Genomic DNA, 56382 nt, shown 5'->3' with positions numbered 1-56382 from the left:
GAGCGGTAGATGCCGGCCGCGCCGGAACTGAGCGGCTGGCTGCGGTGCAGCACGTCGTCGGCGGCGGCCGCCCGCTCGCTGGTCTGCCAGGCGGTGACGGCGCCGAACGCGAGGACCAGCAGCGCGAGGAGGGCCCCGATGATGCGCAGCCGCCCGGGCTCGGTGGTCGCGGCGGCGCGCACCCGTTCGACGCCTTCGGCGAAGGCGGTACGGCGGGCCGGGACGGCCGGGACAGGGGACGCCGGCGGACCGGGCTGCGGGGGGATGCCAGGGGCGGCGGCGGGCACGGCGGGATTCGCCCCCGGTGGCGCCGCGCTGCTCTTCGGCGGGTGTGTCACTCGACCTCCCCCATGGTCATCCGTTCGCCGCCCAGTATCACCGCCGGGACCGGCATGCGCACCGGCCTTCACTGGATCTTGATCGGATCGCAGCGTGCCCGAGGGCGTACGGCGCCCGGCACACCACCCCCTGCCGATGAACACGCCGGGTACGGCGGATCGGTTCCGGCGCGAAGGTCACACGTTCGCCGACTCCCAGTGCGCCCGCGCCCGTTCTCGCGCCTCGGGCCCGGCCCCCAGCCGGTCCAGCCCCAGCAGCACCGCCCCCAGGACCGGGCTCGCCGTGACCACGCGGACGTCGGCCTTGGGGGCACGGGCCGCCAGCAACGCGCGGACACCGTCGTCGAGCTGGGGGTGGCCGGCCGTGAGGACGCCGCCGCCCAGCAGTACCGGGGTCTCCTCGTCGAGCAGGTCCAGGCGGGTCAGGGCCACCGTGGCCAGCACCGTCACCTCCTCCGCGAGCCGGGTGACGAGGGAGCGGGCCACCGGGTCGCCGTCGGCGGCCGTCGCGAACAGCACCGGGGTCAGCTCGTGGCGGCGGTCGTGCTCGAGGTGCTCCAGGTGCAGGGCCTCGATGAGGGCGTACATGCTCGGCAGGCCGAAGCGCGCGGGGAGGGTGCGGGCCAGGGCCGTCGGCTCGCCCCGGCCGTCCTCCGCGCGGGCGGCGTGCCACAGGGCCTCCTCCGCCAGGCCCCAGCCCCCGCCCCAGTCCCCGGAGATCCGGCCGATCGCCGGGAAGCGGGCGGTGCGGCCGTCGGGGCGCATGCCGACGCAGTTGATGCCCGCGCCGCAGACGACCGCGACGCCGCGCGGCTCGGCCACGCCCGCCCGCAGGATCGCGAACGTGTCGTTGCGGACCTCCACCGACGCCGCCCACGCGCGCGCCCGCAGAGCGGCCGCCAGCCGCTCCTCCTCCACCGGCACATCGGCGTTGGCCAGGCACGCCGAGACATGGCCGACGGACGTCACGCCCGCGTCGGCGAACGCCCGCGCGACCGGTTCGGCCAGCGCGTCGACCGCCGCCGCCACGCCCACCGCGGGCGGGCGGAAGCCGCCGCCGCGGGCCGTGGCCAGTACCCGCCCGGTCGCGCTGACCACGGCCACGTCGGTCTTGCTGTTGCCCGCGTCGACGGCGAGGACAGCCGCGGTCTCAGGTGCGGTCAGGCCCACGCCAGGTGCTCCCGGTTGTGTGCGATCAACTGGTCGGTGAGGGTCTCGGCGTACGCGTACTGGCCGATCAGGGGATGGGCGAGGAGGGCGCGGAAGACCCGGTCGCGGCCGCCGCGCAGCGCCGCCTCCAGGGCCAGGTCCTCGTACGCGGTCACGTTCGCGACGAGGCCGGTGAACAGCGGGTCCAGGGCGGGGACCGGCAGCGGCACCGGGCCCGCCGGGCCGACCGCCGCCTGCACCTCGATCACCGCGTCGCCGGGGAGGAAGGGCAGCGTGCCCTTGTTGAGCGTGTTCACCACCTGGTACGGGCTGCCGCCCCCGCCCAGCAGGGCCGCCGCGAGGTCCACGGCCGCCTCCGAGTAGTAGGCGCCGCCCCGCCTGGCGAGCAGCGCGGGCTTCTCGTCCAGGGCCGGGTCGCCGTACATCGCCAGCAACTCGCGTTCCATGGCCGCCACCTCGGCGGCGCGCGAGGGCTTGGTGCGCAGCTCGCGGACGACCTCGTCGTGGGCGTAGTAGTAGCGCAGGTAGTAGGAGGGGACCACGCCCAGGCGGTCCAGGAGGGTGCGCGGGAGGCGGACGTCGTCGGCGATCGCGTCGCCGTGCTCGGCGAGCAGCTTGGGCAGGACGTTCTCGCCCTCCGGGCCGCCCAGCCGTACGCCGGTCTCCCAGGTGAGGTGGTTGAGGCCGACGTGGCCGAGGTGGACGTCCGCCGGGGCCAGGCCCAGCAGTCCGGCGAACTTGCGCTGGAAGCCGATCGCCACGTTGCACAGGCCGACCGCCCGGTGCCCGGCCTGCAGCAGGGCGCGGGTGACGATGCCGACCGGGTTGGTGAAGTCGATGATCCAGGCGCGCGGGTTGGACCGGCGGACGCGTTCGGCGATGTCCAGGACCACCGGGACCGTGCGCAGGGCCTTGGCCAGGCCGCCCGCGCCCGTGGTCTCCTGGCCGATGCAGCCGCACTCCAGCGGCCAGGTCTCGTCCTGCTGCCGGGCCGCCTGCCCGCCGACGCGCAGCTGGAGCAGCACGGCGTCGGCGCCCTCGACCCCCGCGTCCAGGTCGGAGGTCGTGACGATCCGGCCGTCGTGGCCCTGCTTGGCGAAGATACGGCGGGCCAGGCCGCCCACCAGTTCCAGGCGTTCGGCGGCCGGGTCCACGAGGACCAGTTCCTCGATGGGCAGGGTGTCCCTGAGGCGGGCGAAGCCGTCGACGAGTTCGGGGGTGTAGGTCGAGCCTCCGCCGACCACGGTGAGTTTCATGTGTGGTTTAACCCTTCACTCCGGTGAGCGTGACGCCTTCCACGAACGCCTTCTGGGCGAAGAAGAACACGAGGATCACGGGGGCCATGACCAGCACCGTCGCGGCCATGGTGAGGTTCCAGTCGGTGTGGTGGGCGCCCTTGAAGGACTCCAGGCCGTAACTCAGGGTCCAGGCGCCGGGGTTCTCGGACGCGTAGATCTGGGGGCCGAAGTAGTCGTTCCAGGCGTAGAAGAACTGGAAGAGGCCGACGGCGGCGATGCCGGGCCGGGCCATGGGCAGCACGACCCGCACCAGGGTGCGCAGGTCTCCGCAGCCGTCGACGCGCGCCGCGTCCAGGTACTCGTTCGGGATCGTCATCAGGAACTGGCGCAGCAGGAAGATCGAGAACGCGTCCCCGAACGCCATCGGGATGATCAGCGGCCACAGCGTGCCGGACAGGTCCAGCTGCTTCGCCCAGAACAGGTACATCGGGATGATGATCACCTGCGGCGGCAGCATCATCATCGAGATCACCAGCATGAGGGACAGATTGCGGCCCCGGAAGCGGAACTTGGCGAGCGCGTACGCCACCGGGATCGAGGACACCACCGTCAGGACGGTGCCGAGGCCGGCGTAGACGAGGGTGTTCCTCCACCAGGTCAGGAAGCCGGGCGTGTCGAAGACCTTCCGGTAGTTGCCCCACTCCCAGGTGTGCGGGATCAGGTCCCGGCTGAGCGCCTGGCTGTCGCTCATCAGCGAGGTCAGGAACACGAACACGAAGGGCAGCGTGAAGAACAGCGCGGCGGCGACGCCCAGGGAGTGCACCGCGATCCACTCCAGCAGGGCACGGCGGCGGGCCGTGCGTTCGGCGCCGTACGACACCGGGGGCGCCGGCTTCACCGGCTGGTCCAGTACCTGGGTCATGGTCAGTCACCTGCCTGGATGAGACCGCCCCGGCGCCGCATCAGCAGCGCGGTGAACGCCATCGACAGGGCGAACAGCACGAGTGCGACGACACACGCCGAGCCGTAGTCGAAGCGCTGGAAGCCGAGGTTGTAGACGAGCTGGGGGAGGGTGAGCGTGGACTTGTCCGGGTAGCCGGGCTCGAACTGGGTGCCCGCGCCCTGGATCACGCCCGAGGCGACCTTTCCGGCGATCAGCGGCTGTGTGTAGTACTGCATGGTCTGGATCACGCCGGTGACGACGGCGAACATCACGATCGGGGAGATGTTCGGGAGCGTGACGAACCGGAAGCGCTGCCACGCCGAGGCGCCGTCCAGTTCCGCCGCCTCGTACTGCTCCGTCGGCACGTCGAGCAGTGCGGCCATGAAGATGACCATCAGGTCGCCGATGCCCCACAGCGCCAGCAGGGTCAGGGCCGGCTTGGACCAGTCGGGGTCGTTGAACCAGCCGGGCGCCGCGACGCCCACCTTCTCCAGGACCGAGTCGACCGGGCCGGTGCCGGGGTTGAGCAGGAACGCGAAGGCCATGGTCGCCGCGACCGGCGGGGCCAGGTAGGGCAGGTAGAACAGGGTGCGGAAGATGCCCGTGCCGGTCTTGATCCTGGTGATCAGCAGGCCGATGCCGAGCCCGAAGACCACCCGCAGGCTCACCGTGATCACGACCAGCCACAGGGTGTTGCGCAGGGCGGGCCAGAAGAGCGGGTAGTGCTCGAAGACGTAGGTCCAGTTCTTCCCGCCGCTCCACGTGGGCGGCCGGAAGCCGTCGTAGTGCATGAAGGAGAAATAGACCGTCGAGATCAGCGGGTACGCGAAGAAGACCGCGAAGCCGATCAGCCAGGGCGACATGAAGGCGGCCGTGCGAAGCGCCGCGCGGCGGCGCTTCGACGCCAGAGTGACGGTGGTCATGGGCTACTTCGCCTGCGCGATGTCCGTGTCGATCTGTGTGGCAGCCTTCTTCAGCCCGGCCTTCAGATCGGTGACCTTGCCGCTTTCGAAGTCGTAGCCGAACTGCTGGATCGTCACCAGGTACACACCGCCGTTGACGGAGGCGGGCGTCGTCGTGGAGTGCGGGTTGGCGGCGATGTCCAGGAAGGTCTTGAAACGCGGGTCGTACTTCAGCTTCGGGGACTTCAGCGCCTCCAGCGTGGAGGGCACGTTGTGGATGTCGTTGGCGAAGCCGACCACGGCGTCCGTGTTCGTGGTCATGTACTTCACCAGTTCCCAGGCCGCGTTCTGCTTGTGGCTGGTGGCGGCGACACCCGCGATGGTGCCGGTGATGTAGCCCTTGCCGTACTGGTCGGCCTGGTCGTCCGGTACGGGCAGCGGGGCGACGCCGATCTCGAACCCGGGCTTGGCCTCCTCGGCCATGCCGAGCCGCCATTCGCCGTCGAGCTGCATGGCCACCTGGCCGGTGTGGAAGGGGTGCTTGGGACCCCACTCGTCGCCGAGCGTCGCCCGGAACCTCTCCAGCTTCCGGAACCCGCCGAGTTCGTCCACGAGCCGCTTCTGGAGTTCGAAGCCCTTCTCGAAGGCCGGGTCCTCGGCGAGGTTCGACTTGCCGTCCTGGTCGAAGTAGGTGGGCGAGAACTGCCCGAAGTAGTGCTCGGTGGTGGACTCCCAGCCGTGGTAGTCCGGCATGAAGCCCAGCTGCTTGTAGCCGTCGCCCCGGGCGATGGTCAGCTTCTTGGCGTCCGCCTCGAATTCCGACCAGGTCTTCGGCGGGTGCGCGATGCCCGCCTTCTCGAACGCCGTCTTGTTGTAGTAGAGCCCGTACGCGTCACCGAGCAGCGGGACCGTGCAGCGGTTCCCGTCGAACTGGGTGTACTCGTTCATCGGCTTCGGGAACGTCGTCCCCGGGTCGATGCCCGCCTTCTTGAAGAAGGGGCCCAGGTCCACCAGCGCGCCCGAGGAGCAGAACTTGCCCACGTTGTTGGTGGTGAAGGAGGAGATGACGTCCGGGGCCTTGGCCCCGCCGGTCCGCAGCGCCTGGTTGATCTTGTCGTCGGTCATGTTGCCGACGACGTTCACGTGGATGTTGGGGTGGGCCTTCTCGAAGCCGGCGACCAGCGACCTGACCGCCTGCACCTCGTTCGGCGCGCTCCAGGCGTGCCAGAAGTTGATCGTCGTGTCCTTCGACGCGTCGTCCGTGGCGCCCGCGTCGGACTGGCCGGTACAGGCGGTGGTGAGGAGCACGGCGGAGACAGTCAGGGCAAAAGCCGCTTTTCGGGCGACTTCGGGTAGGGCTGTGGGCATGGCGAGGTCTCCCAGGGACGGGTTCGGGAAAACGGGTGGCGCTCAGCGCGAGGTGTCGAAGACCTCGTCGCGGGTGGTGGCGAGCGCGGATTCCAGTGCGCCGCGCAGTACGGGGTGTTCGCGGACGTCGCCGACGACCAGCCGGGGGCGGGCCGCCGCCAGCTCCTCCAGCTCGGCCTGGACGAGGCCGCGCAGCACCTCGCCGCCGGCCGTCAGGGCGGAGCCGCTGAGGACGACGAGTTCGGGGTCGAGGACGGAGACGAGCGAGGCGAGACCGGTGGCCAGCCGGGTCGCGTAGGTCTGCAGCAGCTCCCGGTGCGGGCCGCTCGCGTGATCGGCGGCGCGGGCCACCAGCTCCGCGGCGGCCTCGGTGTACGGCCCCGGCGGCACGTCCGCGATGCCGAGTGCGCGGGCCAGTGCGGGTACGGCCTGGGAGCCGGCCAGCTCCTGGTAGCCGCCGCTGTTGGCCTTGGTCACCTGGCGCACCAGGGGTGCGCCCGGCACCGGCAGGAAGCCGACCTCGCCGGCGCCGCCGGTCCAGCCGCGGTGCAGCCGGCCGCCGAGGACCAGGGCGGCGCCGAGGCCCTCCTGGTTCCACAGCAGGACGAAGTCCGCGTGGCCACGGGCCGCACCGAGCCGCTGCTCGGCGATGGCGGCGAGGTTGACGTCGTTCTCGTACTCGACCGGCATCGGCAGCGCCGCCGCGAGTTCGTCGAGCAGCGCGGGGGAGTGCCAGCCGGGCAGGTGGGAGGCGTAGCGCAGGCGCCCGGTGTTGGGGTCGAAGGCGCCGGGAGTGCCGATGACGAGCCGGTGCACATCGGGCCGGGTGAGCCCGGCGGCCTTCACGGCGCCGTCCAGGGCGTCGGTGACCTGCTGCACGACCGGCTGGGCCGGGCGCCGGCCGGGGGTGGGCAGCTCGTGCTCGCCGACCGTGCGGCCGGTGATGTCGGCGACGGCGGCGCGGATGCGGTGCGGGGTGACGTCGAGCCCGGCGGCGTACGCGGCACCGGGATTCACCGCGTAGAGCTGGGCGTTGGGGCCCGGCCGGCCCTCGCTGGTGCCGGTGACCCTGACCAGCCCGGCCGCCTCCAGGCGGGCCAGCAGCTGGGAGGCGGTCGGCTTGGACAGGCCGGTGAGCTTGCCGATGCGGGTGCGCGACAGCGGCCCGTGCTCCAGCAGGAGGTCCAGGGCGGCACGGTCGTTCATGGCGCGCAGGACGCGAGGAGTGCCCGGCGTACCGGCGGTTCCTGCCATGGGGGTCGACACCTGCCTTTCCAGCCGCCCAGCTTCTCAGTGACCTGACCACGGCGTCCAGCCTTGATCGTCGGCCGCAGGGAAGATCACTGTTAGGAAACTTTCCTATTCGGGTGGGAGGAACGTAAGCCCAGGACGAAGGGGGCGTCAATAGACAACGCCCCCGAGGCAACAGAGTCGTTACCTCGGGGGCGTGTCCGTACGGGCGCGCGTGCGCCCTCGGCGGCTACTTGACCGTCACGTGGTCACCGGCGGACGTCTTCGCGCCCGTGGTGGCCGTACCGGCGAAGACGAAGCGGTAGGTGCCGCTCTTCGTCGCCTTCACGGTGGTGGACAGGGCGCCACCGGTGCCGGAGGTGATCGTCTTGACGTTCGCGTACGAGCCGCCGTCCGCCTTGAACTGCAGGGCGACCTTCTGCTCCTTGTAGCCGACGTACTTGCCGGTCGACCAGTCGGCCCGGGTCAGCTTGCCCTTGACGGTGAGCGTCCTGCCCTTGACCGCGGGCTCCGGGGCGGCGTTCACGGTCAGCGCGGCCGCGCGCTGCACCTTGACGGAGGCGAGGTTGCCCCACACGGTGACGTCGCTCTCGCCGTGCAGGTAGTCGTCCGAGATGACCTCGTCGCTGTGCGCGTAGATGCCCGCGGCCTTCCATGTGGTGGCGTCGGCGGCCTCGTACAGCGCCTCGTCCGGGACGACGACGATCTTCTCGGTGCAGCTCTGGGTGACCGTCGTGTCGGTCGTGGCGGTCGTCGTGCAGGTGGGCGGCGTGTCGGGACCCAGCTCGTTGTCGATCGACTTCAGGGTGCCGCGGTACAGCATCACCGCCTGGACGTTCTTCTTCTGGTCGATGACCAGTCCCTTGGGCCGGGTCAGGGTGTACGACACCGGTACGCTCACGGCCTTGCCGGTGCCGACCACGACCGGCTTGCCCTTGTTCACGGTCACGCCGGCGAACGTCAGGTCCGGCGCACCGGCCGCCGAGGCGGCGGGAGCGGCCAGGCCGGCCAGGGCCAAAGCACCGGACAGAGCGGTGCCTATGGCGAGCTTTCGCATGTTTCCCCACATTTCGGAACGGGCCCCCGGGCGCGGCGTCGCGCTCCAGAGCAAGGGCCCGATGTGGACGTGACCCTAAAGGATCACCGAATGCGGAGAGGACGCGGGGGTCCTGTGAAGACGATCTGGATCCGACGTCTCGTCACGCGGGGCCGGACGGGTCCGGGCGGGCGGGCCACGTGGGGGCAGGTGGAGTTCCGGTGGTGCCCGTTCCGCGGCCGGCGGTCGGTCGCCGGATCGCTGAGCCGCGACCGGGCGTCGGGTCGTGCCCGGCCGCGGGTCCGGGCCGGCGAGCCGCTGACGGGCACGCCGGGTCGGCGCCGGACGAGTGCGTTCGTCGCGCTGTGCCGGCTCACGCGGCCGGCGAGGGAGGGGCCCTTCCGTCTCTTCCCGCGAGCGGGCGGGCCGACCTTCCCCTACTTCGCCGGAGGCGCCGGCCGCTGGGCGCCTATGGGGGCCGTCGCAGCCGACTGCGGGGAGTCCGCGTTGGAGTAGACCGACGGGGCGGCGACCGTCGCCGTCGGGTCCGGGACCTCCGCGTCCTCCACCGCCGTGGCGCCGCCCACGATGCGGATGCTCGCCGCGTCGAAGGCGCGCTTGATGCGCCAGCGGAGTTCGCGTTCGACCGTCACCGACTTGCCCGGCATCGTCCTGGCCGAGACCCGGATCACCATGGAGTCGATCAGGACGGAGTCCAGGCCGAGCACCTCCACCGGGCCCCACAGCAGCTCGTTCCAGGGCTCTTCCTTGCTCATCTTCTCGGCGACCTCGTCCAGCGTGGCCTTGACCCGGTCCTGGTCCTCGCTCGCCTTGACGGTCACGTCCACCCCGGCCGTCGCCCAGCCCTGGGAGAGGTTGCCGATGCGCTTGACCTCGCCGTTGCGGACGTACCAGATCTCGCCGCTGTCGCCGCGCAGCTTGGTCACCCGCAGCCCGACCTCGATCACCTCGCCGGAGGCCACCCCCGCGTCGATCACGTCACCGACGCCGTACTGGTCCTCCAGGATCATGAACACGCCCGAGAGGAAGTCCGTGACCAGGTTCCGGGCGCCGAAGCCGATCGCCACACCGGCCACACCGGCCGAGGCCAGCAGCGGCGCCAGATTGATCTTGAAGGTGCCCAGCACCATCAGCGCGGCCGTGCCGAGGATCAGGAAGCTGGCCACCGAGCGCAGCACCGACCCGATCGCGGCCGAACGCTGCCGGCGCCGCTCGGCGTTGACCAGCAGCCCGCCCAGCGCGCTGCCGTCCACGGCCTGCACGGTGCGGCCCATCCGGTCTATCAGTTTGCTGATCGCCCGCCGCACCACCGCTCTGAGCGCGATCGCCACGACCACGATCAGCAGGATCTGCAGGCCCATCGCGAGCCAGGTCGACCAGTTCTGCTCGACCCAGCTCGCCGCGTTCGTCGCGCTCTCCTGGGCGTCCTGGAGCGTCGGCACGGCCGGGGCCGTCGACCCCGAGGGGGACGGTGACGGGGACGGCGATGCACCGGCGGCCATCAGGGCGGCGGGCAAGGACGACACGGCAGGTACCTCCAAGGTGCAGCGCAGTCCGTACCGGTGGGCGGTCAAGGTCACGAAAAGGTCACCGGACGGACAGGACCACCACACTAACGGGGCATTGTGTGCGTCCCGCGCGGATCCGCCAAGGAGAGGCGCAGGAGAGACGGGACTCACCCTGGCTTGAACAGGCCATGATCCTGGGGATGTATCGGGTGTGGTCGAAAACACTCCCAGCCCGTTACCGGGACATGGTGGCGCGTTCACCAGGCATGAGGGGAGACTGACTGCAGATCGTCCCGGCGCGAGCCACGCGCCGCCGACGCCCAAGGAGGCACCCGTGCCGCATGTCCTGGTCCTCAACGCGTCGTACGAGCCGCTCGGCGTCGTACCGCTCCGCCGCGCGCTCGTCCTCGTCCTGGAGAACAAGGCCGTCTCCCTCGAGGAATCCGGCGCCTATCTGCACAGCGCGACCGTCACACTCCCCGCACCCAGCGTGGTCCGGCTCAAGCGTTTTGTGCGGGTCCCGTACCGCGGACCCGTTCCCCTCACCCGGCGGGCGCTCTTCGCCCGCGACGGGGGCCGGTGCATGTACTGCGGTGGCGTCGCAACCAGCGTCGACCACGTCATCCCGCGCAGCCGCGGGGGCAAGCACGTGTGGGACAACGTGGTCGCCTCCTGCCGCCGCTGCAACCACGTCAAGGCCGACCGCCACCTCGTCGAGCTGGGCTGGCGGCTGCGACACAAACCCGCACCGCCCACCGGCCTGGCCTGGCGCATCATCGGGACCGGCCATCGGGACCCACGCTGGCTGCCGTACCTGCAGCCGTACGGCGCGGACGACGCATTGGCCCGGATCGACGGCATCTCCGCCTAGTCGCTCCGGGCCGGTTGTATGTGGGCGGGCAGCCCCCCCGCGGCCGGCTGCCCCGCCCACCGTCTCAGGTGCGCGGCCCCTCGGGGCGAGCGCCCCGGACCGCGTACCAGGCGGTGCCCCACGCGAACGCGGCCAGGGCCGTCGCCCAGGCGCCCCGCTCCGCCCCCGGCTGCATCGGCCACGCCCACACGGTGGCCGCCCGCCCCCGGGCACCGTGGGAGCCCAGGTACACGGCGGAGACGTAGGCGAAGGCCGGCAGCCAGCTCAGCCGGGCGCCGAGCAGGACGGCGGCAGCCGCCGTGACCCCCGTGCAGCCCAGCGTGTTGCGGACCACCGCGGCCGGTCCGAAGGTCCCCGGGTGCCCGAGGACGGCCAGGGGCAGCAGCGCCGCCGCGAGCGCGGTCAGCGCCGCGAGCTGGGCCAGGCGCCGCGGCCACCACGGTCGTACGGCCGTACCGTCCAGCTCCGCCGAGGCCGAGTACAGACTCGTCCCGATCACCGCCGAGGCCAGCAGCGGGGCCAGCGCCACGATCGGCACCCGGCGGTAGGGGTCCAGATAGCTGTCCAGCCGCTCGGCGGCCCACACCGCGAACGCGGTCGTCGCGGCGAGGGCGGCCAGCGCGAGGGGCACGGCCCGGGAGCGGGCGTACAGGAGGGGACCGTTCAGCAGGGGAGCGCTCACAGGGCCGGCACCCCCTCGGCGTCGCAGCGGCCCGTCGACGCGAAGAACGCCGACAGCCAGACCCTGCGCTCCTTCGCGCTCATCGCCGCGAGGCGTGCCCGCGCGGCCTCCGTCCTGCGCTGTTCGGCACGTTCGGCCTTGGTGCCGTGCCGGTACAGGTCGTCGAAGTGCGACTCGGCGGGACTCGGCGCCAGATAGTGCTCGACCAGCTGGTCCAGCTCAGCCACCCGCGGGTCGTCGCAGTCCCCGCGCCCCACCAGCGCGGCGGCCGCCTCCCAGGCGTACTGCCGGGGATCGGTCAGCCGCCCCCGTACGACCGACCACCCGATCGGCGTCACCATCGGCAGGTGCGCCCGGTCGTCGTGCCCGCCCGGCAGGTCGTCCCAGCGCGCCGGCAGGTTCTCCACCCCCTCCAGCTTGTCCGTGATTCCCGACAGGGCCTCCTTGACCTGCGGCAACAGCCCCGCGTACCGGGCGTTGACGCAGACGGCCGGAACGGTCGAGGTGTCACAGACCTGGCGGCGCGAGAGCGGGTCGGGGCGCCACAGGCCGTCGCCGGTCTGCACCAGCAGGGCGCCCGCGGCCACGGCGGCGGCCAGCGGCAGCAGGGCCGTCACCCGGCGCCGGGCGGCGTACGCCAGCACGGCGGCGAGGGCCAGGCCGCCCGTCCAGGCGGCCATCGCCGCCGGCTGCCACCACACGGGCATCTGGTCCGCGCGGACGGCGGCGGGGCCGAGGTGGTGGCCCGCTCCCGACGGGCTGGACGCCAGTACCCCGAGGCCCACGTACCCGGCCATGGCCAGCAGCGGAGCCGCCAGCCGCGTCGCGACGACCCGCCCGGCGACCTGGCCGGCCAGCGAGGCCGACGCCACGGCCACCGTGTCACCGGGCAGCAGCCCGAGACGCGGCCCGCCGCCCAGCGCGTACGGCCAGCAGGCGAGCAGCGCCAGAGCCGCACCGGCCAGACAGCCGGCCGCGGCCCAGGCGGCCGTCGGGAGCGCCGAGGCCAGGAACCCCACGAGCGGCGGCCGTACGGCCGTGCTCCACAGCTCCTCGGTACGGCGCCGCCGCTCCCGCCCGCCCTGCCAGCAGCCCGCGGCGGCGGCCAGCGGCACCAGGATCACCAGAGCGGCGTGCAGGAGAGCGGCGGTCTCCCCCCAGTCGCCCTGCCACTGGTCCCTCTTGCCGACCAGCATCGCGGCGACCGTCAGCAGCACCACGGCCCCCGCGAACGGCGCGAAGCCGCGCACGGCCTCCGCCCGGACGGGATGCGGCGCGCGCCGCCGTACCGCCGGTGCCTTCCCCCGGATGATCGCCGTCATCACACCGCCTCCCGCGCGCCCGCGCCCGCCGCGCGGTGGGCCCGCAGCGCGGCGGTGTACCCGCGCTCCATCGGATGGTCGCCCGGACCGTCGGCGCTCTCCCCGAGTGCCGAGAGCGCCTCGGGCGTGCCCCGGTAGGCGACCCGGCCGCCGTCGAGGAGGGTGACCTCGGTGCACGCGGCGGCCACGTCCTCCACCAGGTGGGTGGAGACCACGACCGTCGCCGACACCCCCAGCTCCCGCAGCAGCGCGCGGAACTCCACGCGCTGCTCCGGATCCAGTCCGGCCGTCGGCTCGTCCAGCAGCAGCACGGCCGGCTCGTTGACGACGGCCTGCGCGATGCCGACGCGGCGGACCATGCCGCCGGACAGGGTCCGCACCTTCGCGTCGATGCGGTCCGCCAGGCCCACCCGGGCCACGGCCCGTTCCACGGCGCCCGGCACCCGCTCCGCGGGCATCTCCTTCAGCCAGGCCATGTACGCCACGAACTCCCGCACGGTGAAGCCCGGGTAGTAGCCGAACTCCTGCGGCAGGTAGCCGAGCCGGCGCCGCACCTCGGTCCGGCCGCGGTGCTCGGCGGTGTCCTCGCCGAGGATCTCCACCCGCCCGGCGTCCGGCCGGGCGACCGTGGCCAGTACCCGGATCAGCGAGGTCTTCCCGGCCCCGTTCGGCCCGAGCAGCCCGTGCACACCGAGGCCGAGGCCGAGGTCGAGGGAGTCGAGGGCGAGCGTCTTGCGGTGCCGGACCCGCAGGCCGGACACACGTATCGAAGTCAAGGTCTCTCCAGGCGGATCACTGAGAACACTGAGTGGCGGGGGTCGGCGGGGGCGGGTGTGCCGTCCGCCGTCACCGGCCGAGCGGGCGGTCGTACACCGGGCGGCGGGCCGTCACCAGGACGGCGCTCAGCACGGCCGCCGACGCCCACGCGCTCTGCGCGCCGACACCGTCGAGGCAGCGGGAGAGCTGCTCGGCCAGCCGCGCGCCGGCCCCGCCGCCCGGTGCCGCGGGCACCGGGCCGAGGACGGTCAGCAGCCAGCCGCCGCCCGTCAGCAGGGCAGCCGTCCGGCAGCCCACGAACGAGGCCAGGGCCAGCGAGCCGAGCGCCAGCGCCAGCCCCGGCAGCAGCCAGGCCGCGGCGGCCGGCGCACCGGACGCGGGCAGCAGCAGACCGGTGAGGGTCAGCAGCGGCAGGCTCACCGCGAGGACGGCGACCGTACGGGTGAGCGCGAGGCGCAGCCCGCCGCCCGGGGTGGCCGCGGCGACCTCGTGCAGCGGGTCGGCGTGCGGACCGTAGGACAGGGCGACCCCGGCGACCGGCACGACCGGGGCGATCGCCAGCAGCAGCGCCCGCGCCCCGGGGTAGCCGGTGCCGTACGCCAGGGCCAGCGCGCCGGCGGCCACCACGAGCACCGCCGGCAGCCACGCCCCGCGCACCGCGGGCCCGGCGGCCCACAGCAGCCGCGCGAACCGGTCGGGCACGGGCGGCTTCCGCGGGCGGGTGCGCCGCACGGCACCGGGCTCCGGCGGCCGTACGGCGGACGCCGCCGGCGCCGGCATCGACGCCAGTACCGCGTCCCTCACCTCCGCGAGGACCGCCCCGGCCGCCGTGCCGCGCACCGCCGCCGACACCGTGGCCGCGCAGCCACCGCAGCCCTCCACGTGCTTCTCCAGGGACCACGCGTCCGGCTCCGGCAGCACGCCCTCGGCATAGCGGGCGGCGAGGTCGTCGGACACGTGCCAGATGCGCGCGTCGCCGTTCGTCATGCCGTGCCTCCCAGCGGGGACGGGTTCAGCAGGTCCAGTGCCGCCCGCAGTTCGGTGCGGGCACGACGGGCGCGGGACTTGACCGTGCCCTCGGGTATGCCGAGCAGCCGGGCCGCCTCCCGCGTGGTCAGCCCGTCCACCACGGTCGCGCGCAGGACCTCGCGCAGCTCGGGGGAGATCCGGTCGAGGGCGGCACCGACATCGCCGTACTCCAGCCCCGCCAGCACCCGGTCCTCCGCGGACGGCGCGGCGGCGGGCTCGTACCGCCCGGCGGAACCGGGCTCCAGCGGCGGCCCGGCGAACCGCGCGACCCGCTCCTGCGCGCGCCGGGCGTCGACCAGGCGGCGCGCGGCGATCGTCCACAGCCAGCCGCCGGCGTCCTCCCCGCGATGTCCGGCCGCCGACCGCCACACCGTGACGAACGTGTCCTGCACCACCTCGCGCACGACCTCCGGGTCGGCGCACCGCCGGGTCAGCCGCGCGTGCAGCCAGCCCGCGTGCCGGTCGTACAGGGTGGCCATCGCGGCCGCGTCCCCCGCGGCGACGGCCCGCAACAGCGCCGCGTCCGCGCCGTCGCCCTTCTCCCGCTGGCCCCCCATGGGGCGGAACAGTCTCACACCCCCTCTATCGATCACCGGCCCGGCAACGGATCACCGCCATCCCTTCAGGTGCTCCGGCAACGGCCACGCGTGCCGACGCCGTCACTGGGTAGGCCTGCCGTAAACCGTCAAAAGCCGCACCATCGAAAAGGAGGCCCCAGTGGCCGCACCCACGATCCCGGCCCAGTTCAAACCCGTGGCGGAGCAGTCCGCCGACACCGACGTGGCCCGCCTGTGCGTCTTCAGTGCGGAGAGCGCCTGCACACAGGCCCCGCTCACCAGCGAACCGCCGCTGCCCGACGCCGAGCCCCTGACCAGTGAGCCCCCGCTCGCCGAGGCCGCCCCGCTGACCAGCGAGTCCGACCCGGTCCCGGACTGCTACGCCCCGGGGCTGTAGATGGCCGCGGGGCAGGACGACGCGGAGCTGCCCGGGCCGGCCGGAACCGTCGCGGCCGGACCCGGTGACACGGGCGCGGTGTCCGCGCCCGCCGGTGAGGACCTCACCCGGCTCGCCGGGCTGCACGGGGTCGCCACCTCCTACAGCCCCGCGCCGGACCGTACCGTCGAGGTCCCCGCCTCCGCCGTGGTCGCCGCCCTGGCCGCCCTCGGCGTCGACGCGGGCACCCCGGACGCCGTACGCGCCGCGCTCAGCGCGCGGGAACGCGAGCTGCGCGAGCGCCTGCTGCCGCCGACGGTGGTCCAGTGGGCCGGCGCCGAGCCCCCCGCCGCGCTCGCCGCCCTGCCCGCCGGCACCCGGCTGCGCGTGGAGACCGAGGAGGGGGAGGAGCGGGACGGGACCGCGGGCCTCCCGCTCGGCGTCCACCGGCTGACCGCGCAGGCGCCCGACGGCCGGACCGGCCACGCCCACCTCGTCGTCGCCCCCGACCGGCTGCCCGCCCCGCCCGGACGCTCCCACGGCCTCCTCGTCCAGCTGTACTCCCTGCTCTCCCGCCGCTCCTGGGGCATGGGCGACCTCGGCGACCTCGCCGAGCTGGCCGGCTGGGCCGGGCGCACCGCCGGCGCCGGATTCGTCCAGGTCAACCCGTTGCACGCGGCCGTACCCGGCGCCCCCACCGACCCGTCCCCGTACCGGCCCTCCTCCCGCCGCTTCCCCGACCCCGTGCACCTGCGGATCGAGGAGATCCCCGAACACGCCTACGTCGAGGACCGGCAGCGGCTGCACAGCGTGCTGGCGCGGGCCGAGCGGCTGCGGGCCGCTGTCCTCGACAAAGGCGCCCTCATCGACCGGGACGCGGTGTGGGAGCTGAAGCGCGAGGCACTGGAGGCGGTCCTGCGGGTCCCCCTGGGACCGGGCCGGCAGGCCGCCTACGACGACTTCCGCGCCGCCCACGGCCAGGCCCTCGACGACCACGCCACCTGGTGCGCCCTCGCCGAGATCCACGGCCCCGACTGGCACCGCTGGCCGGACGGGCTGCGCGACCCCCGCTCGGCAGCCACCGCCCGCGCCCGCACCGAACTCGCCGACCGCGTCGCCTTCCACACCCGCCTCGCCTGGCTCACCGACGGCCAGCTCCGGGCCGCACAGCGCGCCGCCCGCGAGGCCGGGATGCCCGTCGGGATCGTGCACGACCTCGCCGTCGGCGTGCACCCCGGGGGCGCCGACGCCTGGGCGCAGCAGGACGTGTTCGCAGCCGGCACGTCGGTCGGCGCCCCACCGGACGCCTTCAACGCCCGCGGCCAGGACTGGGGCCTGCCGCCCTGGCGCCCCGACCGGCTCGCGGCGTCGGGCCACGCCCCCTACCGCGACCTTCTGCGCGCCCTCTTCCGCTACGCCGGCGCCCTGCGCATCGACCACGTCATGGGCCTGTTCCGGCTCTGGTGGGTGCCCCAGGGCAGCCCGCCCACCGAGGGCACCTACGTCCGCTACGACGCCGACGCCATGCTCGCCCTCCTCGCCCTGGAGGCCACCCGCGCCGGAGCGGTCGTCATCGGCGAGGACCTCGGCACCGTCGAGCCGGGTGTGCGCGAGGCGCTCCAGCGCCGCGGGGTGCTCGGCACCTCCGTGCTGTGGTTCGAACGCGACTGGGAGGGCGACGGCCGTCCGTTGCCGCCCGAGCGCTGGCGTGCCGACTGCCTGGCCACCGCCACCACCCATGACCTGCCGCCCACCGCCGCCCGGCTCACCGGCGACCACGTCGACCTGCGCGACCGTCTCGGCCTGCTCACCCGTTCGGCGGCCGAGGAGCGCGCCGAGGCGGGCGCCGAGGCGGCGGAGTGGCTCGCCCTGCTGGGCAGCCTCGGCCTGCTGGACAGCCCGGCGGCCGGACCGCCCGGCTCCGACGAGGAGGAGGAGATCCGTGCCGTCCACCGCTTCCTGCTGCGCACCCCGGCCCGGCTGATCGGCGTCTGGCTGCCGGACGGCGTGGGTGACCGCCGTCCGCAGAACCTGCCGGGCACCTGGGACCAGTACCCCAACTGGCGGCTGCCCGTGGCGGACCGGGAGGGCCGCCCGGTACCCCTGGAGGAGCTGACGGCCTCGCCCCGGCTGCGGGCACTGCTGGAAGTGCTCCGGCCCGCCGTCCCGCCCGGCGGGGCCCGGTAAGGCACCCCGGGCGCGCGGCTCCGAGGACCGTTCGCTAATTTGATTCCGTGGACAAGAAGAACGCCCTGCGCGCCGGCGCCCTGGCCGCCGGTACGACGCTGATGATGCTGCTCATGTCGTCCCCCGCGCTCGCGCTGACCCGCGACGACGGCGACGACCCCGGCCCCGGCCTGAGCGTCATCCAGACGCTGGGCCTGTACGTGTTCCTCCCGGTGGCGCTGTTCCTGGTCATCGCGGGCCTGGTCATGCTGCTGGACAAGTCCCACTCCAAGACGGACGACACCTCGTCCAACATCAACGTGAAGGGTGACGCCCAGGCCAAGGCCTGAGCGGTCCCCCTGCTCCTCCGCCGAGGGCGCCGGTCCTCCCGTCGGTACGCGCACAGCGCCGTACCCGGGTGAGGACGGCGCCCTCGGCGTTTCCCCGCGGTGTCAGGGATCCGGCGGCCCGAGGGGCTCGGTGGTGTCAGGGGTTCGGCGCCGGGCTACTTCGCGGTCGCGTCCAGCAGTTCGCGCAACAGGTCGGCCAGGTGGCCGGCCTGTTCGGCGTTCAGGGTGCCGAGGGCGGCGCGCTGCTCGGCGAGTCCGGCGCCGACGGCCTCGTCGATCACCCGCAGCCCCTCCTCGGTGAGCGTCACCTGCAGGGCGCGCCGGTCGTGCGGGTCGGGGGAGCGGCGCAGCAGGCCGGCCCGCTCCAGCTTGTCGAGGCGGCCGGTCATCCCGCCGGTGGTGAGCATGAGGGTGGCCGACAGCTGGCGGGGCGAGAGGGTGTACGGCTCGCCGGTCCGGCGCAGGGTGGCCAGCACGTCGAACTCGCCGCGGGAGATGCCGTAGGGCTCGTACGCCTTCTCCATCCGGTCGCCCATGGCGCGGGAGAGCCGGAAGACGCGGCCGAAGACCTCCATCGCCCGGGTGTCGAGGTCGGGCCGCACCCGTGCCCACTGGTCGATGATCGCGTCGACGGGGTCGTTGCGCTGCTGCATGCGCCGAGTATCCGTGGCTTTCCGGTCGGCCGCAAGAAAGCGACTTGACTCTAAGTAGCTTAGAGCTAAGCTACTTAATAGCTACCTAATACCGGCCCTCGTGCCGGGCCTCGAACCTCGAAGGGTGCTTCCCATGGCCGCCAGCCGCGCCACCCGCCCCGCCGCCCTGATAGCCCTCACCGCCCTCGCCCCCGTCTCCTGGGGCACCACCTACGCCGTCACCACCGAGTTCCTGCCGCCGGACCGCCCCCTGTTCACGGCCCTGGCGCGGGCCCTGCCGGCCGGACTGCTGCTGCTCGCCGCCACCCGGGTGCTGCCGCGCGGCGTCTGGTGGGCCAAGGCGGCCGTGCTGGGCGCGCTGAACATCGGCGCGTTCTTCCCGCTGCTGTTCGTGTCGGCGTACCGGCTGCCCGGCGGGATGGCCGCGGTCGTCGGCTCGGTCGGGCCACTGTTCGTCGTCGGCCTGTCCGCGCTGCTGCTCGGACAGCGGCCGGCCGCGCGCACGCTCGCCACCGGGGTCGTCGCCGCGTTCGGGGTCAGCCTCGTCGTGCTCAAGGGAGCCGGCGCCCTGGACGCGGTCGGGGTGCTGGCGGCCGTCGCCTCCACCGCCTCCATGGCGGCCGGCACGGTGCTGACCAAGCGGTGGGGCCGGCCCGCCGGGGTCGGCCCGCTGGCCCTCACCGGCTGGCAGCTCACCGCGGGCGGCCTGCTCATCGCCCCCCTCGCCCTCCTGGTCGAAGGCGCCCCGCCCGCGCTCGACGGCCGGGCCGTGGGCGGCTACCTCTACCTCGCCCTGGCCAACACGGCCGTCGGCTACTGGCTCTGGTTCCGCGGCATCGGCCGCCTCACCGCCGTCCAGGTCGGCTTCCTCGGCCCGCTCTCCCCGCTGACCGCGGCCGTCGTCGGCTGGGCGGCACTCGGCCAGGCGCTCACCTCCGTGCAGATCGCGGGTATGGCGCTGGCGTTCGGGGCGACGCTGGCGGCACAGCTCGGGGGCGGTGGCCGCCGACCGTTCAGGTTCACTGAAAAGACCGGTCGAAAAGATTCGATGGACCTGACAAGTACGGCGCTGCGACGGTAGGCACACAGCCGCCCGCCACCCAGCGAAAGGACCCCTGTGGCCGCCGTCCTGCACCGGACCACCGCCTCGACCCCCTCCGCCACACCGTCCCGTACGGCCGCCCCCACCACGTCCCGCACGGTCGCCGGCCCCCTCCTCGGTCTCGCCTGCGCCGCCCTCGCCACGGTCGTCTGGTCCGGCAGCTTCGTCACCTCCCGCGGCCTGCACGACAGCGTCCCGCCCGTCCAGCACGCCTTCTGGCGCTGGGTGATCGCGCTGATCGCCGTCGCCCCCTTCGGCGCGCGGCAGGCGTGGCGGCAGCGGGCGCGGCTGCGCAGGCACGGCCGGTACGTCCTCCTGGCCTCCCTGCTCGGCGTGGCGGTCTACAACACGCTCGTCAACCAGGCCGGGCTGACCACCCCGGCCGCCACCATGGGCATGATCATGGCCGCCTCCCCGGTGCTCATGGCGGTGTTCGAGCGGCTGGGCGGCGTACGGCTCGGCGCGCGCCGCACCAGCGGCCTGCTCGCCGCCTGCGCGGGCGTGGCCCTGCTCGTCGGAGGCGGCGGCGCCGCCTTCTCGTCCGGTGCCCTGTGGATGATCACCGCGGCCTGCTGCTTCGCCGGCTACAGCGCGCTGCTGCGCCGCCGGCCCGAGGGACTCGGCGGCACAGCCTTCCTGTTCACCACCTTCCTGGTGGGCACCGTCCTGCTGCTGCCCGTGCAGGCCGCGAGCCTCGCCGTCCAGGGCGGCTTCCGGCCGACCCCCTCGACCGTGCTGCCGCTGCTCTACGTCGGCGTGGCCTCCTCCGCCCTCGCCTTCTTCGCCTGGAACAAGGCCGTCGCCCTGATCGGCGCCACCCGCGCGGGCATCGTGTACTACCTCCAGCCGGTGTGCGTGGCCCTGCTGTCCTGGGCCGTGCTCGGCGAGCGCACCGGATGGCCGCAACTGCTGTGCCTGGCACTGATCCTGGCCGGGGTCATCCTGGGCGCCGGGTCCCGTCGCTGACGGCGGGTTCCGCCAGGCCCAGCCGCACCATCGCGTCGTGGTCCGGGCCGCCCGGCTCGGCCTGGTAGACGATCAGCCGGTGGCCGTCGGTGCGGGCGACCTCGTAGGCCTCGTAGCCCAACGTCATGGTGCCCGTGGACGGATGGACGAAGTGCTTGCGGCCGGCGGTGCGGCTGCGCACCTCGTACCGCTGCCACAGTGCCGCGAACTCCTCGCTCTTCACGATCAGTTCCCCCACCACCCCGGTGACGTCGGGGGCGTCCGGATGGCGGCCGGCGGCGGCACGCAGATGGGCGACCGTGGCCGCGGCGACCTCCTCCCAGTTGCCGTACAGGCTCCGCGCGGGCGGATGGAGGAAGGTGTAGCGGGCGGTGTTGCGGCGCGGCTCCGGCCACTCCTCGATGCCGGGCAGGAGGCACAGCCCGCGCGGGTTGGCGGCCAGCAGATCGTTGGCCCGGCTGAGCACGTACGCCGGGCAGGGATCGACGATGTCCAGCATGCGCAGCACGTCCGGGCGCAGGGCGCGGGAGGGTGCCGCCGCCGGGGCCGCCCGAGGCGCCCGCGCCAGTTCGGACAGGTGCCGTCGCTCGTCCTCGTCCAGCCGGAGCACCCGGGCCACCGCCTCCAGCACCGCCGGGCCCGGGCGGTGCTGTTTGCCCTGCTCCAGCCGCCGGTAGTACTCGATGCTGACGCCCGCGAGCAGCGCCACCTCCTCCCGGCGCAGGCCCGCCGTGCGGCGGCGGCCGGTCGTGGCCGGCAGCCCGGCCTGCTCGGGGGTGACCCTGGCCCGCCGCGTGCGCAGGAACTCGCCCAGCCCGGGTGCCTTGTCGATGTCCACCCCTCGAGTATGACGATCGCCCCGCCGCGGACGGGGGCCCTGCGAGGGCCCCTCCCGGGCGGGCGTCCCCGAAGCCGGGCCCCGCGGCGCAGACTTGAGGAACAGTGATCGAAAGGAGCCGGAGATGGCACACGTCGCCGTGGTGGGACTCGGCATCATGGGCCGGGGCATGGCCGAGAACCTGCTCGCGCACGGGCACACCGTCAGCGTCTGGAACCGCACCCCGGGGCGGGCGGCCGAACTGGCCGGCGCGGGCGCCCTGGTGGCGGGGACCCCGGCCGAGGCCGCGGCGCGCGCCGACGTCGTCTTCGAGGTGACCGCCGACGACGACTCCTCCCGCGCGGTGTGGCAGGGCCCCGACGGCATCCTGGCCGGGGCCCGCGAGGACGCCGTCCTCGTCGCCTCCGCCACGCTGTCGGTCGCCTGGGTCGAGGAACTGGCCACCCGGTGCGCGAAGCGGGGCGTCCGCTTCTACGACATGCCGCTCACCGGTGGAGCCGCCGGAGCCCGCACCGGCACCCTGGTCCTGCTCGCGGGCGGCGACGCGAGCGGCCTGACGGCCCTGCGGCCGGTGACCGACGCGATCGCCAGGGACGTACGGCACTTCGGGCCGGCCGGCGCCGGCACCCGCTTCAAGCTGATCCTCAACGCCCTGCAGGCCGTCCACCTGGCCGGGTTCGGGGAGGCGCTGCGGCTGGCCGAGGCGGCGGGCCTCGACGCGCGGCAGGTCGGCGAGGCCTTGCAGGACCGCCCCGGCGGTGTGGTCACCCGCCTCGCCTGGGACAGCTGGGTCACCCCGCCCGAGCCGGTCAACTTCTCCGCCGAATGGGCCCACAAGGACCTCACCTACGCGGCCCGCATGGCGGACCGGGCCGGGCAGCACCGGCACCCCCTCCTCGACGGCGCCCTCTCCCTCTTCTCCGCGGCGCTCGCCGAGGGGCGCGGCAAGGAGGACTGGAGCACGGTCAACCCGGCGGCACCCCAGGGGTCGTAGGGGGCGGGGTGCGCAGGAGCCGTGGGGGCCTCTTCCGCGACCCGGTCGCACCCCACCGGCCGGGGAGGGGGCGTGTAGCGTGCGCGCATGGCCGAGTGGGATCTGAGGAAGCTGCGGATCCTGCGCACCCTGCGCGAGCGGGGGACCGTCACCGCGACGGCCGAGGCCCTGCACATGACCCCGTCCGCCGTCTCCCAGCAGCTCACCAACCTCGCCCGGCAGCTCGGCGTGCCCCTGCTGGAGGCCCAGGGCCGCCGGGTGCGGCTGACCGACGCCGCCCGGCTGGTGCTCACGCACGCCGAGGCGGTGTTCGAGCAGCTGGAGCGCGCCGACGCGGCGCTCGCGGCGTACGCGCAGGGGGAGGCCGGCGAGGTGCGGGTCGGCGCCTTCTCCACGGCGGTGCCCGCCCTGGTCGTCCCGGCCGTGCGGGCCCTGCGGGAGTCGCACCCCCGGGTGACCGTGCGCGTCCGGGAGGCGGAGGCCGCCGAGGCCTACGAGCTGCTGGCCGCCGGGGAGGTGGACCTCGCCCTGTCCCTCGCGGCCGAGGCGCCGAGCGCGGCCGACCCCCGCTTCACCCGCCTCCCCCTGCTCACCGACCCGCTGGACGTGGCCCTGCCCCCCGGCCACCCCCTCGCCGGCGCCGACGGTCTGCGTCTGACCGATCTCGCCGAGGAACCCTGGATCTTCGGCGGCAGCGGCCCCTGGTCGGACATCACCCGCCGCGCCTGCGAGGCGGCCGGCTTCAGCCCCCACCAGGGCCACTCGGCCTCCGGCTGGACCGCGATCCTCGCCATGGTGGAGGCGGGCATGGGCGTCGCCCTGGTGCCGAGGATGGCGGCCGGCCGCCGCGCGGGCGTCGTCCTGCGCGAACTGGGCGCGGACCGGCCGGTACGGCACGTGGTCGCGGCGGTCCGCAAAGGCGCCGAGACCGGCCGGGCGGTCGACCGGGCCCTGCGGGCGCTGCGGGACGCGGCCGCCGCCCGGGGCCGCTCAGGTGTGCACGGGTAGGCCCGCACACGAAGGGGCGCCCGGTGCGGCACCGGGCGCCCCTGTCGCCGTACGGACGGCTACTCGGCGGCGGCCGCCGAGTCGGCCGCCTGCGCCTTCAGCGCCCGCTCCACGCCCGAGCGGGACTCCGAGACGAGGCGGCGCAGGGCCGCGTTCGGCTCGGCCGAGGCCAGCCAGGTGTCCGTCTTGGCCAGGGTCTCCTCGGAGACCTGGACCGACGGGTAGAGGCCGACGGCGATCTGCTGGGCGATCTCGTGCGAACGGGAGTCCCAGACGCCCTTGAGGATCTCGAAGTACCGGTCCGTGTAGGGCTCCAGCAGCTCGCGCTGGTCGGTCTGCACGAAGCCGCCGATCACGGCCTCCTGCACGGCGTTGGGCAGCTTGTCGGACTCCACGACCGAGGCCCACGCCTCCGCCTTGGCCTCCTCCGTGGGACGGGCCGCGCGGGCGGTGGCCGCGTGCCGCTCACCGGCCGCCGTCCTGTCCCGCTCGTACTCGCCCGCGATCTCGGCCTCGTCGAACCGGCCCACGGCCGCGAGGCGCTGCACGAACGCCCAGCGCAGCTCGGTGTCCACGGCCAGGCCCTCGACGGTCTGGGTGCCGTCCAGCAGGCCCTCCAGCAGGTCCAGCTGCTCGGGGGTGCGCGCGGTCGCCGCGAACGCCCGTGCCCAGGCCAGCTGGTGGTCTCCGCCCGGCTCGGCCGCGCGCAGGTGGGCCAGCGTGGCGTCGGTCCAGCGGGTCAGCAGGGACTCGCGGGCGGCCGGGTCGGCGTACAGGTCGATCGCGAGCTTGACCTGGCGGTGCAGGGACTGCACGACGCCGATGTCGGACTCCTTGCCGATGCCGGACAGGACGAGGGAGAGGTAGTCACGGGCGGCCAGTTCGGCGTCCCGCGTCATGTCCCACGCCGACGCCCAGCACAGGGCGCGCGGCAGGGACGCCTCGAAGTCGCCGAGGTGCTCGGTGACGGCCCGCAGCGACTCCTCGTCCAGGCGGACCTTGGCGTAGGACAGGTCGTCGTCGTTGAGCAGGACGACCGCCGGGCGGCGCTTGCCGGTCAGCTGCGGTACGGCGGTCAGCTCGCCGTCGACGTCCAGCTCGATCCGCTCGGTGCGCACCAGCTTGCCGCTCGCGGCGTCGAAGTCGTACAGGCCGATCGCGATGCGGTGCGGCCGCAGCGTCGGCTCGCCCTTGGCGCCGGCGGGCAGGGCCGGGGCCTCCTGGCGGACGGCGAAGGACGTGACGACCCCGTCGGCGTCGGTGGCGATCTCGGGCCGCAGGATGTTGATGCCGGCGGTCTCCAGCCACTTCCCCGACCAGGTCTTCAGGTCCCGGCCGGAGGTCTCCTCCAGGGCGCCCAGCAGGTCCGACAGGCGCGTGTTGCCGAAGGCGTGCTGCTTGAAGTAGGCCTGCACGCCCTTGAAGAACTCGTCCTCCCCGACGTACGCGACGAGCTGCTTGAGCACGCTCGCGCCCTTGGCGTAGGTGATGCCGTCGAAGTTGACGAGCACGTCGTCCAGGTCGCGGATGTCCGCCATGATCGGGTGCGTGGACGGCAGCTGGTCCTGCCGGTACGCCCAGGTCTTCATCGAGTTGGCGAACGTGGTCCACGAGTGCGGCCACCTCGAGCCGGGCGCGGCGGCCTGGCAGGCGATGGAGGTGTAGGTGGCGAACGACTCGTTCAGCCACAGGTCGTTCCACCACTCCATGGTGACCAGGTCGCCGAACCACATGTGGGCCAGCTCGTGCAGGATCGTCTCCGCGCGCACCTCGTACGCCGCGTCGGTCACCTTGGACCGGAAGACGTACTGGTCACGGATGGTGACCGCGCCCGCGTTCTCCATGGCGCCCGCGTTGAACTCGGGCACGAAGAGCTGGTCGTACTTCCCGAACGGGTAGGCGTAGTCGAACTTCTCCTGGAACCAGTCGAAGCCCTGACGGGTGACCTCGAAGATCGCGTCCGAGTCCAGGAACTCGGCGAGCGAGGGCCGGCAGTAGATGCCGAGCGGCACGGACTGCCCGTCCTTCTCGTACACGCTGTGCACCGAGTGGTACGGGCCGACGATGAGCGCCGTGATGTACGTCGAGATGCGCGGCGTCGGCTCGAAGCTCCAGACGTTGTCCTGGGGCTCGGGCGTCGGCGAGTTGGAAATCACGGTCCAGCCCTCGGGCGCCTTCACGGTGAACCGGAAGGTGGCCTTCAGGTCGGGCTGCTCGAAGGAGGCGAAGACGCGGCGGGCGTCCGGGACCTCGAACTGGGTGTAGAGGTAGGCCTGCTCGTCGACCGGGTCGACGAAGCGGTGCAGGCCCTCGCCGGTGTTGGTGTACGCGCAGTCGGCGACGACCCGCAGGACGTTGCGCCCCTGCAGCAGCCCCGGCAGGGCGATCCGAGAGTCCTCGAAGACCTCGGCGGGGTCCAGCTGATCGCCGTTGAGGACCACCTCGTGGACGGTCGGGGCCACCAGGTCGATGAACGACTCCGCACCGTTGCGGGCCACGTCGAAGCGCACCGTGGTCACGGACCGGTAGGTACCGCCCTCCTGCGCGCCGGAGAGGTCGAGATCGATCTCGTACGAGTCAACGGTGAGCAGCTCGGCCCGCTGCTGCGCCTCTTCGCGAGTCAGGTTTGTGCCAGGCACGCGGTCATCTCCTCGTTATGTGTCGGTTGCGCCATCCTTCCATGGGAACGTCGGGGAACGCGATGTCCGGTTCCCGCCGGTGGGCGCGGCGTCGGGACGGGACGCTGGACGCATGCCGACGTACACCCCACGCCCCATCGCCCCCGCGGTCCTGAAGCAACTGCGCACCGCCGACGACGCGGGCCGCCCGATGGCCCCGTCGACCGATGCGGAGGGCGGCGCGCCGCTGCGCTGCTGTCTGCGCCGCAGCGCGCCCGGCGAGCGGATCGCGCTGGTCACGTACGCGCCGCTGCGCCGCTGGGCGGCCGCGACGGGCGCCGATCCCGGTGCCTACGACGAGCAGGGCCCGGTCTTCGTCCACGCCGAGGAGTGCGCCGGCCCGGAAGGCGGCGCCCTGCCCTTCGCGCAGGCCCACCGCACGGTCCGCCGCTACTCGGCCGACGGCCGCATCCTCGGCGGCCGCCTGGTCGAGGAGCCGTCCGGCTTCGAGCCGGCCTTCGCGGAGGCCTTCGCCGACCCGGAGGTGGCGCTGGTGCACGTACGGGCGGTGGAGTACGGGTGCTTCCTGTACGAGGTACGGCGGCCCTGACCGTACGAGGTGCGGCGGCCCCGGACCTCGTACTCCCGGCGCACCGCCCGCGCCCCCGCCGCGGGCCCGGCCGCCGGGCGGCAGCGGTAGGCACGCCGGAGCACGCCGAAGGGGCGGTCACCCGCAGGTGACCGCCCCCGTGGTGCGCGGACGCGTCACCTGGCGGACAGCTCGGCCGCCACCAGCTCCGCGATCTGCACCGCGTTCAGCGCGGCGCCCTTGCGGAGGTTGTCGTTGGAGACGAACAGGGCGAGGCCGTTGTCCACCGTCTCGTCGCGGCGGATGCGGCCGACGTACGAGGGGTCCTGGCCGGCCGCCTGGAGCGGGGTCGGGATCTCGGAGAGGGCGACACCCGGGGCCTTCGCGAGCAGCTCGGTGGCGCGCTCGGGGGTGATCGGGCGGGCGAAACGGGCGTTGATCTGGAGCGAGTGGCCCGAGAACACGGGGACGCGCACACAGGTGCCGGAGACCTTCAGCTCGGGGATCTCCAGGATCTTGCGGGACTCGTTGCGCAGCTTCTGCTCCTCGTCGGTCTCGTTCAGACCGTCGTCGACGATGTTGCCCGCGAGGGGGAGCACGTTGAAGGCGATGGTGCGCTTGTAGACGCCCGGCTCGGGGAAGTCGACCGCCGCGCCGTCGTGGGTGAGCTTGTCGGCCTCGGCGGCCACCTTCTGCACCTGGCCGTGCAGCTCGGCCACGCCCGCGAGACCGGAGCCGGACACCGCCTGGTAGGTGGCGACGATCAGCGCCTCCAGGCCGGCCTCCTCGTGCAGCACCTTCAGCACCGGCATGGCGGCCATGGTGGTGCAGTTCGGGTTGGCGATGATGCCCTTGGGACGGTCGGCGATCGCGTGCGGGTTCACCTCGGAGACGACCAGCGGGACCTCGGGGTCCTTGCGCCAGGCGGAGGAGTTGTCGATCACGACGGCGCCCTGGGAGGCGACCTTCTCGGCCAGCGCCTTGGAGGTCGCGCCGCCCGCGGAGAAGATCACGATGTCGAGGCCGGTGTAGTCGGCGCTCGCCGCGTCCTCCACCGTCACGCCGTCCAGGACCGTCCCCGCCGAGCGGGCCGAGGCGAACAGGCGCAGCTGCGTGACCGGGAAGTTCCGCTCCGCCAGGATCCTGCGCATGACCGTGCCGACCTGGCCGGTGGCTCCGACGATTCCTACCTTCACGGCGACTCCTCTGGATGACGTGCGTGTGCGTGCCCGGGCGGCCGGGGCCCTTCCATCATGCGGGGGACCCCGGCCCGTGTGTCCAATCGTTTGCCCAAGGGCTGGACGGGGACTCCTGTCAGTCGATCATCTCGATCACCCAGTCGCCGATCGCCCGGACGTGGAGAATCCCTTCCGAGATGCGGTACGGGCCGGAAGTTGCGGTGACTTTGCGCCGGGGGAACAGGTTTTCGTCCAGCTGGTAAAGATGCTGGATGCCGCCCGTGGAGACGTACGACACCTCGACGTCGGGACCGATGTGACGTACGACTCCGTACGCGGTGCCCTGGGTCCGCCGGCCCAGCAGGGGCGCCTCGGTGAAGGGCGCCGGCTCCAGCCGCCACTTCGTGTGCTCCGGGGCGGCGACGATCACGAAGCAGGTGCCACCCGGATCGACCCAGACGGGACCGAGGGCGGGGCGGTGGCGGTCGGTGACGTCGGCGATGATCGCCGATTTGCCGTACGGGTGGTTCCAGGCGTGCGCGACCAGTCTCCCGTCCTTCTTCCGCGAGGTCCGCCGGAGGGCCATCAGCGTCGGGGGACCCTGGTAGCGCAGCACCGTGGTGCCCTTGCCCTCGACGGCTCCGTTGATCAGCGGCGCCTCCTCCTCGGGCAGCAGCCGCAGGCTCCACTCACCGGAGTGCTTGACCCGCACCGCCCGCTCGGCCGCGCCCGCGCCGAAGGTCAGGGCCGTCCCGCGGATCCCGTTGCCGTAGGCGTTCAGCCAGTCGGTCTCGTCGCCGTACTCGTCGACCGACCGCACCTCGACGCCGTAGCTGCGCTCGGCGTCCTTGAACTCGTACCGCACCAGCGCCGGCCGCCCCGGCCGGGGGTTGACGAGCGTGAGCGTCTGCTCGCCCTTGCCCTCGTGGACACCGGCTTTCCGGCCCTTGGCGGGGTCGCGGGCGGGCAGCGGTGAGGCGGTGAGTTCCCACTGGTGCCGGCTCTTGTCGATCACGAGCAGGAGCGGACCCTCGGGGATCCGGACGGTCTCCTTGACCCGTTTGCCGTTCCAGGCGTGGACGAGTTCCTCGGGGCATCGGAGTTCGTCGGGAGTGTCGCCCTTGTGGTAGTTCACCTGGAACCAGCCGTTGTGGCGGTCCGTCGCCCGGACCTTGAGTTCGGCCGCACCACCCGTGTGGACCAGCACTTCGGTCCCGCTGCCCTGGATCGTCCCGGTGCCGATCGGGCGGGCCGCGGACAGGGGCAGGACGGTCAGTGTCCAGTCCCCGGAGTGGCGCACCTTCAGCTTCACCGGGCCGCCCTTGCGCGGCGGTACGAGCAGGGCGCGGCCGTGGAAGTCGGGCAGGTCGCTGCACAGGACGTCGTCGGAGCGGCCGGGGATCTGGATCTGGATGAACTGGTGGTCCTTGACCCGTGCCTCCAGGATCACCGGTGCCGAGTCCGGCGGGAACGGCAGGTCCACGGTGACGGTGGCCCCGCCGCTGCCGTGGTGGACCCACGGCTCGAACTCGAAGGAGCCGGGTTCCCAGGAGCGGCTGGAGCCCGTCCCCACCCCGGTCACGGCGGCCGGGGTGGGGACAGGCGTGGCGGGCACCTGCGTGGCGGGCACCTGCATGGCGGGCGCCGGTACGGCGGGCACCTGCACGGTGGGCACCGGCATCGGTGACGCGGCCACGCCCACAGGCGCCGAGCCGGTCTTGGACACACCCTCCAGAGGCACCGGTCCGGACGCCGGAGCCGGCGCCGGTGCCTCCACCACGATGCCGAAGTCCGTCGCCAGTCCCGCCAGCCCCGAGTCGTAGCCCTGGCCCACCGCGCGGAACTTCCAGACCCCGTCGCGCCGGTAGAACTCGCCGAGGACGAAGGCCGTCTCGGTGGCGGCGTCCGTCACCTCGTAGTGCGCGACGATCGTGCCGTCGAACGTCACCGCCTGGACGTACAGCCCCGGTATCTGCCCGAACGTCCCGCCGTCGCAGGAACCGGCGATCACCACGCGCTGGACGCCGGGCTCGACGTGCGGCAGATCCAGTTCCAGCCACTCGGCGAACTGCCCGCCGCCCTGCCCGACACCCGCGTGCCGGACCGCGCCGGAGGGGTGCGCGGGCTGGTGGTGGAAGACGAGGTCCGCGTCGCCCCGCACCCGGCCCGTCGCGTCCAGCAGCAGCGCGGACGCGTCCACGGCCGGGGTGCCGGGGACCGCGCTGCGGCCGACCGCGACCCGCAAGGGACCTGCGGGGACAGGGGTGTTGGCGCCTTTGGTGATGTGCGTCATGGGGCTCATGGTGACAGTGGAGACGATGTGAAGAAAAGATCGACGAAGTCGTTCCGGAAACCGGGCCGAACGTTTCCGCCCCCGCCCGCGTCATAGGGGAAACGCGGCGAGGAGAGGGGTGGCTGTGCTGCGCAGAAAGGCCCGCCGCGGCCAGGGGGGAGACCACGGGGTCGACGATCCGCTGGACGCGGCCCAGGAGCGCCGGGTGCGGGCGGTGCTCGCGCTCGGCGGGGTGCCGCAGTCGGACCTGCCGGACGGGGTGCAGCAGGTCCGGCTGCGGCTGCTGGAGCGGACCGCGAGCGGCCGGGAGGCACCGCGTGACGTGTCCGCGTGGGCGGCGGTGGTCGCCTCCAACCTCGCCATGGACTGGCACCGGGCCAAGCGGCGCCAGGAACGGCTGGGGGAGCGGCTGGCCGCGCTGCACGAGCCCGTACACCCCTCCGGCGAGGAGACCAGCCTGCTGTCCCTCGCCGTCGCCCGGGGCCTGGACGAACTGCCCGCCGCCCAGCGGCAGGTGCTCGTCCTGCGGTTCTTCGCCGACCTGCCGGTGCGGGGCATCGCCGCGGAGCTGGGCATCCCCGAGGGCACGGTCAAGAGCAGGCTGCACACGGCGGTCCGCGCGCTGCGCGAGAGGCTGCACGAGGACGAGGTGGTGTGACATGACCGCCGAGCACGAGAGCGCGGACGGAGCGGCCCAGGGCGGCATGGACGCCCTGATGGCCGCGATCACCGGGGACCCCCTGCCGGAGGAATCCCGCCGGGACGCGGCCTGTCACGCCGAGCACCGGGCGGCCGAGGCCGACCTGGCGGTGCTGCGGGAACAACTGACCTGGCTGGCGGAGGCACTGACCGGGGAGAGGCACGCCGGGGTGGAGGAGCCGCGGACGGATGCCGCGCGATCGGCGGAGCCGGGCCCCCGGCCCGGTCCGCGCGCACCGGCGCCCGAGGAAGGACCGGCGGCCCCCTCGCCCCCCGCGAAGCGTCCGGCGGCCGGCCGTCCCCGGAGCGTCACGCGCCCCGCCGGCCCGCCCCGGCCCCGGCGCCCGGGCCGCCCGTCGGGGCCGCGCAGGGCCTTGCGGATCGCGCTCGGCTCGCTCGCCGGTGCCACCGCGTTCTGCCTGGCCCTCGGGCTCGGTCTGCTGGTGACCCAGGCCGGTGGCGGGGCGGACGACAAGGGCGCGTCGTCGAAGAGCGCCGCCGACGACGCGGGCAAGGCCGCGCCCCAGGAAAGCGGGCGCCCGGCCGACCCGGAAGGCGACCTGGCCTGCTCCCGGCTGGTGGTCGAGGGCACCGTGGCGAAGGTGGCGCGGCAGCAGGGCTCCTCCTGGAGCCGGGTCACGCTGACCGTGACGCGCTCCTACCGGCCCGCCCACGGACCGGCCGAGGTCGGCGTCCTGCTCGAGGACGGCGCCGAACCGGCACCGCGGAAGGGCCAGCACGTGCTCGTCCGGGTGTTGCAGGGGCAGCAGACCGCGAGCCTGTGGGCCGTCGGTGACACCCGCGTGGCCGCCGAGCGCGCCTGGATCACCGAGGCACTGCCCGGGGCCCGGCACACGACGTGCCCCTACGACGAGGCGTCCTGAGCGGAGCGGGTCGGACAAGGAAGACAAGAAGGAAGAGGGGCGGGTGTCCCCCCGGACACCCGCCCCTCCCCGATGGATCACCCCGTTACGGCGTGACCTTCTCGATCTTGACGCTGCCGGTGCCCGCGACCGTGCCGCGCGCGTTCACCAGCTGGACCTGCCCGAAGAACTCGCGGCCGGCCGGGGCCGCGGCGGCCGCCGTGACCTGGCCCGTCACCGTGGCCGAGTCGCCCGTGCCGAGCTTGACCGCGGCCGAGCCGTCGACCGTGACGGAACCGAGCGAGGAGGAGAAGAACACGTCCCGGTAGTCGTAGTCGGTCGCACCGGACGGGACCGAGTAGCCCACGACCTCGATGGTGTAGGTGCCGGCGGCCGGGGACGGCACGGAGACCGCCTCCTCCGAGTCGCCGTCCGCGGACTGCGCGACCTGCTTGCCGCTCGCGTCGTACACGGTCAGGTCGAGGTCGGCCGCCGCGTCGGAGACGCCGCCGATCGCCACGTCCAGGGACTTGGCACCGGCCGGGACCTCCACCGTGGTGCTCTGCTTCTCGCCCTCCTTGATCGACGGGCGGGCCGTCTTGGAGGAGCCGAGCGGGCCGCCGACCAGCTTGCCGTCCAGGGCCGCGTACGTGTTGGTCACCTTCCAGGAGGCGGTGGCCGGAGTGCCGACCTTGGCCTCGGGGACGGTCACGGTCTCCGGGTCGAAGGCCGCGCCGAGCACGGTGACGTCCAGCTTGTACGGGTTGTCCAGCAGCGGGGACGTGCGCCGGGACTCGACCTCGACCTCCCAGACACCGGCCTGCGGGTCGGCGTAGGAGCGGACGTCCGGCTTGCAGCCGTTGCCGTCGAGGTAGTTGTTGTAGCAGTACGGGGTGCCGGTGTTGTCGACCGGGGTGCCGTACGGGTGGATGGCGATGAACCGGGTCTGGCTCTTGTCCTTCAGCCCGCCGATCGCGACCTCCAGCGACTTGGCGCCCTCGGGCACGGTCAGGAAGTAGGACTGCGTGCTGTTGCGCTGCACCGAAGCCGACGCCGAGTAGGTGAAGCCGACCGGGGCGGAGACCACGACGGTGGTGAGGATCTGCTTGTCGATCCCCTCGGTCCTCGGGTCGTCGACCTCCAGGATCGCGCTCTTGAGGCCCGCGGACTCGGGCGCGGCCTGCACCTTCACCGTCACCGGCTGGTTCAGCGGCAGCCTCACCACGTCGTCGCCGACGATCCGGAAGGTGTGCCCGGCGTTGTTCTCGAAGTGCAGCTCGTGCCGGACGGCCTTGTCCGGGCCGGAGGTGCGGGTGACGGTGACGTCGTACGTCTTCTTCTGCCCGGCCTTCAGACCGCCCTCGCGGTCGTAGAGGCCGGTGCCGAAGCCCGGGGTCTTCAGGGCGTAGTCGATCGCGGTGTCGACCGGGGCCTTGACGGTGTAGTCGTGGGCGGAGGCGCCGTCACGGATGGCGTCCCACGCGTCCACGATGTTGATCAGGCCCGCGCCCTCCTCGTACGCCTGCACACCCTTGATGTGGTCGGCGGTCGAGGTCAGCGCCGTGCGCAGCGTGGCGGGGGTGAGGTCGATGTGCTTCTGCTTCGCGGCGCTCAGCAGCAGCGCGGAGGCACCGGCGGCCTGCGGGGAGGCCATCGAGGTGCCCTGCAGCATCGAGTAGCCGGCCGGCAGCGAGTACCCCGCCTCGGCGACCGGGGAGCCGGGCAGCCAGGTCTGGGTGGTGTTGATCGCGGCGCCGGGCGCGCTCAGGGTCGGGGTGAAGCCGCCGTCCTCGCGCGGGCCGCGCGAGGAGAAGGGCATCATCGCGTACTTCTTCTCCACGGCCGAGCCGTAGTTGGCGGCCCAGGTCTCCTTGGAGACGGCCGCGCCGACCGAGATCACCTTGTCCGCGAGGCCGGGGTCGCCGATGGTGTTGGCGCCGGGGCCGGAGTTGCCCGCGGAGATCACCAGCTGGACGCCGTAGGTGTCGATGAGCCGGGTGTACAGCTCGGCGCGCGCGTTGTTGCCGTCGTTGAGCGCCGGCAGGCCGCCGATCGACATGTTGACGATGTCGACGCCGCGGTTGGTGACGAGGTCGATCATGCCCTCGGTCAGGGCGACGTTGGTGCAGCCGCCGGTCCAGGTGCAGGCACGCGAGGAGACGATCTTCGCGCCCGGGGCCGCGCCGTTCATCTTCCCGCCGAACAGGCCGTTGGCGGCGGTGATGCCGGCGACGTGGGTGCCGTGCTCGGACTCGATGACGCCGATGTTGACGAAGTCGGCCTTCTTGCCGACCCAGTCGCCGCCGTACGGGTCGGTCGGGACGTCCTTGCGGATCTGGACGACGAACGGCTGCCGCTCGGCGACGTCGGTCTTCGGGTCGTCGGTGCCGAACCAGCCGACCTGGTGGTCTTCCTTGTACGGCTTCAGCGGCGTGTCGTCGGTGAAGTCGAAGTTGTTGTTCAGGTCGACGCGGACGGTGCCGGCGGCCGGGTCGTAGAGGATGCCCCAGACGTCGGTGGTGTCGCCGTCGCGGTTGGCGTCGCCCTTGGCGTCGCCGCCGGCCGTCGCGGACTCGCGGAACAGGTTCACCTGGTAGGCGCCCGCGGGCGCCTTCCAGTCGGCGCCGCCGTAGCTGAACGACGGGCCGCTGACCGGGTTGGTCATCCGGCGCCAGGTGCCGTCGCTGTCCAGGATCGGGTCCGTCGCGGTGACCCAGTCGACGATCTTCCGCTCGCCCGTGGTGGTCTTCTGCAGCGCGGGGTGGCCGAGGTCGACGCCGGAGTCGAGGATGCCGATGGTGACGCCGCGACCGTCCGCCTTCGGGTGCTCGTCGACGAAGTCGACGGCACCGGTCTCGAAGGAGGGGTTGTACGGGTTCTCGGCCGGGGTGTTCTTCCCGGGTGCGGGATAACCGCCCGCCGTCGGGCGGGACTTGGCGGTGCTGCTCGCGTCCGGCGTCGGGTCGTCGAGCGGGATCTCGCGCCTGAGGTCGATGGCGTGCACCGAGGAGAGCCCCGCGGCGGCCTCGATGGCCGCGTCGGCCTTGGCGGTCGGGACGGTGGCGCGGACGTAGCCGACCTTGTCGTAGCTGCGGCCCACCGAGCCGCCCTTGACCGCGTCCAGCTTCTCGGCGACCTGCTCGGTCTGCCCCGGGGCCGTCGCGATCATCATCGTGATGTTCTTCGCGCCGTCGGCCTTGGCGTCGGCGAGCGCGTCGGCGTCGTCCGAACCGAGCTTGTCGTGGGCGGACTTGACGCCGGGGTCGGCGGCCGGGGCGGACGGCGCGTCCGCGGCGAGGGCCAGGGGTATCGGCCCCGCCGCGGAGAGGGCGGCCACCACGCCCACGGCCACGGCTATGCGGGCCAGGCGTCTCGGACCGGGTATGGGATCACGCTCGGGCGTGTGGGTCATCGGCATCCCTCAGGTAAAGGAACGAGCGGACGAGAGCGCTCAGCCTTACCGAAGGGACAGTTCTTTGGGGATCGTTGACCGAATCGATATGGATGTATGGGGAAAACCCGCGATGGGATTTGAGTGGATCGGACGTTGATAGTCCGTTATTTGCTCAGTTCTCCTTCGAACGCGCGTAATGGCGGGACGCCTTCGCCCGGTTGCCGCACGCGGCCATCGAGCACCAGCGGCGGGTGCCGTTCCGGGACGTGTCGAAGAAGTGCAGGATGCACGTCTCGTGGGCGCAGCTGCGGATCCGGTCCGGGGCCTGGGCGAGCAGGTCCAGGTAGTTGCGGGCGGCCAGCCAGGCCGGCCCCCAGGCGGGGTCGGCGAACTCGGGCTCCTCGGCGGCGCCCTCCTCGGTCAGCCGGGCCCGGATGCGCCCGTGTGCGAGTACGGCGTCGACGAGCGGGGCTCCCTGCGCCAGTGACCCGTCCACCGCCGCCTTCAGCGCCTCCCGGGCCTGCCGCAGATGGCGCAGCGCGTCCTCGTCGGCCGGGTGTGCTCCGGCGAGCCCGTTGCTCGCGAGCCACACCGCGAGCCCCTCGGTGTCGACGAGCAGGTCCTGGGTGGCGCCCTCCTTGTTCCACCGGGTGTTGAGCAGGTCGAGGGCGAGGGGCTCGCCGGTGAGCGGGCGGGGATCGCGGGCGGCGGACATCGGGCACTCCTTCTCGGCTAACCGCTCAAGAGTACGTGACCGGTTGCGCCTCCGCGTCTAACCCTCTAATGTCGATAACGACAGTTAGAACACCCGAAGGGGGAGTCATGACCCTGCGCACCGGCCACACCGGCCTGAACGTCACCGACCTCGACCGCTCGCTCGCCTTCTACCGCGACGTCCTGGGCTTCCGGCTGCTCACCGAGGGCAAGGAGGACGACCGCAGGTACGCGTTCCTCGGGGACGGCGGCGACGCGCCCGTGCTCACCCTCTGGCAGCAGGCCCGGGGGCCGTACGAGGGCGGCCGGGCCGGACTGCATCACCTGGCCTTCACGGCGGACTCGGTGGACCGGGTCCGGGAGTACGAGACGGCTCTGAGGGCGGCCGGCGTGGAGTTCGCCCACGAAGGCCTGGTGGCCCACCGGGAGGGCTCCGCGTCGGGCGGGATCTTCTTCCACGACCCGGACGGCACCCGCCTGGAGATCTCCGTGCCCGAGGGTGCCGAGGACGCCCCCGCCCCGCACGCCTCCGCTCCGACCTGCGGCTTCTTCTAGTCATGAGCGTCTATCACGCCGGTTCGCGTGCCGTGCAGGACCTGGTCGGCGTGCGGGACCGCGCCGATCACGTCGGACGCTCCCTCGGCCAGGACATCAAGCCGGTCGCGGCCGCGTTCCTGGGGCTGCAGCCGCTGCTCGTCGTCGGCGCGGCGGACCCCGAGACGGGCCGGGTGTGGGCCTCCGCGCTCGCCGGCGCCCCGGGGTTCGTCCGGGCCACGGGGCCCCGGCGGATGTCCGTGGACACCGTCCACGACGACCGTCCGGCCGGCCCCCGCGCAACGGCCCTGGCCACTCCCGGCACCCCCCTCGGCACCCTCGCGCTCGACCCGCGCACCCGCCGCCGGATGCGCCTCAACGGCCGGCTGCGGCCCACGGCCGGGGGCTTCACGGTCGAGGCCGACCAGGTGTTCTCCAACTGCCCGAAGTACATCCGGCGCCGCGCGTCGTTCGAGAGCGTCCCTGACCGTGAGCCGGGCCCACCGCGTTCCCGGCCCCTGCTGACCCCGGAACAGGCCGGCTTCCTCGCGGCGGCCGACACCTTCTTCCTGGCCACCGTGCACGCCCGGGGAGCCGACGTCAGCCACCGGGGCGGCGCCCCCGGCTTCGTCCGGGTCGTCTCACCGCACGAACTGACCTGGCCGGACTACCCCGGCAACGCCATGTTCCTCACCCTGGGCAACCTGCGCGCCGACCCGCGCGCCGGACTGCTCTTCCTGGACTGGACGACCGGCACCACCCTCCAGCTCACCGGCGAGGCGCACACCGAGTTCACCGCCGACGGCCAGCGGGCCGTGCGCTTCGTCGTCACGGAGGTGGTCCAGACCCCGGCCGCCCTGCCGCTGCGCTGGTCCGCACCGGAGTACTCACCGGCCGACCCCGGCCGTTAACGTCATGGGATGAAGCGGAAGTTGAGGGTGGCGGCCTACGCCGTGTGCGTCCGTGACGGACAGATCCTGCTCGCCCGCTCACCGGGGCCCGACGGCACGCCGGAGTGGGTACTGCCCGGCGGCGGCGCGGAGCACGGCGAGGATCCGTACGACACCGTCCGCCGCGAAGTCGCCGAGGAGACCGGTTACCGCGTCGAGGTGGCCGGTCTCCTCGGCATCGACTCCTCCCGCCGTGTCTTCCGCGGCGGTCGCCCGCCCCGCCGCATCGACCACCACGGCGTCCGCATCGTCTACGAGGCCGAGGTCGTCGGCGGCGAACTCCGCTACGAGGTCGGCGGTTCGACCGACTTCGCCGCCTGGCACGGCCTGGACGCCGTGGCCGGGCTCACCCGGGTGCGGCTGGTCGACGTGGGGCTGCGGCTGTGGCGGGAACGGCCGGCGCCGGGGCACCTGCGGCCCGGGGACCGTCCCCTACCCCAGGAGATGAACGAGGAGTGACCGGCCCCCGGCCGCCCGCGATCCACTCCATGACCGCACCGCCTGCCCCGTGATCCACGTACGGTGATCGGCGCTGCGCGTTGCGGCCGCGTTCACGCACAGGTCATCCCCGCTGCCAACGATCCAGAGCGAGCGGGGCGTTCGCGCCTTGGACGGCCCGCGACCACTGCCGACGCGTTCGCACTCGGGGAGATCGCGCCATGTCGCGCATACGCTCTGTCGCCACCTCCGCTCTGGGGGTCCACCGCCGTACCGTCCTCGCCGCCGCCGGAGCGGTCTCGCTCTCCGCCGGCGTCGGCTACGCACTCCGCCCGACCGACAGCGAGGCCGCCACCACCGCCGAGGAGCCCGTCGCCCACTCCGGGCAGGCCTCCGCCGCCGCCCCGCTCGCCCCCTACACCAAGGGCACGACACTCTCCTCCGTCGCCACCCCGCGGGGCGGCTCCGGCTACCGCCGGCTCGGCGACGGCCCCGGCTGGCAGCGGGTGGTGCGCAGCGAGCTGGCCACGCCCAGGTCCGGCCGCGCGAGCCGCCGCAGGGCCCTCGCCGCGTTCGTGCAGTTCACTGACATGCACCTGACGGACGTGCAGCACCCTCTGCGCGTCGAGTTCGTGCGCGCCGCCGACCCGCACGCCTGGCGCCCGCAGGAGGCGCTGACCGTGCAGGGCGCCATCGCGCTCGTCGAGCGGGTCAACGCGCTGCGCGGCGCACCCGTCACCGGTGCCCCGCTCCACTTCGTCATGACCACCGGCGACAACACCGACAACAACGCGGTGTGCGAGCTGGAGTGGTACATGAAGGTGATGAGCGGTGGCCGCATCACCCCCAACACCGGTGATCCCCGGCACTACGAGGGCGTCCAGAGCAGCGGCCTGAAGCTGTACTGGCAGCCCGACGCCACCGTCCGCGACAACGACAAGGCGGTCGGCTTCCCGCACCTGAAGGGCTTCCTGGCCGCCGCGATCCGGGAGGTGAGGAGCCCGGGCCTGAAGCTGCCCTGGTACTCCACCGTCGGCAACCACGACATGCTGCAGCTCGGTGTCTACGGCTCCCACGGCGACGCCTACCTCGCCGAGGCGGCCATCGGCGGCAGGAAGCTGATGAGCGCCTCCGCCGCCGAGGCGAAGAAGTTCCAGAACACCAACAAGAACGCCCTGGATCCCAAGGGCGTCGGCTACCGGGACTTCCTGAAGGCGCACGCGCGCTCCATGCGGTCCGTCACCCCGGACGAGAAGCGGGCACCGTACACGCCGGCCGACTATCTCAAGGCCCACCTGGACCCCGCCCACCAGGGCGTCGGCCCGGTCGGCCACGGCTACTCCGCCGCGAACCTCGACGCCGGGACCCAGTACTACACCTTCCGGGTCTCCGACGACGTCATCGGGATCAGCCTCGACACCAACGACGCCGGCGGCCACTTCGAGGGCTCCCTCGGCACCGCCCAGCTGAAGTGGCTGGAGCGGACCCTGAAGGAGAACAAGGACTCCTACGCCGTGGTCTTCAGCCACCACACCAGCAAGACGATGACCAACACCCGGCCCGACCCGGCGCGCCCCGGCGAGCGCCGGCACACCGGCGACGAGCTGGTGTCCCTCCTCTCCCGGCACCGCAATGTGCTGGCCTGGGTGAACGGGCACGTCCACAAGAACATCATCACCCCGCACAAGGCCTCCGGCGGCGGCTCCTTCTGGGAGATCTCCACCGCCTCGCACATCGACCATCCCCAGCTCGCCCGCATCGTCGAGCTGGTCGACAACAGGGACGGCACGCTCTCCCTCTTCACCACCCTCGTCGAGTCCGCCGCCCCGCACCGCACCGACTTCGCCGACCTCTCGCAGACCGGCCTGGCCGCCCTCTTCCGCGAGCTGTCCTTCAACGCCCCCGGAGCCGGCAGGACGTTCGCGGGCAAGGCCCCCGACCGGAACACGGAGCTGGTACTCAGGAAGGGCTGAAAGTCACCCAACCGGCCCACACCGAGGCAACCTTCGCGCAACACCACCAGGTCCCCTCCCCCGACCGCACCACACACCCACAGGTGGGGGAAGACATGCGCGTACGCACGACTCTGGTGGGCGTCACCGCCCTGCTCCTCACGGCGGCCCTCGCGGCCCCGGCCGTCGCGGCGGCCGGACCCGGCGCCGACCGCGACCACGGCCACGGCGCCACCCGCAAGGCCGTCGAGGCGGCGGTCGAGGCCGGCGTCCCCGGCGTGACCGCCACCGCGAAGGAGGCCCACGGCACCTGGTCCACGACGGCGGGCGCCGGCGACCTCCGCACGGGCGCGCCCCGCTCGGCCGCCGACCGCTACCGCGTCGGCAGCATCACCAAGACCTTCGTCGCGACCGTCCTCCTCCAACTGGAGGCGGAGGGCAGGCTCTCCCTGGACGACAAGGTCGACACATGGCTGCCCGGGGTCGCGCGCGGCCACGGCCACGACGGGCGCCGCATCACCGTCCGCCGGCTCCTCAACCACACCAGCGGCGTCTACAACTACACCGCCGACGAGGACTTCGGCCGCTCGTACTTCCTCAAGGAGGGGTTCTTCCGGCACCGCTACGACACGCTCGCCCCGGGCGACCTGGTGGCGGTCGCCCTGAAGCACGAGCCGGACTTCGCACCGGGCACGTCCTGGAACTACTCCAACACCAACTACGTCCTGGCCGGCATGGTGATCGAGAAGGTGACGGGCCGCTCGTACGCCACCGAGATCCGGCGCCGGATCATCGAGCCCCTGCACCTGCGGGCCACGTCCCTCCCCGGTACGAAGGTCACCGTCCCGCGCCCCAGCGGCCGCGCCTACTCCAAGCTCGGCGAGGCGGCGACGGGCCCCACGTACGACGTCACGACCCTCAACCCCTCCCTCGCCTCCGCGGCCGGCGAGATGATCTCCGACTCCGCGGACCTGGACCGCTTCTACGGCGCCCTGCTCCGCGGAAAGCTCCTGCCGGCCCAGCAGCTGAAGGAGATGAAGACCACCGTGAAGGTCACCGGCGTACCGAACACCGGCTACGGCCTCGGCCTCATGGACCGCACGCTGACCTGCGGCGTCCACGTCTGGGGCCATGACGGAGGCATCCACGGCTCCGCGTCCGCTGCGGCGACGACGACGGACGGCCGCCACTCCCTCGCGCTGAACTTCAACGGGGACTGGGCGGGGGACATGGACGCGGTGATCGAAGGAGAATTCTGTTAGGCAACGTTGCATTCGCGTAGTTCCGTGTTAACACGTCCGTAATGTCCATACCGCCTCATATCGGCTAACCCGGTCTTCACGGGGATGGCTCGATTCATATGCAAGGCGGGTGGTCGTGTGCACGCGAGGCACGGACTGCGTGTGCTGTCGGTCTACGAGGGCTTCTTCTCCGGAGGGGCCCGGATCGTGCACAGCGACGTCGTACGGGGACTGGCCGAGGGCGGCCAGTCCCACCAGGTGCTCAGCATCCATGGCGAGGTTCACCGCGAAGCCACCCGGCAGCGGATGGAGGACGATCACTGCTACCGGACGCTGACGGCCGCCGGGGTCGCCGTCACCTCGCTGGGCCGCAGCGCCGGGCTGGTCGACGGCACGCTCGCGGCGAACGTTTTCAGCGGGCCCGAGCTGGCCGGAACCGCGCGGTCGATGGCGGGGGCGGATGTGATCCTCTCCCTGAAGGAGCAGCCGCTGGCCCTGCTGAACCAGCGCGGGCTGCCCCGCCGCCCGGTCGTGGTCTGCCTGCACCGCTCCGACCCCGAGAACCAGGGGCGCGCCCTGGCCGAGCTGAAGGCCGCGATCGCCGACGGCACGGTGGTGGCCTGCGTGTGCTGCGCCGAGTCCACCCGGGCGGCGTACGAGGCCGCGGGCGTCCCGCGCGAGCTGCTGCACGTCATACCCAATGGCGTGGACCTGCTCCGCTTCCGCCCGGACGCGGCGGTCCGGCTCGCCTTCCGGGCCTCCCTGGGCATCCCCGCCACCGCCCCGGTGATCGTCTTCGCGGCCCGCTACGCCGCGATGAAGAACGTTCCGCTCTTCCTCCGGGCGGCCCGGGCCTGGCTGTCCCGGACGGACGGCGGCCACGTACTGATGTGCGGGGCCGGGATGACACCGGGCAACCCCGGCCTGCGCGCGGACCTGGAGGCCGCCTTCGCCGGGGAGCGCCGGCTCACCGACCGGGTGCGTCCGCTCGGCGTCCGGCACGACATGGAGGCCGTCTACGCCGCCGCCGACGTGGTCGCCCTCACCTCCGTCTCCGGCGAGGCGGCCCCGCTGTGCCTGATCGAGGGCATGATGTGCGGCGCGGTCCCGGTCACGACCGACGTGGGCGACAGCGCGGCGATCGTCACCGGGCACGGCTTCGTCACCCCGCCGGACCCCGGCGCGATCGCCCTGGCCTGGTCGGCGGCGGTCGCGGGACGCACGGAGCTGACACCCGCGCTGGAGCGGAGCCGGGAGCGGTTCAGCCGTACCAGGATGATCGCCGCGTACGCCGCGCTGCTCGACGGGGTGTACGCCGCGCACCCCGGTCACGCCGGCGCGTACGGCGAGCGGGCCGCGTGGTGATCAATTCGGTTGACGGTGGACACGCCATGCGCGAGTGTTCCGGCCGATGACACGAACTGATACGCCTTCCTCCTGGGACGAGCGCACCCAGCTGACCACCTTCCTCGACTACGCCCGGGCCACCGCCCGTGCCAAGTGCGAGGGCGTCTCGCCGCAGGACGCCCGCCGGGCGCCGCTGCCGGGCTCGCCGCTCATGACCCTGTGCGGTCTGGTCAACCACCTGCGCTGGGTGGAGTACTGGTGGTTCCAGGTGGTCCTCCTCGGCGAGGAGGACCAGGGGCCGTGGACCGACGAGGACCCCGACCGGGAGATGCGGATCGCGGTCGACATCCCGCTGGAGCAGTTGCTCGCCGAGTACGAGGAGCAGTCCGCCCGCTACCGCGAACTGGTCGCGGAAACCGACCTGGACACGCAGGTGAAGCGGCCGATCCGCGACGGCCGGCACCCCGACCTCCGCTGGGTGCTGCTGCACCTGATCGAGGAGATCTCCCGGCACAACGGGCACATCGACGTCGTTCGGGAGCTGGTCGACGGGACCACGGGCAGCTAGGCGACCACACGAAGAGGGGCCACCGGGATCGTCCCGGTGGCCCCTCTTCTCCCCTCCTGGTGGCCCTCTTGGTGTTCTCCCGGTCCGTCACTACCGGGGCAGCACCACGACGTACGCGGCCGGATCACGGTCGCCGGACGCCATCAGCGCCGTCCGTACCACCGCCGCCTGCTGCTCCATCGCGTCCCTGAGCTTCTTCGGCGTGACGTACACGACCGTGATCCCCAGGCGCTCCAGGTGCTCGCGCTTGCGGGCGTACTCCGACCACAGGGCGTCCTCGTCCTGGCGGGGTGCGCGGGTGTCGAGTTCGACGGCGACCGCCTGGTCCGGCCAGTACGCGTCCAGGCCGCCCAGGTGCGGGCCGCCGGGCAGGCGCAGGTCGACGTTCCAGACCGGGTCGGGCAGGCCGTACTCGTGGACCATCCGGTACAGGCGGTCCTCGGCGATCGAGCGGCCCTGCTCCAGCAGCGAGTCCACCGCGTCCACCACGTGCGGCCGGTTCAGCAGCTTGGCCTGCGTCAACTCCTTGACCACCGCGGCCGGTTCGCAGTGCCCGCCGCGTACCGCCTCGGTCAGCAGCCGCCGTACCGCCTGGGCGTCCGTCAGTTCCGCCACCGCGTCCGCCAGCGCCCGCGCCACCGGCGCCACCGGCAGGCCCGTCACCACCCGGGGGGTGGGCAGGGCCGCGGCGCGCAGGACGTGGACGTACCCCGAGGAGCGCAGCCGGCGCAGGCGCGGGACCAGGACGTCGACGTGGTCCAGGGAGAGCAGCGGCGGGACGGCGGAGAAGCCGTACAGGGTGAGGGCCGCGAGGCCCGTGACCATCGCGTCCGCGTACAGCGGGCGGTGCGGGCCCTCGGCCGTCGGCTGGGCCGGGACGCCCGGTGCCGACTCGCGGGCCGCGTACAGCAGGGCCCCGTGCAGCCGCTCCTCACTCGTCGGCGGGCCGGGGTGCAGCAGGACCACGTTCGGGAGCAGCTGCTGCCAGGGGCCGTCGGGGCGGCACTGCTCGGTCAGCTCGGCCGGGGTCACGCCGTGGGCGCGGAGCTGGGCCGCCGTCAGGACGCGGCGGTGGACCTCGGAGAGGTGACGGAGGGGGCGGGGGGAGAGCGGGGTGTTGTGCGTCATGGCCTGGGGATTCCCGCACCTGGTCCGCTCCTTAACCGCTGTTACACGGTCGTCGAGAAATGCGGACAAGACGGGACTAAAGGTCAGGTGTTCGGATGCCGAGTAGGAACCGAAAACCCCTGGTCCGATCGGGTGCGGGCCAGGGGTTACGGCTACTCTTGACCGAATTTCGTAACGGTCACCGCGCGGGGAAGCTCAGGCCAAAGCTCACCGGTCGGCGGCCGCCGCGTCGCACTCCTGTGCGCGCAGCGCCCGCGCCAGGTCGTCCCGCGCCTCCAGCACCAGCCGGCGCAGCGCCGGCGCCGCGTCCGCGTGCGCCGCCAGCCACGCGTCCGTCGCGTCGAGGGTCTCCTGACGGTCCTGGAAGGACGGGAACAGCCCCCGGACCACGTCCATGCCGATCTGGATCGACCGCTCCCGCCACACCCGCTCGATCGCCGCGAAGTACAACTGCGCGTACGGCGCGGTCAGCTCCCGCTGCGAGGGCTGGCCGAAGCCCGCGATCGTCGCCTCCACCAGCGCGTTCGACAGCGCGTCGGACTCCACCACCTGCGCCCACGCCTGCGCCTTGACCGCCGCCGACGGGCGGGCCGCCAGGCAGCGCACCTGGTGCCGCTTGCCGGAGGCCGTGTCGTCCCGGGCCAGCTCGGCCGCCAGCACCGGCTCCTCGGCCGCCCCGTGCGCGGCCAGCGGCTCCAGGAACGCCCAGCGCAGCTCCTGGTCCACCTCCAGGCCGTCGATCGAGGTCGTACCGTCCAGCAGGTCCGTCAGCAACTTCAGGTCCGGCTCGGCGAAGGCCACGGCCGCGAAGAACCGCGCCCAGGCCAGCTGGTGCTCACTGCCCGGCTCGGCCGCCCTCAGCTCCCGCAGGGCACCCTCGGCGAGCAGCTCCCCGCCGGTCTCCCGCCAGGCCGGTGCCGCGTAGTGCACCAGCGCCGAGTTCGCCCAGGCGTGCAGCATCTGCAGCACGCCGATGTCCGACTCGCGGCCCGCGAACCGCAGCACGAGATCGATGAAGTCCCGCGCGGGGAGCAGTGCGTCCCGGGTCGAGTTCCACAGCGCCGACCAGCACAGCGCACGGGCCAGCGGGTCGGTCAGCGCGCCCAGGTGCGCGCGCAGGGTCGCCAGCGAGGTCTCGTCGAAGCGGACCTTGCAGTAGGTCAGGTCGTCGTCGTTGACCAGCACCAGCTCCGGCGCCTCGCCGCCCGCCAGCTCCGCCACGACCGTACGCGGGCCGTGCACGTCCGCCTCCACGCGCGCGTACCGCTCCACCGCGCCCTCGGGGGTGCGGCGGTACAGGCCCACCGCGACCCGGTGCGGCCGCAGCTCCGGGTGCGCCTCCGGGGCCTCCTGGACGATCGCCAGCTCGGCGATCCGGCCGCCCTCGGTGTCCAGCAGCACCTGCGGGGTCAGCGAGTTCACCCCGGCCGTCTGCAGCCAGGACCGCGACCACGCGGTCATGTCCCGGCCGCTGGTCTCCGCCAGCACCGACAGCAGGTCGCCGAGCCGCGTGTTGCCGTACGCGTTGCGCTTGAAGTAGCGGCGGGCGCCCTCCAGGAACGCGTCCTGGCCGACGTACGCCACCAGCTGCTTGAGCACGGAGGCGCCCTTGGCGTAGGTGATGCCGTCGAAGTTCAGCTTGGCGTCCTCCAGGTCACGGATGTCCGCCGTGATCGGATGCGTGGACGGCAGCTGGTCGGCGCGGTACGCCCAGGCCTTGCGGCGGTTGGCGAAGGTGATCCAGGCGTCGGTGAACCGGGTCGCGCCGACGTTCGCGAACGTGCCCATGAAGTCCGCGAAGGACTCCTTCAGCCACAGGTCGTCCCACCACTCCATGGTGACCAGGTCGCCGAACCACATGTGCGCCATCTCGTGCAGGATGACGTTGGCCCGCGCCTCGTACGACGCCTGCGTCACCTTCCCGCGGAAGATGTACTCCTCGCGGAACGTCACCAGACCCGGGTTCTCCATCGCCCCCAGGTTGTACTCGGGCACGAACGCCTGGTCGTACTTCCCGAACGGGTACGGGTAGTCGAAGTGGTCGTGGAAGAAGTCCAGGCCCTGCTTGGTGACGAGGAAGACGTCCTCGGCGTCGAAGTGCGGGGCGAGCCCCTTGCGGCACATCGCGCCCAGCGGGATCTCCAGCTTCGTCCCGTCCTCGAAGGTGCGGGAGTAGGAGTCCGTCACGTAGTGGTATGGGCCGGCCACCACACACGTGATGTACGTCGAGATCGGCTTGGTCTCCGCGAACCGCCACACGCCGTCGGTGAGTTCGCCCGCGCCGTTGCTCCACACCGTCCAGCCCTCGGGCGCCCGCACCTCGAAGCGGTACGGGGCCTTCAGGTCCGGCTGCTCGAAGTTCGCGAAGACACGGCGGGCGTCTGCCGGCTCGTACTGCGTGTAGAGGTAGACCTCGCCGTCCTCGGGGTCGACGAAGCGGTGCAGGCCCTCGCCGGTGCGCGAGTAGGCGCACCGGGCGTCGACCACCAGCTCGTTCTCGGCGGCCAGGTCCTCCAGCGCGATCCGCGAGCCGTCGAAGACCTCGCTCGGGTCCAGGTCCTTGCCGTTGAGCGACACGGAGGTCACGCCCGGCGCGATCAGATCGGCGAAGCTCGACGCGCCCGGCTCGTTGCAGCGGAAGCGGACGGTGGTCACCGAGCGGAAGGTGCGCGGCTCGCCGTCCCCGTCGCCGACGGCGGACCTCAGGTCCAGGGACACGTCGTACCCGTCGACGGACAGCAGTGCGGCCCGCTCCCGGGCCTCGTCGCGGGACAGATTCTCACCGGGCACGGGCGGCACTCCCTCGTGGTCGCGTGAATGGTGGCTGAACAGGACCGATCCTGCCATGTGCACCTGACGGGGGCAGCAGGGAATGCGGCTGCCGGCGACGTCGTTGACGGTTGAAAAGACCTTTTCGCTGAGGAGAACCATGTCCGAGACCGCGATCTCGTCCGGCAAGACCCCCGTCGACTTCTGGTTCGACCCGCTGTGCCCCTGGGCATGGATGACCTCCCGGTGGGTGCTGGAGGTGGAGAAGGTCCGCGACATCGAGGTCCGCTGGCACATCATGAGCCTCGCCGTCCTCAACGAGAACAAGCTGGACGAGCTGCCCGAGGACTACCGGGAGCTGCTCACCACCAAGGCGTGGAAGGCGGTGCGCGTGGTCACCGCGGCCTGGCAGAAGCACGGTGACGACGTCCTGGGCCCGCTCTACACCGCCCTCGGCACCCGCATCCACAACAACGCCGAGGGCGTCACCCTGGAGGCCATCGCCGGGGCGCTCACGGACGCCGGCCTGCCCGCCGAGCTGATCGAGTACGCCGACCAGGAGGACTTCGAGTTCGACGCCGAGCTGCGCGCCTCCCACAAGGAGGGCATCGAGAAGGTCGGCCAGGACGTCGGCACCCCGGTCATCGCGGTCCCGGGCGCCGACGGCGAGCAGATCGCCTTCTTCGGCCCGGTCGTCACCCCCGCCCCTCAGGGCGAGGAGGCGGCCCGCCTGTGGGACGGCACGATCGCCGTGGCCTCGGTCCCGGGCTTCTACGAGATCAAGCGGACCCGCACCAAGGGCCCCGACTTCAGCAACCTGTAGATCCTCCGCCGGGTCCGGCGCCGCTCGGCGCCGGGCCCGTGTCGTGGCCCGGCCGGCGACCGTGCCGGTCACGGCCGCCGCAGCAGTCCCCGCTCCATGGCCACCACCACCGCCCGGGTCCGGTCGTTGACGTCCAGCTTGGCGAACAGGCGCAGCAGATGGGTCTTGACGGTGGCCTCGGAGATGACGAGGCGGCGGCCGATCTCGGCGTTGGTGAGGCCGTCCGCCACCGCGTCGAGTACGTCGGTCTCGCGGGCGGTGAGCGGGTCCTGGACCGGGCGTCGCATCCGGGCGATCAGCTTCTCCGCCACGCGCGGAGCGAGCACGGTCTCGCCCCGTGCGGCCGAGCGGATCGCGTCGGCCAGCTGTTGCCGGGTGGTGTCCTTGAGCAGGTAGCCGATGGCGCCGGCCTCGACGCCCCGCTCGATGTCGGCGTCCGTGTCGTACGTGGTGAGGATCAGCACCCGGGTGCGCGGGTGCCGGGCGGCGATCCCGGCGGTCGTGGCGACCCCGTCCAGCACCGGCATGCGCAGATCGACCAGCGCCACGTCCGGTTCGTGCAGGGCGACCAGATCGAGTCCGGCACGGCCGTCGCCCGCCTCGCCGACGACCTCGATGTCGCTCTCCCCGTCGAGCAGGGCGATCACCCCGGCCCGCATCACGGTGTGGTCGTCCACCACGACGACGCGCAGCTTCCCCCCGGTCATACCGCTCCCTCCACCGGGACCACGGCCAGGACCCTCGTCCCGTCGCCGACCGAACTGGTCACCGTCAGCCGCCCGCCCAGCTCGGCGAGCCGCTTGCGCATCCCGTCCAGCCCGAAGCCCGTCGAGGCCTCCACCGCGAACCCGGCACCGTCGTCGGTCACCTCCAGCTCCACGCCGTGCGGCCGCCGGGCCAGCACCACCCCGACCGTGGAGGCCCGGGCGTGCTTGCGCACGTTGGCCAGGGACTCCTGGGTGCAGCGCAGCAGCGCGATCCGGGTCTGCTGGTCGCAGTCGAGGTCGGCCAGCTCGGCGTCCACGGTCAGCCCGGTGTCCTCGGCGAACCGGTCCAGGATGCGACGCAGCGTCTGCGCCACGGAACCGGACTGCGGCCGCTGCCCCTGTCCGCCCGAGGCGACCAGTTCCCGGGCCTCGGCGAGGTTCTCGCGCGCCGTCGACTCGATCGAGCGCAGCCGGCGGGCACTGCGCCCGGGATCCGTCGCCAGGCCCGCCCGGGCCGCCTCCGCCAGGACGACGATGGACGCGAAGCCCTGCGCCAGTGTGTCGTGGATCTCCCGGGCCATCCGCTCCCTCTCGTCGGCCGCGCCCTGCCGTTGGTGCGCCTGCGACAGCTCCGCCTGCGTGCGCTCCAACTCGACGATGAGCCGGGCGCGTTCGGTGCTCTGCTCGACGACGGCCCGCGCCCACAGTCCGATCAGCACGCCCACCGCGACGACGATCAGCGTGCCCACGACCGTCTCGCCGAAGAACTCCCCCGACCAGCCCTGCCGCACCCAACTCCCCACCAGGGTGGTGGCGGTGGCCAGTCCGAGGAAGGCGAGCGAGATCCGCGGGGTCCGCCCGAACATCCAGTAGTGCGGCAGCGTCACCATGAACAGGGCCGCGTAACTGGTGCGCAGGTAGGCCAGTCCGCCGAGCGCCAGCACCAGCACCGCCAGGTATCCGTGCGGCCGCACCAGAGCGTTGGCCGGGAAGCGGTGCAGGACGGCGAAGCCCAGGGCCACGCAGCCGAGCAGGGCCAGGGCCGCGTACCGGGCGCCGCCCTCGCCCAGCGCGGTGATCCCGACGGCCATCGCCGCGAACAGCACCCAGCACACCGCGTTCCATCGGCGCAGCGTCGTCGCCCAGAAGGCGTCGGCGGACAATCCGGCAGGAGAGGTCATGCGGATCAACGTACGACGGCCGGCCGGCTCAGGGGGGCCGGTGCCGGGGCCCGCCCCGCCCGCGACGGCCACCAGCTCCGCTCGCCGAGCAGCAGCATCGCCGACGGCAGGACGAGGACGCGCACCACGAAGGCGTCGATCAGCACGGCCGCCGCGAGCACGAACCCGATCTGCTTCATCTCGATGATGTGCAGGAAGACGAAGCTCACGAACACGGTCGTCATCACCACGGCCGCGCTGGTCACCACGCTCGCCGAGCGCCGGAGCCCGTCCAGCACCGCCTGCCGTGTGGGGGTGCCGGCCCGTACCGCCTCCTGGATCCGGCTGACCACGAACACCTGGTAGTCCATCGACAGCCCGAAGAGGATCACGAAGAGGAACAGGGGCACCCGCGAACCGATCGACCCCGTGGAATCGAAGGCCAGCAGCCCCTCGGCCCAGGTGTGCTGGAAGACGAGGACCAGCAGGCCGAGAGCGGCAGCCGCCGACAGCAGGTTGAGTACGACGCCGATCAGGGCGAGGACGGCGGAGCGGAACGCGTACAGGGTCATCAGGAACGTCACGAGGAGCAACGCCCCCAGAACGAGCGGGAGTCTGCCGTCCTGATGGGCGGGATAGTCCTGGTAGCGGGCGACGTCGCCGGTCACGCCGTACTCGGCGCCGGCGATCCGGCCGACGGTGGCGGGCAGGAGACCGTGCCGCAGGCGGTCCAGGGAGTCGTACGCCTGACGGGAGTTGCCGAGGTACGGGACCCTCAGCTCCAGGGTGCTGGTCCGGTGGTCGGCGGAGGTGCGCACCGGGGAGGAGCCGGCGAACATCGGGTCGCCGGCGGCCCGTCGGGCCAGCTCGCGCAGCTCCCCGGTGACCTCCGCGGACCGCGCCGCCTCGGCCCGTACGACGACCTGGTGGGTGACCCGCCGCTCGGGGAACGCGTCGTTGAGCCGGTCGTACACGCGCATCGCGGGGATCGCGCGGGAGTGCGTGTCCCGGCTCATCTCGGTGATCCTCAGGCCGGTCAGCGGGAGGGCCAGGGCGAGGAGGGCGAGGAGGGAGACGCACAGCGTGGCCAGCGGGTGCCGGGCGGCGGGCCGCAGCAGCGCGGACCAGAACCGGCCGTCGCCCTCGCCCCGGATCCGCCGTGCGGGCTTCCCGCGCTCCGCCCGCCGCCGGGCCCTGCGCTCGGCCCGCCTGCCCAGCACGGTCAGCAGGGCGGGCAGTGCGGTCAGGGAGCTGGCCATCGCGACGAGGACGACCACGACCGTGCCGGTGGCGAGCGAGGAGAAGATGACGTCCGAGGCGAGGTACAGGGTGGCGGTGGAGGCGACGACCGCGAGCCCCGAGACGACCACGGCCCGCCCGGAGGTCGCCGCGGCCAGCTCGACCAGTGCCTCGCTGCTCAGCCGGCCGCCGGCGCGGGCTCGCTCCTCGCGTTCCCGCTTGAGGTGGAAGAGCGTGTAGTCGACGCCGACCGCCAGACCGATCATGAGGATGACGTTCGTGCCCACGCCCGCGTCGGGAGCGAGGTGCGAGGCGAGCGTCGCCAGGCCCACCGCCGCCGCGATCGACGACAGGGCCAGCAGCAGCGGTACGGCGGCCATGGTGACCGAGCCGAACACGGCCAGCAGGGTGAGCAGGGTGACCGGAAGCGTGATCCGCTCGGAGAGGGCGAGGTCCGCACCGCGCTGCTGGTCGACGCCCTTGCTGATGGAGGGGCTTCCGGTCTCCTGCAGGAGCAGTCCGGGGTGGTCCTTCCGGACGGCGGCGGTCTGCGCGAGCAGGGCGTCGACCTTGTCCTTCGCGTCCCGTTCCTCGCCCTTCAGGGCCACCTCGACCATGAGGACGCGGCCGTCGGAGGAGCGCACCGGGGCGTCCACGCGTGCGACCTCCGGCAGCTCTCGCATACGGCTGGTCAGCTCCCGCGCGGCCGAGGCGGCGGCCCGGTCGTCCCGGGCGCCAGAGCGGGCCGAGATCAGCACCTGTTCGGTGGACAGGCGTTCCAGGTGGGCGTCGGTCGCCAGGGCCTCGGCCCGCCCTGCCTCGCCGACCCGGTAGTCCGCCGTCTTCGCGCTCCGGGTGCCCACGGCGCTGCCGGCGCCCAGGCACAGCGCGACGAACAGCAGCCAGCCGAGGAGGGCCCGCCAGGGGTGCCGGGCGCTCCAGCGCGCCGCGCGCACAGTGAGTGTCTTCATGCCCAAAAGCCTTGCTGGGCAGGGCGTTTCATGGACACGGGTGCTCGGTTGAACCTGGCGTCAGCCGATCGGTGGACTCCGGGGGTGGGGAGAACCCCCGCGAGTCACGTCCTCGCGGGGGTTCTCTTTCATCCGCCTGCCGACGTGAAGGGTGAGAAGACGATCACGAGGCAGGACGATGCGGGGCGCCCGGGGGCCTCAGGGCGCCAGCAGCAGGGCGTTCGCGCGGGACTTGGCGGCCTCGTACCGGCGGGCCACGTCCTGCCAGTCGACCACCTGCCACATGGCCTCGACGAAGTCCACCTTCTGGTTCCTGTACTGCAGGTAGAAGGCGTGCTCCCAGGCGTCGAAGACGAGGATCGGGGTCGAGCCCTGGCCGACGTTGCCCTGGTGGTCGTAGACCTGCTCCACGATCAGGCGGCCGCTGAGCGGCTCGTAGGCGAGCACGCCCCAGCCCGAGCCCTGGGTGGTGGCCGCGGCCTTGGACAGCTGGGTCCTGAACGCGGCGAAGGAGCCGAAGGACTCGGTGATCGCCTCCGCCAGTTCACCCACGCCGTCGGCCGCCAGCGGCTCGCCGCCGCCGCCCTTCGGGCCGGTCATGTTCTGCCAGTAGATCGAGTGCAGGATGTGCCCCGAGAGGTGGAAGGCCAGGTTCTTCTCCAGGCCGTTGATCGACCCCCACGACTCCTTGTCCCGCGCTTCGGCGAGCTGCTCGATCGTGTCGTTGGCGCCCTTCACGTAAGCCGCGTGGTGCTTGTCGTGGTGCAGCTCGATGATCTCGGGGCTGATCACGGGCGCGAGCGCGGAGTAGTCGTAGGGCAGCTCGGGCAACGTGTACACGGGCATGGGTGATCCCCTCCGGAACCTTATTGCAAATAGCTTGCAACTACACGCTAGCAACAAGAGTGCCGGAACAACAGAAAGGCCCCCACGTGTCGTACGTGGGGGCCTTGCCGGGACGGCGCCGGGCGGGGATCAGCGCTTGGCGCGCAGCCGCTGCCAGGCGTAGCCGATCGCCGCCAGGGTCAGCGTCATGCCGCCCGTCGAGTAGAGCTGGAGGCGGGTGTCCGGCTCGCGGGCCATGAGGACGAAGATCGCGGCCATGCCGGCCAGGGCGACCCAGGTCAGCCAGGGGAAGGCCCACATGCGGACCACGAGCTTCTCGGGGGCCTCGCGCTCGATCCGGCGGCGCAGCAGCAGCTGGGAGACGGCGATGAAGATCCAGACGACCAGGATGACCGCGCCGATCATGTTCAGCAGCCACTTGAAGATGTCGTCCGGCCGCCAGTAGCTGAGCAGCACGCAGACGAAGCCCAGCACGCAGGAGGTCAGGACCGCGACCCGCGGAACCCCGCCGGAGAGCTTGGCCAGCACCTTCGGGCCCTGGCCGCGGTGCACCAGCGAGAAGGCGATGCGCGAGGAGCCGTAGATGTTGGCGTTCATCGCGGACAGCAGCGCCACCAGCACGACCACGTTCATCAGCTGGCCCGCGCCGGGGATGCCCAGGTGGTCGAGCGTGGCGACGTACGGGCCCTTCGCCACGACCTCCTCGGAGTCCCACGGGACCAGGGTGACGACGACCGCCATGGAGCCGATGTAGAAGAGGGCGATGCGCCACATCGCCGTGCGTACGGCGCTCGCCACGCCCCGCACCGGGTCCTCCGACTCGGCCGCCGCGATGGTGACCGTCTCCAGGCCGCCGTACGCGAAGACGGAGGCCAGCAGGCCGATGATCAGGCCGTTGCTGCCGTGCGGGAGGAAGTCCGTCAGGTGCGAGGTGCCGGGGGAGTCCGTGCCGGGCAGGACGCCCGCGATGGCCAGCCCGCCCAGGATCAGGAACAGGCTGATCGCGCCGACCTTCAGCGCGGCGAACCAGAACTCGAACTCGCCGAAGTTCTTCACGGCGGCCAGGTTCGTCCCGCTGAAGACGACCATGAACAGCGCGACCCAGACCCACTCGGGTGTGCCGGGCAGCCAGCCGGAGACGATGTGCGCGGCGCCGATGCCCTCCAGCCCGACCGCCGTGCACAGCAGGATCCAGAAGGACCAGCCGGCCGCGAAGCCGGCCCAGGGGCCGATCGCCCGCTCGGCGTGGGCGGAGAAGGAGCCCGACGACGGGTAGGCGGCGGACATCTCGCCGAGCATCCGCATCACCAGCATCACGAGGATGCCGGAGACGGCGTAGGCGATGACGATGGACGGACCGGCGGCGGCGATGCCCGCACCGGAACCGACGAACAGGCCCGCGCCGATCACGCCACCGAGGGCGATCATCGACAGGTGACGCTGCTTGAGGCCGTGGGAGAGGGTGGCGCCGTCGCTCTGTCGCGGGGGCGTCCCGGTCTTCGTACTGCTGGGCATAAGCGCGGCTCGTCCAGTGCAATAGAAGGGCAAAATCGCCCACAGTCTGGGCGGCCCGTCCGCTCACGCGAAGGGGCCGCCCAGTATCCGGACACCGGCCGTACGGAGAGTGAACGTCAGGTTACGCCGCGGCGAGCACCGGGGTGTAGTGCGAGGCGTCGCCCTCGATCGAGTGGCTCTCCTTGCCCTCGATGCCGACCGGCACGTCACCGGCGACGGTCACCCGGTGCAGGCGGCGCGGCTGACCGTCGTAGTTGTCGATGGCGTAGTGCTGGGTGATGCGGTTGTCGAAGAGGACCAGCTGGTTCTCCGACCAGCGCCAGCGCAGCACGTTCTCCGGACGGGTGACGTACGACTGGAACAGGTCGAGGACCTTGCGCGACTCGCCGGTGGACAGACCCACGATCCGCTGCGCGAACCCGCCGACGAACAGCCCGCGCTCCCCGGTCAGCGGGTGGACGCGGACCACCGGGTGGGCGGTGCGGTAGGTGATGGAGGTGAACTGGGCGCGCTGGGCGGCCCTGTCCTCGTCGATCTCCTCCTCCGGCACCGCGTAGTCGTAGTCGTTGGTGTGCTCGGCCCACAGCGTGTCGGCGAAGCGGCGCAGCGGCTCGGGCAGGTCGCGGTAGGCGGCCGCCGCGTTGGCGATCAGGGTCTCGCCGCCGTACGGCGGGATCGTGATCGAGCGCAGGGTGCTGGCCTGCGGCGGGTTGAGGACGAAGGTGACGTCGGTGTGCCAGTGGTTGGCGCGGCCCCGCTCGCTGTCCACGGGCAGCACGTTCGGGGCGCCCTCGACGGCGCCGACCGTGGGGTGGGCGGTGGTCAGGTCGCCGAAGTGGCGGGCGAAGGCCTGCTGGCCGGCGTCGTCCAGGTCCACGTCGTCGAAGACGAGCGCCTTGTGGGCGTTCAGGGCCTCGCGGATCGCGGTGACCTGCTCCTCGTCCAGCGGGCGGGAGATGTCGACGCCGGAGACCTTCGCGCCGATGCGTGCGGTGACCTTGGTGATCTCGATGGACATGTGCACAGGTCCTTTCAGACGAGGGTGGAGGCGGGGGCGAGGTACTGGTTGGCGGGGCGGGGCAGGCCGTAGCGCTCCCGCAGGGTCTGGCGGGGGCTGTCCTCGTATTCGGTGCGCAGCAGGCCGCGGGCGCGCAGCAGCGGGACGACGTGCCCGACGAAGGCGTCCAGGCCGGAGGGCAGCACGGCGGGCATGATGTTGAAGCCGTCGGCGGCGCCCTGCGTGAACCAGGTCTCGATCTGGTCGGCGACCTGCTCGGGCGTCCCGGCGAAGGTGAGGTGCCCGCGCCCGCCGCCGAGCCGGCCGATCAGCTGCCGTACGGTCAGCCGCTCGCGCCGGGCCAGCTCGACCACGAGGGTGTAGCGGCTCTTCGCCCCCTCGATGGCGGACTCGGGCGGCAGGTCGGCGGGGAGCGGGGCGTCCAGCTCCAGGGTCCCGGGCGGGAGCTGCAGCAGGCTCTCCAGACGGTCCACCCCGTGCTCGTGCACGATGTGCTCCTCCAGCAGCCGCTCGGCGGCCCGCGCCTCGGCCTCCGTCGACCCGAGGACGGGGACGATCCCGGGCAGCACCTTGATGTGCTCGGGGTCCCGCCCGGCCCGGGCGGTACGCGCCTTGAGGTCGGCGTAGAAGCCCTGCGCGTCGGCGAGGGTCTGCTGGGCGGTGAACACCGCCTCCGCGTACCGGGCGGCGAACGCCTTGCCGTCCTCCGAGGAGCCCGCCTGGACCAGCAGCGGATAGCCCTGCGGGGTGCGGGGCACGTTGAGGGCGCCGGCGACGCTGAAGTACGTCCCGCTGTGCCGGGGCGGGTGGATCTTGCTGTCGTCGCCCCAGACGCCGGCCGCCTTGTCGCCGACGATCGCGTCGTCCTCCCAGCTGTCCCACAGCTTCAGGGCGACATCGAGGAACTCGGCGGCGCGGGCGTACCGCTCGGCGTGCGCGGGCTCGGCGTCCAGGCCGAAGTTGCGGGCGGCCTCGGCGCCTGCGGTGGTGACGATGTTCCAGCCCGCGCGGCCGCCGCTGATGATGTCCAGCGACGCGAACTTGCGGGCCAGGTTGTAGGGGGAGTTGTAGGAGGTGGAGGCGGTGGCGATCAGGCCGATGTGCTCGGTGGCCGTGGCCAGCGCGGTCAGCAGCGTGAGCGGTTCCAGGGCGCCGGCCGGCCGCTGCGCGAGGTTGCTCCACAGCTGGGGGCCGTCGGCGAGGAAGAGCGAGTCGAAGGTGCCGCGTTCGGCGATCCGCGCCAGCTCGACGTAGTGGGCGAGGTCGACGTGCGCGTACGGGTCGCTCTCCGGCAGCCGCCACGACGCCTCGTGGTGGCCGGTGTTCATCAGGAACGCGTTGAGGTGGAGCCTTCTCGTGGTC

At 72.8% G+C, this 56382-nt stretch carries 50 protein-coding genes (3 of these 50 cut by a window edge); 19 read left to right on the top strand and 31 right to left on the bottom strand.

Annotation, left to right across the window (positions count from 1 at the left end):
• From ACZ5CW_RS07345 to ACZ5CW_RS07305, 9 genes are all read right to left on the bottom strand, one after another.
• Positions 1–338, bottom strand: the start of a protein-coding gene (locus ACZ5CW_RS07345) for a hypothetical protein (protein WP_468599208.1). Its footprint begins 1099 nt before the window's first position; the window shows 338 of its 1437 coding nt (coding positions 1–338); the start codon lies at positions 336–338; its stop codon lies off the left edge, out of view.
• 177 nt (positions 339–515) lie between these two features.
• Positions 516–1508: an N-acetylglucosamine kinase gene (locus ACZ5CW_RS07340; RefSeq protein WP_468599207.1), complete on the bottom strand. Its 993-nt coding sequence runs from the start codon at positions 1506–1508 to the stop codon at positions 516–518.
• Positions 1499–2764, bottom strand: coding sequence for a 6-phospho-beta-glucosidase (locus ACZ5CW_RS07335; protein ID WP_468599205.1), 1266 nt, complete (start codon positions 2762–2764; stop codon positions 1499–1501). Before ACZ5CW_RS07335 ends, ACZ5CW_RS07340 begins: the two co-directional genes overlap by 10 nt.
• A 7-nt stretch (positions 2765–2771) precedes the next feature.
• Positions 2772–3668, bottom strand: a complete 897-nt coding sequence (locus ACZ5CW_RS07330) for a carbohydrate ABC transporter permease (protein WP_468599203.1) — start codon at positions 3666–3668, stop codon at positions 2772–2774.
• Between the two features lie 2 nt (positions 3669–3670).
• Positions 3671–4612 (bottom strand): carbohydrate ABC transporter permease, encoded by a 942-nt coding sequence (locus ACZ5CW_RS07325; RefSeq protein WP_468599201.1) that lies wholly within the window; start codon positions 4610–4612, stop codon positions 3671–3673.
• Positions 4613–4615: 3 nt separating this feature from the next.
• Positions 4616–5959 carry an ABC transporter substrate-binding protein gene (locus ACZ5CW_RS07320; RefSeq protein ID WP_468599199.1) on the bottom strand — a complete coding sequence of 448 codons (1344 nt, stop codon included), beginning with the start codon at positions 5957–5959 and terminating at the stop codon, positions 4616–4618.
• 42 nt (positions 5960–6001) lie between these two features.
• Positions 6002–7213, bottom strand: coding sequence for an ROK family transcriptional regulator (locus tag ACZ5CW_RS07315; protein WP_468599197.1), 1212 nt, complete (start codon positions 7211–7213; stop codon positions 6002–6004).
• 226 nt (positions 7214–7439) lie between these two features.
• Positions 7440–8267, bottom strand: a complete 828-nt coding sequence (locus ACZ5CW_RS07310; RefSeq protein ID WP_468599196.1) for a hypothetical protein — start codon at positions 8265–8267, stop codon at positions 7440–7442.
• A 416-nt stretch (positions 8268–8683) separates the two neighbouring features.
• Positions 8684–9769 carry a mechanosensitive ion channel family protein gene (locus ACZ5CW_RS07305; RefSeq protein ID WP_468599520.1) on the bottom strand — a complete coding sequence of 362 codons (1086 nt, stop codon included), beginning with the start codon at positions 9767–9769 and terminating at the stop codon, positions 8684–8686.
• A 340-nt stretch (positions 9770–10109) separates the two neighbouring features.
• Between ACZ5CW_RS07305 and ACZ5CW_RS07300 the strand changes: the two genes are divergently transcribed.
• Entirely contained in the window at positions 10110–10646 is a 537-nt protein-coding gene (locus tag ACZ5CW_RS07300; RefSeq protein WP_189986055.1) for an HNH endonuclease, read from the top strand.
• A gap of 64 nt (positions 10647–10710) precedes the next feature.
• Here ACZ5CW_RS07300 and ACZ5CW_RS07295 read toward each other — a convergent pair whose 3' ends face one another.
• The 5 genes from ACZ5CW_RS07295 to ACZ5CW_RS07275 all read right to left on the bottom strand — a co-directional run bounded on the left by ACZ5CW_RS07295 (position 10711) and on the right by ACZ5CW_RS07275 (position 15013).
• Complete coding sequence (locus tag ACZ5CW_RS07295; protein WP_468599194.1) at positions 10711–11328, bottom strand: hypothetical protein; 618 nt, start codon at positions 11326–11328, stop codon at positions 10711–10713.
• On the bottom strand, positions 11325–12650 hold the full coding sequence (locus ACZ5CW_RS07290) for a hypothetical protein (RefSeq protein WP_468599193.1): 1326 nt from the start codon (positions 12648–12650) through the stop codon (positions 11325–11327). Before ACZ5CW_RS07290 ends, ACZ5CW_RS07295 begins: the two co-directional genes overlap by 4 nt.
• Positions 12650–13426, bottom strand: a complete 777-nt coding sequence (locus ACZ5CW_RS07285; protein WP_468599192.1) for an ATP-binding cassette domain-containing protein — start codon at positions 13424–13426, stop codon at positions 12650–12652. Before ACZ5CW_RS07285 ends, ACZ5CW_RS07290 begins: the two co-directional genes overlap by 1 nt.
• A 70-nt stretch (positions 13427–13496) precedes the next feature.
• Positions 13497–14414 carry a zf-HC2 domain-containing protein gene (locus ACZ5CW_RS07280; protein ID WP_468599190.1) on the bottom strand — a complete coding sequence of 306 codons (918 nt, stop codon included), beginning with the start codon at positions 14412–14414 and terminating at the stop codon, positions 13497–13499.
• Positions 14411–15013 carry an RNA polymerase sigma factor gene (locus tag ACZ5CW_RS07275; RefSeq protein ID WP_468599188.1) on the bottom strand — a complete coding sequence of 201 codons (603 nt, stop codon included), beginning with the start codon at positions 15011–15013 and terminating at the stop codon, positions 14411–14413. Before ACZ5CW_RS07275 ends, ACZ5CW_RS07280 begins: the two co-directional genes overlap by 4 nt.
• Before the next feature lie 160 nt (positions 15014–15173).
• On the opposite strand from ACZ5CW_RS07275, the gene ACZ5CW_RS07270 reads away from it, so the two are divergent.
• From ACZ5CW_RS07270 to ACZ5CW_RS07260, 3 genes are read left to right on the top strand one after another with little or no spacing between them, the layout of a single operon-like run.
• Positions 15174–15410, top strand: coding sequence for a hypothetical protein (locus ACZ5CW_RS07270; protein ID WP_468599187.1), 237 nt, complete (start codon positions 15174–15176; stop codon positions 15408–15410).
• Positions 15411–17576, top strand: a complete 2166-nt coding sequence (gene malQ / locus ACZ5CW_RS07265) for a 4-alpha-glucanotransferase (RefSeq protein WP_468599186.1) — start codon at positions 15411–15413, stop codon at positions 17574–17576.
• Between the two features lie 47 nt (positions 17577–17623).
• On the top strand, positions 17624–17905 hold the full coding sequence (locus ACZ5CW_RS07260) for a hypothetical protein (RefSeq protein WP_468599184.1): 282 nt from the start codon (positions 17624–17626) through the stop codon (positions 17903–17905).
• Positions 17906–18060: 155 nt separating this feature from the next.
• Here the strand turns inward: ACZ5CW_RS07260 and ACZ5CW_RS07255 are convergent, their stop codons facing one another.
• Positions 18061–18558 carry a MarR family winged helix-turn-helix transcriptional regulator gene (locus ACZ5CW_RS07255; RefSeq protein WP_468599182.1) on the bottom strand — a complete coding sequence of 166 codons (498 nt, stop codon included), beginning with the start codon at positions 18556–18558 and terminating at the stop codon, positions 18061–18063.
• Positions 18559–18691: 133 nt separating this feature from the next.
• Between ACZ5CW_RS07255 and ACZ5CW_RS07250 the strand changes: the two genes are divergently transcribed.
• A complete protein-coding gene (locus ACZ5CW_RS07250; protein ID WP_468599180.1) occupies positions 18692–19639 on the top strand; it encodes an EamA family transporter in 948 nt (315 codons plus the stop codon).
• Between the two features lie 36 nt (positions 19640–19675).
• The gene (locus ACZ5CW_RS07245) at positions 19676–20626 is read left to right on the top strand and encodes a DMT family transporter (protein WP_468599178.1); all 951 of its coding nucleotides are present in this window, start codon (positions 19676–19678) and stop codon (positions 20624–20626) included.
• Here ACZ5CW_RS07245 and ACZ5CW_RS07240 read toward each other — a convergent pair.
• Positions 20598–21464: a helix-turn-helix transcriptional regulator gene (locus ACZ5CW_RS07240; protein WP_468599176.1), complete on the bottom strand. Its 867-nt coding sequence runs from the start codon at positions 21462–21464 to the stop codon at positions 20598–20600. The two genes, ACZ5CW_RS07245 and ACZ5CW_RS07240, sit on opposite strands and share 29 nt — an antisense overlap.
• Positions 21465–21588: 124 nt before the next feature.
• Here ACZ5CW_RS07240 and ACZ5CW_RS07235 point away from each other — a divergent pair, with 124 nt between their 5' ends.
• A complete protein-coding gene (locus ACZ5CW_RS07235) occupies positions 21589–22458 on the top strand; it encodes an NAD(P)-dependent oxidoreductase (protein WP_468599175.1) in 870 nt (289 codons plus the stop codon).
• An 87-nt stretch (positions 22459–22545) separates the two neighbouring features.
• Positions 22546–23466 carry a LysR family transcriptional regulator gene (locus ACZ5CW_RS07230; RefSeq protein ID WP_468599174.1) on the top strand — a complete coding sequence of 307 codons (921 nt, stop codon included), beginning with the start codon at positions 22546–22548 and terminating at the stop codon, positions 23464–23466.
• Between the two features lie 59 nt (positions 23467–23525).
• Here the strand turns inward: ACZ5CW_RS07230 and pepN (ACZ5CW_RS07225) are convergent, their stop codons facing one another.
• A complete protein-coding gene (gene pepN, locus ACZ5CW_RS07225; protein ID WP_468599172.1) occupies positions 23526–26105 on the bottom strand; it encodes an aminopeptidase N in 2580 nt (859 codons plus the stop codon).
• A 112-nt stretch (positions 26106–26217) separates the two neighbouring features.
• Between pepN (ACZ5CW_RS07225) and ACZ5CW_RS07220 the strand changes: the two genes are divergently transcribed.
• On the top strand, positions 26218–26694 hold the full coding sequence (locus ACZ5CW_RS07220) for a DUF1203 domain-containing protein (RefSeq protein WP_468599170.1): 477 nt from the start codon (positions 26218–26220) through the stop codon (positions 26692–26694).
• A 155-nt stretch (positions 26695–26849) separates the two neighbouring features.
• Here ACZ5CW_RS07220 and ACZ5CW_RS07215 read toward each other — a convergent pair whose 3' ends face one another.
• Together ACZ5CW_RS07215 and ACZ5CW_RS07210 are read right to left on the bottom strand one after the other, a co-directional pair.
• Positions 26850–27869, bottom strand: coding sequence for an aspartate-semialdehyde dehydrogenase (locus ACZ5CW_RS07215; RefSeq protein ID WP_468599168.1), 1020 nt, complete (start codon positions 27867–27869; stop codon positions 26850–26852).
• 118 nt (positions 27870–27987) lie between these two features.
• Positions 27988–30144: a TerD family protein gene (locus ACZ5CW_RS07210; RefSeq protein WP_468599167.1), complete on the bottom strand. Its 2157-nt coding sequence runs from the start codon at positions 30142–30144 to the stop codon at positions 27988–27990.
• 118 nt (positions 30145–30262) lie between these two features.
• Between ACZ5CW_RS07210 and ACZ5CW_RS07205 the strand changes: the two genes are divergently transcribed.
• Together ACZ5CW_RS07205 and ACZ5CW_RS07200 are read left to right on the top strand one after the other, a co-directional pair.
• The gene (locus ACZ5CW_RS07205) at positions 30263–30802 is read left to right on the top strand and encodes an RNA polymerase sigma factor (RefSeq protein ID WP_468599165.1); all 540 of its coding nucleotides are present in this window, start codon (positions 30263–30265) and stop codon (positions 30800–30802) included.
• 1 nt (position 30803) lies between these two features.
• The gene (locus tag ACZ5CW_RS07200; RefSeq protein ID WP_468599164.1) at positions 30804–31727 is read left to right on the top strand and encodes a hypothetical protein; all 924 of its coding nucleotides are present in this window, start codon (positions 30804–30806) and stop codon (positions 31725–31727) included.
• A gap of 85 nt (positions 31728–31812) precedes the next feature.
• Here ACZ5CW_RS07200 and ACZ5CW_RS07195 read toward each other — a convergent pair whose 3' ends face one another.
• Positions 31813–35118, bottom strand: coding sequence for a S8 family serine peptidase (locus tag ACZ5CW_RS07195; protein WP_468599162.1), 3306 nt, complete (start codon positions 35116–35118; stop codon positions 31813–31815).
• A 154-nt stretch (positions 35119–35272) separates the two neighbouring features.
• A complete protein-coding gene (locus ACZ5CW_RS07190) occupies positions 35273–35815 on the bottom strand; it encodes a CGNR zinc finger domain-containing protein (RefSeq protein WP_468599161.1) in 543 nt (180 codons plus the stop codon).
• A gap of 107 nt (positions 35816–35922) precedes the next feature.
• Between ACZ5CW_RS07190 and ACZ5CW_RS07185 the strand changes: the two genes are divergently transcribed.
• The 7 genes from ACZ5CW_RS07185 (at position 35923) to ACZ5CW_RS07155 (ending at position 42844) form a co-directional block, all read left to right on the top strand.
• The gene (locus tag ACZ5CW_RS07185; protein ID WP_468599160.1) at positions 35923–36369 is read left to right on the top strand and encodes a VOC family protein; all 447 of its coding nucleotides are present in this window, start codon (positions 35923–35925) and stop codon (positions 36367–36369) included.
• Between the two features lie 2 nt (positions 36370–36371).
• Positions 36372–37259 (top strand): pyridoxamine 5'-phosphate oxidase family protein, encoded by an 888-nt coding sequence (locus ACZ5CW_RS07180; protein ID WP_468599158.1) that lies wholly within the window; start codon positions 36372–36374, stop codon positions 37257–37259.
• Between the two features lie 9 nt (positions 37260–37268).
• Positions 37269–37757, top strand: a complete 489-nt coding sequence (locus ACZ5CW_RS07175) for an NUDIX hydrolase (protein ID WP_468599156.1) — start codon at positions 37269–37271, stop codon at positions 37755–37757.
• A 200-nt stretch (positions 37758–37957) separates the two neighbouring features.
• Positions 37958–39709 (top strand): TIGR03767 family metallophosphoesterase, encoded by a 1752-nt coding sequence (locus ACZ5CW_RS07170; RefSeq protein ID WP_468599155.1) that lies wholly within the window; start codon positions 37958–37960, stop codon positions 39707–39709.
• Positions 39710–39804: 95 nt separating this feature from the next.
• Positions 39805–40950 carry a serine hydrolase domain-containing protein gene (locus ACZ5CW_RS07165; RefSeq protein ID WP_468599153.1) on the top strand — a complete coding sequence of 382 codons (1146 nt, stop codon included), beginning with the start codon at positions 39805–39807 and terminating at the stop codon, positions 40948–40950.
• Between the two features lie 141 nt (positions 40951–41091).
• Positions 41092–42294 (top strand): glycosyltransferase, encoded by a 1203-nt coding sequence (locus ACZ5CW_RS07160; RefSeq protein WP_468599519.1) that lies wholly within the window; start codon positions 41092–41094, stop codon positions 42292–42294.
• Positions 42295–42340: 46 nt separating this feature from the next.
• Positions 42341–42844, top strand: a complete 504-nt coding sequence (locus ACZ5CW_RS07155; protein WP_468599152.1) for a DinB family protein — start codon at positions 42341–42343, stop codon at positions 42842–42844.
• A gap of 90 nt (positions 42845–42934) precedes the next feature.
• On the opposite strand, the gene ACZ5CW_RS07150 is transcribed toward ACZ5CW_RS07155, so the two are convergent.
• Together ACZ5CW_RS07150 and pepN (ACZ5CW_RS07145) are read right to left on the bottom strand one after the other, a co-directional pair.
• Entirely contained in the window at positions 42935–43972 is a 1038-nt protein-coding gene (locus ACZ5CW_RS07150) for a hypothetical protein (protein ID WP_468599151.1), read from the bottom strand.
• 207 nt (positions 43973–44179) lie between these two features.
• The gene (gene pepN / locus ACZ5CW_RS07145) at positions 44180–46762 is read right to left on the bottom strand and encodes an aminopeptidase N (RefSeq protein WP_468599150.1); all 2583 of its coding nucleotides are present in this window, start codon (positions 46760–46762) and stop codon (positions 44180–44182) included.
• A 139-nt stretch (positions 46763–46901) separates the two neighbouring features.
• Here pepN (ACZ5CW_RS07145) and ACZ5CW_RS07140 point away from each other — a divergent pair, with 139 nt between their 5' ends.
• Complete coding sequence (locus ACZ5CW_RS07140; RefSeq protein WP_468599148.1) at positions 46902–47564, top strand: mycothiol-dependent nitroreductase Rv2466c family protein; 663 nt, start codon at positions 46902–46904, stop codon at positions 47562–47564.
• Positions 47565–47632: 68 nt separating this feature from the next.
• On the opposite strand, the gene ACZ5CW_RS07135 is transcribed toward ACZ5CW_RS07140, so the two are convergent.
• The gene (locus ACZ5CW_RS07135) at positions 47633–48271 is read right to left on the bottom strand and encodes a response regulator (RefSeq protein WP_468599147.1); all 639 of its coding nucleotides are present in this window, start codon (positions 48269–48271) and stop codon (positions 47633–47635) included.
• Positions 48268–49452 carry a sensor histidine kinase gene (locus tag ACZ5CW_RS07130; RefSeq protein ID WP_468599146.1) on the bottom strand — a complete coding sequence of 395 codons (1185 nt, stop codon included), beginning with the start codon at positions 49450–49452 and terminating at the stop codon, positions 48268–48270. Before ACZ5CW_RS07130 ends, ACZ5CW_RS07135 begins: the two co-directional genes overlap by 4 nt.
• A 5-nt stretch (positions 49453–49457) precedes the next feature.
• Complete coding sequence (locus tag ACZ5CW_RS07125) at positions 49458–51641, bottom strand: MMPL family transporter (protein ID WP_468599145.1); 2184 nt, start codon at positions 51639–51641, stop codon at positions 49458–49460.
• 198 nt (positions 51642–51839) lie between these two features.
• Entirely contained in the window at positions 51840–52487 is a 648-nt protein-coding gene (locus ACZ5CW_RS07120; protein ID WP_468599143.1) for a superoxide dismutase, read from the bottom strand.
• 129 nt (positions 52488–52616) lie between these two features.
• On the bottom strand, positions 52617–54002 hold the full coding sequence (locus ACZ5CW_RS07115; RefSeq protein ID WP_468599142.1) for an amino acid permease: 1386 nt from the start codon (positions 54000–54002) through the stop codon (positions 52617–52619).
• Positions 54003–54123: 121 nt separating this feature from the next.
• Positions 54124–55020: a TauD/TfdA dioxygenase family protein gene (locus tag ACZ5CW_RS07110; RefSeq protein ID WP_468599141.1), complete on the bottom strand. Its 897-nt coding sequence runs from the start codon at positions 55018–55020 to the stop codon at positions 54124–54126.
• A gap of 14 nt (positions 55021–55034) precedes the next feature.
• Positions 55035–56382, bottom strand: partial view of an LLM class flavin-dependent oxidoreductase gene (locus tag ACZ5CW_RS07105; protein ID WP_468599139.1) — the 3' portion only. The gene runs 2 nt beyond the window's last position; 1348 of the gene's 1350 nt are visible here — the last part of the coding sequence; the start codon is cut by the window's right edge — 1 of its three bases falls inside, at position 56382; the stop codon is at positions 55035–55037.
• Positions 56381–56382, bottom strand: partial view of an ABC transporter ATP-binding protein gene (locus ACZ5CW_RS07100; RefSeq protein WP_468599138.1) — a 2-nt sliver only. It continues 733 nt past the right edge of the window; a 2-nt sliver of its 735-nt coding sequence is all that appears in the window; the start codon falls outside the window, past its right edge; the stop codon is cut by the window's right edge — 2 of its three bases fall inside, at positions 56381–56382. The genes ACZ5CW_RS07105 and ACZ5CW_RS07100 overlap by 4 nt, the downstream gene beginning before the upstream one ends.

It is taken from the genome of Streptomyces sp. NPDC031379 (genome assembly GCF_055569615.1).
Note: the sequence above shows the minus strand (reverse complement) of the source record. Positions and strands in the feature narration are given on the sequence as shown.

What these genes read in the sequence shown, in the direction of transcription:
- ACZ5CW_RS07170 (WP_468599155.1), top strand. Translation starts at nt 37,958, where the DNA reads ATGTCGCGCATACGCTCTGTCGCCACCTCCGCTCTGGGGGTCCACCGC.
- ACZ5CW_RS07330 (WP_468599203.1), bottom strand. Translation starts at nt 3,668, where the DNA reads ATGACCCAGGTACTGGACCAGCCGGTGAAGCCGGCGCCCCCGGTGTCG.
- ACZ5CW_RS07235 (WP_468599175.1), top strand. Translation starts at nt 21,589, where the DNA reads ATGGCACACGTCGCCGTGGTGGGACTCGGCATCATGGGCCGGGGCATG.
- ACZ5CW_RS07200 (WP_468599164.1), top strand. Translation starts at nt 30,804, where the DNA reads ATGACCGCCGAGCACGAGAGCGCGGACGGAGCGGCCCAGGGCGGCATG.
- ACZ5CW_RS07325 (WP_468599201.1), bottom strand. Translation starts at nt 4,612, where the DNA reads ATGACCACCGTCACTCTGGCGTCGAAGCGCCGCCGCGCGGCGCTTCGC.
- ACZ5CW_RS07315 (WP_468599197.1), bottom strand. Translation starts at nt 7,213, where the DNA reads ATGGCAGGAACCGCCGGTACGCCGGGCACTCCTCGCGTCCTGCGCGCC.
- ACZ5CW_RS07280 (WP_468599190.1), bottom strand. Translation starts at nt 14,414, where the DNA reads ATGACGAACGGCGACGCGCGCATCTGGCACGTGTCCGACGACCTCGCC.
- ACZ5CW_RS07165 (WP_468599153.1), top strand. Translation starts at nt 39,805, where the DNA reads ATGCGCGTACGCACGACTCTGGTGGGCGTCACCGCCCTGCTCCTCACG.
- ACZ5CW_RS07250 (WP_468599180.1), top strand. Translation starts at nt 18,692, where the DNA reads ATGGCCGCCAGCCGCGCCACCCGCCCCGCCGCCCTGATAGCCCTCACC.
- malQ (WP_468599186.1), top strand. Translation starts at nt 15,411, where the DNA reads ATGGCCGCGGGGCAGGACGACGCGGAGCTGCCCGGGCCGGCCGGAACC.
- ACZ5CW_RS07130 (WP_468599146.1), bottom strand. Translation starts at nt 49,452, where the DNA reads ATGACCTCTCCTGCCGGATTGTCCGCCGACGCCTTCTGGGCGACGACG.
- ACZ5CW_RS07175 (WP_468599156.1), top strand. Translation starts at nt 37,269, where the DNA reads ATGAAGCGGAAGTTGAGGGTGGCGGCCTACGCCGTGTGCGTCCGTGAC.
- ACZ5CW_RS07220 (WP_468599170.1), top strand. Translation starts at nt 26,218, where the DNA reads ATGCCGACGTACACCCCACGCCCCATCGCCCCCGCGGTCCTGAAGCAA.
- ACZ5CW_RS07180 (WP_468599158.1), top strand. Translation starts at nt 36,372, where the DNA reads ATGAGCGTCTATCACGCCGGTTCGCGTGCCGTGCAGGACCTGGTCGGC.
- ACZ5CW_RS07140 (WP_468599148.1), top strand. Translation starts at nt 46,902, where the DNA reads ATGTCCGAGACCGCGATCTCGTCCGGCAAGACCCCCGTCGACTTCTGG.
- ACZ5CW_RS07125 (WP_468599145.1), bottom strand. Translation starts at nt 51,641, where the DNA reads ATGAAGACACTCACTGTGCGCGCGGCGCGCTGGAGCGCCCGGCACCCC.
- ACZ5CW_RS07110 (WP_468599141.1), bottom strand. Translation starts at nt 55,020, where the DNA reads ATGTCCATCGAGATCACCAAGGTCACCGCACGCATCGGCGCGAAGGTC.
- ACZ5CW_RS07320 (WP_468599199.1), bottom strand. Translation starts at nt 5,959, where the DNA reads ATGCCCACAGCCCTACCCGAAGTCGCCCGAAAAGCGGCTTTTGCCCTG.
- ACZ5CW_RS07185 (WP_468599160.1), top strand. Translation starts at nt 35,923, where the DNA reads ATGACCCTGCGCACCGGCCACACCGGCCTGAACGTCACCGACCTCGAC.
- ACZ5CW_RS07195 (WP_468599162.1), bottom strand. Translation starts at nt 35,118, where the DNA reads ATGACCCACACGCCCGAGCGTGATCCCATACCCGGTCCGAGACGCCTG.
- ACZ5CW_RS07275 (WP_468599188.1), bottom strand. Translation starts at nt 15,013, where the DNA reads ATGGGGGGCCAGCGGGAGAAGGGCGACGGCGCGGACGCGGCGCTGTTG.
- ACZ5CW_RS07150 (WP_468599151.1), bottom strand. Translation starts at nt 43,972, where the DNA reads ATGACGCACAACACCCCGCTCTCCCCCCGCCCCCTCCGTCACCTCTCC.
- ACZ5CW_RS07290 (WP_468599193.1), bottom strand. Translation starts at nt 12,650, where the DNA reads ATGACGGCGATCATCCGGGGGAAGGCACCGGCGGTACGGCGGCGCGCG.
- ACZ5CW_RS07310 (WP_468599196.1), bottom strand. Translation starts at nt 8,267, where the DNA reads ATGCGAAAGCTCGCCATAGGCACCGCTCTGTCCGGTGCTTTGGCCCTG.
- ACZ5CW_RS07210 (WP_468599167.1), bottom strand. Translation starts at nt 30,144, where the DNA reads ATGACGCACATCACCAAAGGCGCCAACACCCCTGTCCCCGCAGGTCCC.
- ACZ5CW_RS07230 (WP_468599174.1), top strand. Translation starts at nt 22,546, where the DNA reads ATGGCCGAGTGGGATCTGAGGAAGCTGCGGATCCTGCGCACCCTGCGC.
- ACZ5CW_RS07255 (WP_468599182.1), bottom strand. Translation starts at nt 18,558, where the DNA reads ATGCAGCAGCGCAACGACCCCGTCGACGCGATCATCGACCAGTGGGCA.
- ACZ5CW_RS07305 (WP_468599520.1), bottom strand. Translation starts at nt 9,769, where the DNA reads ATGGCCGCCGGTGCATCGCCGTCCCCGTCACCGTCCCCCTCGGGGTCG.
- ACZ5CW_RS07120 (WP_468599143.1), bottom strand. Translation starts at nt 52,487, where the DNA reads ATGCCCGTGTACACGTTGCCCGAGCTGCCCTACGACTACTCCGCGCTC.
- ACZ5CW_RS07135 (WP_468599147.1), bottom strand. Translation starts at nt 48,271, where the DNA reads ATGACCGGGGGGAAGCTGCGCGTCGTCGTGGTGGACGACCACACCGTG.
- ACZ5CW_RS07155 (WP_468599152.1), top strand. Translation starts at nt 42,341, where the DNA reads ATGACACGAACTGATACGCCTTCCTCCTGGGACGAGCGCACCCAGCTG.
- ACZ5CW_RS07335 (WP_468599205.1), bottom strand. Translation starts at nt 2,764, where the DNA reads ATGAAACTCACCGTGGTCGGCGGAGGCTCGACCTACACCCCCGAACTC.
- ACZ5CW_RS07190 (WP_468599161.1), bottom strand. Translation starts at nt 35,815, where the DNA reads ATGTCCGCCGCCCGCGATCCCCGCCCGCTCACCGGCGAGCCCCTCGCC.
- ACZ5CW_RS07115 (WP_468599142.1), bottom strand. Translation starts at nt 54,002, where the DNA reads ATGCCCAGCAGTACGAAGACCGGGACGCCCCCGCGACAGAGCGACGGC.